This window comes from Armatimonadota bacterium (assembly GCA_037138755.1).
Taxonomy (GTDB): domain Bacteria; phylum Armatimonadota; class Fimbriimonadia; order Fimbriimonadales; family Fimbriimonadaceae; genus Fimbriimonas.
Genome location: JBAXHT010000001.1, coordinates 1,835,494 through 1,892,485 on the forward strand (window position 1 = coordinate 1,835,494; position 56,992 = coordinate 1,892,485).

The 56,992-nt window shown below is 54.5% G+C and carries 58 protein-coding genes (1 of these 58 cut by a window edge); 30 read left to right on the plus strand and 28 right to left on the minus strand.

Annotation, left to right across the window (positions count from 1 at the left end):
* From WCK51_08685 to phoU, 3 genes are all read left to right on the plus strand, one after another.
* Positions 1–959, plus strand: partial view of a PEP-CTERM sorting domain-containing protein gene (locus WCK51_08685; GenBank protein MEI7576955.1) — the 3' portion only. Its footprint begins 46 nt before the window's first position; 959 of the gene's 1,005 nt are visible here — the last part of the coding sequence; its start codon lies beyond the left edge, outside the window; its stop codon occupies positions 957–959.
* Positions 960–1,058: 99 nt separating this feature from the next.
* On the plus strand, positions 1,059–2,288 hold the full coding sequence (locus WCK51_08690; protein ID MEI7576956.1) for a hypothetical protein: 1,230 nt from the start codon (positions 1,059–1,061) through the stop codon (positions 2,286–2,288).
* Positions 2,289–2,339: 51 nt separating this feature from the next.
* On the plus strand, positions 2,340–3,017 hold the full coding sequence (gene phoU, locus WCK51_08695; GenBank protein MEI7576957.1) for a phosphate signaling complex protein PhoU: 678 nt from the start codon (positions 2,340–2,342) through the stop codon (positions 3,015–3,017).
* Here phoU and WCK51_08700 read toward each other — a convergent pair.
* From WCK51_08700 to WCK51_08715, 4 genes are all read right to left on the minus strand, one after another.
* On the minus strand, positions 2,975–4,291 hold the full coding sequence (locus tag WCK51_08700) for a hemolysin family protein (protein ID MEI7576958.1): 1,317 nt from the start codon (positions 4,289–4,291) through the stop codon (positions 2,975–2,977). The two genes, phoU and WCK51_08700, sit on opposite strands and share 43 nt — an antisense overlap.
* A 15-nt stretch (positions 4,292–4,306) precedes the next feature.
* Positions 4,307–5,170 (minus strand): polysaccharide deacetylase family protein, encoded by an 864-nt coding sequence (locus WCK51_08705; GenBank protein ID MEI7576959.1) that lies wholly within the window; start codon positions 5,168–5,170, stop codon positions 4,307–4,309.
* A gap of 121 nt (positions 5,171–5,291) precedes the next feature.
* Positions 5,292–6,098 carry an MBL fold metallo-hydrolase gene (locus tag WCK51_08710; GenBank protein MEI7576960.1) on the minus strand — a complete coding sequence of 269 codons (807 nt, stop codon included), beginning with the start codon at positions 6,096–6,098 and terminating at the stop codon, positions 5,292–5,294.
* 4 nt (positions 6,099–6,102) lie between these two features.
* Entirely contained in the window at positions 6,103–6,630 is a 528-nt protein-coding gene (locus WCK51_08715; GenBank protein ID MEI7576961.1) for a hypothetical protein, read from the minus strand.
* 34 nt (positions 6,631–6,664) lie between these two features.
* Here WCK51_08715 and WCK51_08720 point away from each other — a divergent pair, with 34 nt between their 5' ends.
* From WCK51_08720 to WCK51_08740, 5 genes are all read left to right on the plus strand, one after another.
* On the plus strand, positions 6,665–7,627 hold the full coding sequence (locus tag WCK51_08720; GenBank protein MEI7576962.1) for a polyprenyl synthetase family protein: 963 nt from the start codon (positions 6,665–6,667) through the stop codon (positions 7,625–7,627).
* 3 nt (positions 7,628–7,630) lie between these two features.
* On the plus strand, positions 7,631–8,095 hold the full coding sequence (locus WCK51_08725; GenBank protein ID MEI7576963.1) for a hypothetical protein: 465 nt from the start codon (positions 7,631–7,633) through the stop codon (positions 8,093–8,095).
* Between the two features lie 106 nt (positions 8,096–8,201).
* On the plus strand, positions 8,202–8,672 hold the full coding sequence (locus tag WCK51_08730; GenBank protein ID MEI7576964.1) for a hypothetical protein: 471 nt from the start codon (positions 8,202–8,204) through the stop codon (positions 8,670–8,672).
* A gap of 88 nt (positions 8,673–8,760) precedes the next feature.
* Entirely contained in the window at positions 8,761–9,000 is a 240-nt protein-coding gene (locus tag WCK51_08735; protein ID MEI7576965.1) for a hypothetical protein, read from the plus strand.
* Between the two features lies 1 nt (position 9,001).
* Entirely contained in the window at positions 9,002–9,292 is a 291-nt protein-coding gene (locus tag WCK51_08740) for a hypothetical protein (protein MEI7576966.1), read from the plus strand.
* A 120-nt stretch (positions 9,293–9,412) separates the two neighbouring features.
* Here WCK51_08740 and WCK51_08745 read toward each other — a convergent pair whose 3' ends face one another.
* Complete coding sequence (locus WCK51_08745; GenBank protein MEI7576967.1) at positions 9,413–10,843, minus strand: flagellin; 1,431 nt, start codon at positions 10,841–10,843, stop codon at positions 9,413–9,415.
* A 293-nt stretch (positions 10,844–11,136) separates the two neighbouring features.
* Between WCK51_08745 and WCK51_08750 the strand changes: the two genes are divergently transcribed.
* Complete coding sequence (locus WCK51_08750) at positions 11,137–12,021, plus strand: isoaspartyl peptidase/L-asparaginase (GenBank protein ID MEI7576968.1); 885 nt, start codon at positions 11,137–11,139, stop codon at positions 12,019–12,021.
* Between the two features lie 6 nt (positions 12,022–12,027).
* Complete coding sequence (locus tag WCK51_08755; protein MEI7576969.1) at positions 12,028–13,812, plus strand: SelB C-terminal domain-containing protein; 1,785 nt, start codon at positions 12,028–12,030, stop codon at positions 13,810–13,812.
* Here WCK51_08755 and WCK51_08760 read toward each other — a convergent pair whose 3' ends face one another.
* The gene (locus WCK51_08760; GenBank protein ID MEI7576970.1) at positions 13,813–14,232 is read right to left on the minus strand and encodes a preprotein translocase subunit SecG; all 420 of its coding nucleotides are present in this window, start codon (positions 14,230–14,232) and stop codon (positions 13,813–13,815) included. It lies immediately after the preceding gene.
* Between the two features lie 24 nt (positions 14,233–14,256).
* Positions 14,257–15,375: a DUF1385 domain-containing protein gene (locus tag WCK51_08765; GenBank protein ID MEI7576971.1), complete on the minus strand. Its 1,119-nt coding sequence runs from the start codon at positions 15,373–15,375 to the stop codon at positions 14,257–14,259.
* Positions 15,376–15,386: 11 nt separating this feature from the next.
* Between WCK51_08765 and pfkA the strand changes: the two genes are divergently transcribed.
* The 3 genes from pfkA to WCK51_08780 all read left to right on the plus strand — a co-directional run bounded on the left by pfkA (position 15,387) and on the right by WCK51_08780 (position 18,960).
* Positions 15,387–16,349 carry a 6-phosphofructokinase gene (pfkA, locus tag WCK51_08770; protein MEI7576972.1) on the plus strand — a complete coding sequence of 321 codons (963 nt, stop codon included), beginning with the start codon at positions 15,387–15,389 and terminating at the stop codon, positions 16,347–16,349.
* Between the two features lie 2 nt (positions 16,350–16,351).
* Positions 16,352–17,296 (plus strand): 1-phosphofructokinase family hexose kinase, encoded by a 945-nt coding sequence (locus WCK51_08775; GenBank protein ID MEI7576973.1) that lies wholly within the window; start codon positions 16,352–16,354, stop codon positions 17,294–17,296.
* 110 nt (positions 17,297–17,406) lie between these two features.
* A complete protein-coding gene (locus tag WCK51_08780; protein MEI7576974.1) occupies positions 17,407–18,960 on the plus strand; it encodes a flagellin in 1,554 nt (517 codons plus the stop codon).
* A gap of 2 nt (positions 18,961–18,962) precedes the next feature.
* Here WCK51_08780 and WCK51_08785 read toward each other — a convergent pair whose 3' ends face one another.
* A complete protein-coding gene (locus WCK51_08785) occupies positions 18,963–19,523 on the minus strand; it encodes a hypothetical protein (GenBank protein MEI7576975.1) in 561 nt (186 codons plus the stop codon).
* A gap of 25 nt (positions 19,524–19,548) precedes the next feature.
* Between WCK51_08785 and WCK51_08790 the strand changes: the two genes are divergently transcribed.
* From WCK51_08790 to WCK51_08800, 3 genes are read left to right on the plus strand one after another with little or no spacing between them, the layout of a single operon-like run.
* Positions 19,549–22,362, plus strand: coding sequence for a hypothetical protein (locus tag WCK51_08790; protein ID MEI7576976.1), 2,814 nt, complete (start codon positions 19,549–19,551; stop codon positions 22,360–22,362).
* On the plus strand, positions 22,349–24,631 hold the full coding sequence (locus tag WCK51_08795) for a UvrD-helicase domain-containing protein (protein ID MEI7576977.1): 2,283 nt from the start codon (positions 22,349–22,351) through the stop codon (positions 24,629–24,631). Before WCK51_08790 ends, WCK51_08795 begins: the two co-directional genes overlap by 14 nt.
* A gap of 10 nt (positions 24,632–24,641) precedes the next feature.
* On the plus strand, positions 24,642–25,508 hold the full coding sequence (locus tag WCK51_08800) for a nitrilase-related carbon-nitrogen hydrolase (protein MEI7576978.1): 867 nt from the start codon (positions 24,642–24,644) through the stop codon (positions 25,506–25,508).
* Here WCK51_08800 and WCK51_08805 read toward each other — a convergent pair.
* Positions 25,480–26,172: a metallophosphoesterase gene (locus tag WCK51_08805; GenBank protein ID MEI7576979.1), complete on the minus strand. Its 693-nt coding sequence runs from the start codon at positions 26,170–26,172 to the stop codon at positions 25,480–25,482. The two genes, WCK51_08800 and WCK51_08805, sit on opposite strands and share 29 nt — an antisense overlap.
* Before the next feature lie 43 nt (positions 26,173–26,215).
* Between WCK51_08805 and WCK51_08810 the strand changes: the two genes are divergently transcribed.
* Positions 26,216–26,488 (plus strand): YHS domain-containing protein, encoded by a 273-nt coding sequence (locus tag WCK51_08810; protein MEI7576980.1) that lies wholly within the window; start codon positions 26,216–26,218, stop codon positions 26,486–26,488.
* A 103-nt stretch (positions 26,489–26,591) separates the two neighbouring features.
* On the opposite strand, the gene WCK51_08815 is transcribed toward WCK51_08810, so the two are convergent.
* The gene (locus WCK51_08815) at positions 26,592–27,161 is read right to left on the minus strand and encodes a hypothetical protein (GenBank protein MEI7576981.1); all 570 of its coding nucleotides are present in this window, start codon (positions 27,159–27,161) and stop codon (positions 26,592–26,594) included.
* Positions 27,162–27,196: 35 nt separating this feature from the next.
* Between WCK51_08815 and argB the strand changes: the two genes are divergently transcribed.
* The gene (gene argB, locus WCK51_08820; protein MEI7576982.1) at positions 27,197–28,069 is read left to right on the plus strand and encodes an acetylglutamate kinase; all 873 of its coding nucleotides are present in this window, start codon (positions 27,197–27,199) and stop codon (positions 28,067–28,069) included.
* A gap of 150 nt (positions 28,070–28,219) precedes the next feature.
* On the opposite strand, the gene WCK51_08825 is transcribed toward argB, so the two are convergent.
* The 4 genes from WCK51_08825 to WCK51_08840 are packed head-to-tail and all read right to left on the minus strand — an operon-like array spanning position 28,220 to position 30,976.
* Entirely contained in the window at positions 28,220–29,449 is a 1,230-nt protein-coding gene (locus WCK51_08825; protein MEI7576983.1) for a S41 family peptidase, read from the minus strand.
* A gap of 20 nt (positions 29,450–29,469) precedes the next feature.
* Complete coding sequence (locus WCK51_08830; GenBank protein ID MEI7576984.1) at positions 29,470–30,132, minus strand: hypothetical protein; 663 nt, start codon at positions 30,130–30,132, stop codon at positions 29,470–29,472.
* 22 nt (positions 30,133–30,154) lie between these two features.
* Positions 30,155–30,601, minus strand: coding sequence for a low molecular weight protein-tyrosine-phosphatase (locus tag WCK51_08835; GenBank protein ID MEI7576985.1), 447 nt, complete (start codon positions 30,599–30,601; stop codon positions 30,155–30,157).
* 3 nt (positions 30,602–30,604) lie between these two features.
* The gene (locus tag WCK51_08840; GenBank protein MEI7576986.1) at positions 30,605–30,976 is read right to left on the minus strand and encodes a nuclear transport factor 2 family protein; all 372 of its coding nucleotides are present in this window, start codon (positions 30,974–30,976) and stop codon (positions 30,605–30,607) included.
* 76 nt (positions 30,977–31,052) lie between these two features.
* Here WCK51_08840 and WCK51_08845 point away from each other — a divergent pair, with 76 nt between their 5' ends.
* Together WCK51_08845 and WCK51_08850 are read left to right on the plus strand one after the other, a co-directional pair.
* Positions 31,053–31,757 (plus strand): hypothetical protein, encoded by a 705-nt coding sequence (locus tag WCK51_08845; protein MEI7576987.1) that lies wholly within the window; start codon positions 31,053–31,055, stop codon positions 31,755–31,757.
* Entirely contained in the window at positions 31,754–32,476 is a 723-nt protein-coding gene (locus tag WCK51_08850; GenBank protein ID MEI7576988.1) for an SDR family oxidoreductase, read from the plus strand. The genes WCK51_08845 and WCK51_08850 overlap by 4 nt, the downstream gene beginning before the upstream one ends.
* Here WCK51_08850 and WCK51_08855 read toward each other — a convergent pair whose 3' ends face one another.
* Together WCK51_08855 and hslU are read right to left on the minus strand one after the other, a co-directional pair.
* Complete coding sequence (locus tag WCK51_08855; protein ID MEI7576989.1) at positions 32,477–33,766, minus strand: hypothetical protein; 1,290 nt, start codon at positions 33,764–33,766, stop codon at positions 32,477–32,479.
* Positions 33,763–35,133 (minus strand): ATP-dependent protease ATPase subunit HslU, encoded by a 1,371-nt coding sequence (gene hslU / locus WCK51_08860; GenBank protein MEI7576990.1) that lies wholly within the window; start codon positions 35,131–35,133, stop codon positions 33,763–33,765. The genes WCK51_08855 and hslU overlap by 4 nt, the downstream gene beginning before the upstream one ends.
* A 281-nt stretch (positions 35,134–35,414) precedes the next feature.
* On the opposite strand from hslU, the gene WCK51_08865 reads away from it, so the two are divergent.
* The 5 genes from WCK51_08865 to WCK51_08885 all read left to right on the plus strand — a co-directional run bounded on the left by WCK51_08865 (position 35,415) and on the right by WCK51_08885 (position 40,592).
* Complete coding sequence (locus WCK51_08865) at positions 35,415–36,395, plus strand: RHS repeat-associated core domain-containing protein (protein MEI7576991.1); 981 nt, start codon at positions 35,415–35,417, stop codon at positions 36,393–36,395.
* A gap of 266 nt (positions 36,396–36,661) precedes the next feature.
* The gene (locus WCK51_08870) at positions 36,662–36,829 is read left to right on the plus strand and encodes a hypothetical protein (GenBank protein ID MEI7576992.1); all 168 of its coding nucleotides are present in this window, start codon (positions 36,662–36,664) and stop codon (positions 36,827–36,829) included.
* Complete coding sequence (locus tag WCK51_08875) at positions 36,826–37,806, plus strand: RHS repeat-associated core domain-containing protein (protein ID MEI7576993.1); 981 nt, start codon at positions 36,826–36,828, stop codon at positions 37,804–37,806. The genes WCK51_08870 and WCK51_08875 overlap by 4 nt, the downstream gene beginning before the upstream one ends.
* Positions 37,807–38,320: 514 nt before the next feature.
* Complete coding sequence (locus tag WCK51_08880; GenBank protein MEI7576994.1) at positions 38,321–38,899, plus strand: hypothetical protein; 579 nt, start codon at positions 38,321–38,323, stop codon at positions 38,897–38,899.
* Between the two features lie 457 nt (positions 38,900–39,356).
* Complete coding sequence (locus WCK51_08885; GenBank protein MEI7576995.1) at positions 39,357–40,592, plus strand: dicarboxylate/amino acid:cation symporter; 1,236 nt, start codon at positions 39,357–39,359, stop codon at positions 40,590–40,592.
* Here the strand turns inward: WCK51_08885 and WCK51_08890 are convergent.
* The 4 genes from WCK51_08890 to WCK51_08905 all read right to left on the minus strand — a co-directional run bounded on the left by WCK51_08890 (position 40,555) and on the right by WCK51_08905 (position 44,148).
* Positions 40,555–41,667 carry a cysteine desulfurase family protein gene (locus WCK51_08890; protein MEI7576996.1) on the minus strand — a complete coding sequence of 371 codons (1,113 nt, stop codon included), beginning with the start codon at positions 41,665–41,667 and terminating at the stop codon, positions 40,555–40,557. The genes WCK51_08885 and WCK51_08890 overlap by 38 nt on opposite strands.
* Positions 41,664–42,575, minus strand: a complete 912-nt coding sequence (locus WCK51_08895; protein ID MEI7576997.1) for a glycosyltransferase — start codon at positions 42,573–42,575, stop codon at positions 41,664–41,666. The genes WCK51_08890 and WCK51_08895 overlap by 4 nt, the downstream gene beginning before the upstream one ends.
* Before the next feature lie 59 nt (positions 42,576–42,634).
* A complete protein-coding gene (locus WCK51_08900) occupies positions 42,635–42,952 on the minus strand; it encodes a hypothetical protein (GenBank protein ID MEI7576998.1) in 318 nt (105 codons plus the stop codon).
* Positions 42,953–43,134: 182 nt separating this feature from the next.
* Positions 43,135–44,148, minus strand: a complete 1,014-nt coding sequence (locus tag WCK51_08905; GenBank protein ID MEI7576999.1) for an isocitrate/isopropylmalate dehydrogenase family protein — start codon at positions 44,146–44,148, stop codon at positions 43,135–43,137.
* Positions 44,149–44,340: 192 nt separating this feature from the next.
* Here WCK51_08905 and WCK51_08910 point away from each other — a divergent pair, with 192 nt between their 5' ends.
* The 3 genes from WCK51_08910 to WCK51_08920 all read left to right on the plus strand — a co-directional run bounded on the left by WCK51_08910 (position 44,341) and on the right by WCK51_08920 (position 47,027).
* Positions 44,341–45,531: a polyprenol monophosphomannose synthase gene (locus tag WCK51_08910; protein ID MEI7577000.1), complete on the plus strand. Its 1,191-nt coding sequence runs from the start codon at positions 44,341–44,343 to the stop codon at positions 45,529–45,531.
* A 216-nt stretch (positions 45,532–45,747) separates the two neighbouring features.
* Positions 45,748–46,164 (plus strand): hypothetical protein, encoded by a 417-nt coding sequence (locus WCK51_08915; GenBank protein ID MEI7577001.1) that lies wholly within the window; start codon positions 45,748–45,750, stop codon positions 46,162–46,164.
* Entirely contained in the window at positions 46,134–47,027 is an 894-nt protein-coding gene (locus WCK51_08920; GenBank protein ID MEI7577002.1) for a hypothetical protein, read from the plus strand. The genes WCK51_08915 and WCK51_08920 overlap by 31 nt, the downstream gene beginning before the upstream one ends.
* Before the next feature lie 102 nt (positions 47,028–47,129).
* Here WCK51_08920 and WCK51_08925 read toward each other — a convergent pair whose 3' ends face one another.
* From WCK51_08925 to WCK51_08935, 3 genes are read right to left on the minus strand one after another with little or no spacing between them, the layout of a single operon-like run.
* Entirely contained in the window at positions 47,130–48,257 is a 1,128-nt protein-coding gene (locus WCK51_08925) for a DnaJ domain-containing protein (GenBank protein ID MEI7577003.1), read from the minus strand.
* An 18-nt stretch (positions 48,258–48,275) separates the two neighbouring features.
* Positions 48,276–49,643: a type II secretion system F family protein gene (locus WCK51_08930; GenBank protein MEI7577004.1), complete on the minus strand. Its 1,368-nt coding sequence runs from the start codon at positions 49,641–49,643 to the stop codon at positions 48,276–48,278.
* A gap of 49 nt (positions 49,644–49,692) precedes the next feature.
* The gene (locus WCK51_08935) at positions 49,693–51,006 is read right to left on the minus strand and encodes a type II secretion system F family protein (GenBank protein ID MEI7577005.1); all 1,314 of its coding nucleotides are present in this window, start codon (positions 51,004–51,006) and stop codon (positions 49,693–49,695) included.
* Positions 51,007–51,059: 53 nt separating this feature from the next.
* On the opposite strand from WCK51_08935, the gene WCK51_08940 reads away from it, so the two are divergent.
* The gene (locus tag WCK51_08940; protein MEI7577006.1) at positions 51,060–51,893 is read left to right on the plus strand and encodes a sugar phosphate isomerase/epimerase family protein; all 834 of its coding nucleotides are present in this window, start codon (positions 51,060–51,062) and stop codon (positions 51,891–51,893) included.
* A 19-nt stretch (positions 51,894–51,912) separates the two neighbouring features.
* Here the strand turns inward: WCK51_08940 and kdsA are convergent, their stop codons facing one another.
* The 4 genes from kdsA to ilvE form a co-directional block, all read right to left on the minus strand.
* A complete protein-coding gene (gene kdsA / locus WCK51_08945) occupies positions 51,913–52,740 on the minus strand; it encodes a 3-deoxy-8-phosphooctulonate synthase (protein ID MEI7577007.1) in 828 nt (275 codons plus the stop codon).
* Positions 52,722–53,159 (minus strand): protein-disulfide reductase DsbD domain-containing protein, encoded by a 438-nt coding sequence (locus tag WCK51_08950; GenBank protein ID MEI7577008.1) that lies wholly within the window; start codon positions 53,157–53,159, stop codon positions 52,722–52,724. The genes kdsA and WCK51_08950 overlap by 19 nt, the downstream gene beginning before the upstream one ends.
* Before the next feature lie 35 nt (positions 53,160–53,194).
* A complete protein-coding gene (locus tag WCK51_08955) occupies positions 53,195–53,896 on the minus strand; it encodes a hypothetical protein (protein MEI7577009.1) in 702 nt (233 codons plus the stop codon).
* Positions 53,897–54,165: 269 nt separating this feature from the next.
* Positions 54,166–55,038: a branched-chain-amino-acid transaminase gene (gene ilvE / locus WCK51_08960; protein ID MEI7577010.1), complete on the minus strand. Its 873-nt coding sequence runs from the start codon at positions 55,036–55,038 to the stop codon at positions 54,166–54,168.
* A gap of 92 nt (positions 55,039–55,130) precedes the next feature.
* Between ilvE and WCK51_08965 the strand changes: the two genes are divergently transcribed.
* Entirely contained in the window at positions 55,131–56,495 is a 1,365-nt protein-coding gene (locus WCK51_08965) for a VanW family protein (protein MEI7577011.1), read from the plus strand.
* Here the strand turns inward: WCK51_08965 and WCK51_08970 are convergent, their stop codons facing one another.
* Positions 56,496–56,954: a DUF1801 domain-containing protein gene (locus tag WCK51_08970; protein MEI7577012.1), complete on the minus strand. Its 459-nt coding sequence runs from the start codon at positions 56,952–56,954 to the stop codon at positions 56,496–56,498.
* Between the last annotated feature and the right edge of the window lie 38 nt (positions 56,955–56,992).

A 56,992-nucleotide genomic window follows, 5' to 3' on the forward strand; every position in this document is an offset into this window, starting at 1 on the left:
CAATCTATGCTCAGTCGTTTACGACGAGCTTGACATCTGGAAGTGGCGTTAGCGCCGCGGGCGTAAACGTGGTGCCAGGTACTCCAGGGCAAACGTTAACTGGTAGCGGGACCTACACACTTCAACCTGCAGGAAGCGGATTCAACCGCTACGATGTTCGTGTTACGCAGAACCGGGTCATTGCTCCCTTCGGCCTGATTGATCCTCCGGCTCCATCGTCCAGCACGACGCTTAATGGCGTCACGACTACTTCGACGGCATCTAACACCAACGTGACGACTACCAGTCTGTTTGGCCGACAGTCAGGAGCAACGTTTACACTAGGCGCAAGTGCGACTCACGGAAACATTATTGGACAGTCCGCGTCAGCTTCAACCTTGATATCGGTTGCCCAAGCTCCGTTGATCACGGGATCGTTCTCTTCGACTTCTTCCGCGTCCGCGGGATCGCCGGTCGTAGGCGTTTTGTCGAGTGCCACTCTTTGGGTGTTTAACTTCCCAGGAGACCCAGCGACGGGAACGGCCACGATCAATCTCTCGAACGCTGCTGCAAACTTCGCTCGTGGTCTGGACAGCTTGAGCGTTGCGAGCCAACACAGAGACAACCTTAGATTGGAAGTTAGAGCCTTCTTGAATGGTGTCCAAGTTGGATCGACGGCAACTGTATCGAATACGACGCTGGGAGTCAACATCGGCTCCACAAGCTCCAGCCTTGCACTGAGCAGTATCCCTTCAATCACCTTGACTCCAGCAGATATTTACAACCAGTCCAAGGCCCTCACTGTTGAAACCAGGCTGATCGGAACGGCGTTCTTTGGAGACACAACCAACCTCGGAGACTACACAATCGCAAGTAGCACGTTTAGCGGCGTCACGGTTCAAGGAGTCCCTGAGCCTGCGTCCATTGCTGGACTATCACTCGGTCTGCTAGCCTTCGCTCGACGACGAAAGAGCAAGTAACTCCAGTTTCGTGAAAACTGCAAGGGCACCGCTAAAACGGTGCCCTTGTTGTTTTCGGGAACTTGGACGCTTAGAAGTGACATAATTCTGAGAAGTAATATGCGATCTCGATCCGCCCGTCGTTTACTTGTCTTTGTTGTAGCACTTGGTGTGGTCGGATGGCTGTTCGTCTGGCTGATGGGGAAGAAGGGTGACATCCAACTAGGCTCAGACACAAGCACAATGATCGGTGCGATGGTTCTCCACGAGGACGGTTCCCAAGCGGTCGTAATCGACCCCAAGGGCTCCGTAACGAAATCATCGGGGTACCTGGCTGGGCGAACAGATCGAGATTTGGCATGGGGACCAGACGGCAACCGTCTCTTTTTCATCAGTGATCGGAAAGAAGATTCGTTTCATATTTTCCGTTGGGATCCGCAGCGAAATGCGGAGCCCGAGCAAAGATCGATCGACAAAGCAGGCCGTAGCAATCTCGTCTTTGAAGATAAGCCGGCGGTTGATGCTGACCTGGCAGGGTTAGTCACGGTCAGGGGAACAGTCCAAGAGTTTTTCCCTGTCAATGGCAAAAGTAGCCAAATCCTTCCCCCAAGTAAACAACGGGTCGAAGCCGAAGAAGGCGGAGGGGCGGGTAATACTTTCGAACTGTTGTATAACCGATTCGGAAAGAGCTTTCGGGTTGCCCGCTGGCTCAAATCGAAGCGATTCATAGCTGCCGTGATGCGCCGCGAAGAGCGTGGAGAGACTCTGATCATCCAGGATTTCGAGCCGGGCAAGGACGGAAAGATTAAGCCTCCAATTCAAATCTTCTCGGCTGAAAGGATTGAGATTGACGTTGATCCTGCTTCCCAAAACTTAGTCGCGAATGTCATCGAAGTCAGCCCGCCAGAGGGTGAGGACGGGAAGCCGGTCAAGATGGGCTTTATCCACGGCATCTTCATCATTGATCCAACAAAAACAGGGCGGGATATGATCGCGCCGGTACTGCTCTCACCCGACATCAAGCAGTGCACAACTGAAATCAAATGCAGTCCAGACGGATCGACGCTTCTGTTCATCCCAGCGACCTACTCGGGCGATGGAAACGGTGCGAGTGCTGGCATTGCCTCCTGTCCTCTAAAGCCGCAGGGCGCCACTGCGGGTTCGCCGCTGGTCCAGGGTTCAGTATCGAGTCCTTCATACAGCCCAGACGGCACAAAGATCACTTTTATTAAGCGGGAAGGGGCCCACCGAGCAGTCTTCATCGCCGATTCCAACGGATCGAACGCCAGAAACCTCACGGGGACTACTGGAGACTACTCTCGACCCCTGTTCTCACCTCAGTACAAGTAAGTTCGAGTATCCTATTGTTAAGAAAGCGTCACTGTCGACGCTCTGCTTGACATGCGTACCCACTTTAACGAACGGCTCCAAGGACTTCGAACACAAGTTGTCTCGATGGGTATGTCTGCCAATGACATGGTTCAGAAGGCAGTGGATTCTATCGTCAACGCCGACCCATCGCTGGCGAATGAAGTGGTCAAGGCAGACGACAATATGGACAGATTGGAGCGCGAGCTATTGCTCCAAACTGCGCTTATTATTGCGCAGGAAGGCCCCGTTGCCAGCGATCTCAAACTCCTTGTCTCGACCTTGGGAATCGTGAGCGAAATCGAATCCGTGGCGGACCACGCCGTGAAGCTGGCACGCCGAGGGACAAAACTTGGCACCCTGTTCCCATCTGAACTCAAGGGGACTCTTCGCGAGTTGTGTGACGCCGCGAAGTTACAGTTCACGAGTTCGTTGAAGTTGTACATGGAGTACGAGGTTGAGCTTGCACGGAGCATTGTGGCCGACGATGACCAGATCGATGGCCGTTACGCCACCGCGAGAAACGGAGTTCTGGAACTCATCAAGGCTGATCCAGCAAACGCACGAGCTATGCTGCGAACTATTGAGATTTTTCACGCGCTGGAGCACGTTGCCGATCACGCAGTTGCTATCTCAAAGCGGATGCAAGTCATTCACGAACCGCCAGCTCAGGCCTCAGATTCAGAGGCGAGCAGCGAAGGCTTGAGCTGAATTCCGACCCGCGTAATCCGTCGCCGTGCCATGTTCTCAACTCGCATCAAGCCAATGCTCGACTCAATCGTATCTCCAGGTCGCGGAATCCTCTCCAGGCCATTCACGATCATATTCGCCAGAGTTTCTGTCGACTCGTCCAACTGAGGATCGAGGCCGAGCTTTGAAATCAGCTCGTCCAACCGCAGCTCAGCTTTAGCGGAGACACGACCCGAAGCATGAACTTCGACGGGTTGCCGCTCGCTCTCCGGTCCGTCTTCCATCTCGCCAAAGACTTCTTCAACGACGTCTTCCAGGCTAATCAAACCGCTCGTTCCACCGTACTCGTCCATCACGATCAGGATCTGCGTCTTCTCGTCGCGCATCGTGGTGATGATCCGTTCAATGGGCAGGTTCTCCGGAATTGCTACAAACGGACGAACGATTTTATCAAGTTTGAACTCGTTTGTCTGTACTAATCGAAGAACATCAACAAGATAAACGATGCCAACAATATCGTCGACATCTCCCCGGCAAACCGGGATTCGGGTATGACGAATCTTGTTGATCCTCGCCAACAATTCGCTCCCCGCAAGGTCAATATCGAGCCACTGGATATCTAGCCGGTGAACCATCACGTCCCTTGCCGCAAGCATGTCCAACCGCAGCGCTCGCGTCACCATGTTCGCATGCTCCTTTTCTAAGACTCCGTCGGTCGAAGTCGTCTGCAAAATCGTTAGAAGCTCGTCTCGCTCAATCGTCTCCTTCCCAGTCTCTTTAACATTTATCCCCATTGGCCTCAGAATCAGCTGGGAAGTGAACGTCGCAAGCCAAATGATCGGCTTGAAGACCGCGATGAACAAGTCAAGCGCGCGGTACGCCATGAACATAAACTGCTCTGGCTTCTTTAGTGCGATGTATTTCGGGACAAGTTCACCCAAAACAACGAGCGCAAACAAGACTGAGATGAACGAAACGATGCTGACCACCGCGGGATCTAAGAAGGTCAGAAACCGGCCCAAGTGGTACGCAACAAAAGGCTCCGTGATGGTTCCCATCGCGATTCCGACAATCGTGATTCCTACCTGGGTCCCCGCGATAAACGGCGACATGTCATCTAGAATCCGAAGCAGGCGTTGCGCGGACTTATTGCCTTTGCGAGCGAGCGGCTCGATTCGCCCACGGCGCATTGCAACCAGCGCATACTCGCCTCCGACAAACAAAGCACTTGCCACGACGAGGGCAATGCTGATACCGATGTTGACGGCCGGATGGCCAGAGGGTGCTTCGCTCATCGAGATAGCCCATTCTTAGGGGGCTATATATACTTTACACCTTCCGGCCTCGACTTCGTTGAGCCACCAGTCGATGCCATACTTGCGACCATTGCCGTGGAGCCGCAGCATGTAGTATTTCGAAAAGTTCTTTTTGTCGTTCGGTGAAAACGCCGGACACCAGCCGGCCTGACAAGCCGAGGAATGCTGAATCGTCAGTCCCTTGTACTTAAATGACTTCAGCAAAGCTCGGTTTTTGGGAAACGAACCATAGGGTGGGCAGAATGGCATGTTTGCCGGAACCCCCAGCTTCTGGAGTTTAAGATTCATCCCTGCAATCTCGGACATAACTGTCGCGTCACTCATCTTGCGCAAATCGTTATGGTGAATCGTGTGGTTTCCGATCTCCGATCCCCAGCCCTGCAACATCTGGATTTTTTTCTTCTGCAGACTCTGTTGGCCCCAAAGATTTGGCAACACGTACCAGGTCCCCACGACCGGAAAATCGGGATGCTCTTCAGAGAACTTCTTCCAGATTCCTACCGCACAAGCAGGGTCGATTGAGCCGTCCTTGAGGATGTGAAACTGGTTGTCGTGTGCATCATCAAACGTGATGACAACTGGAGTCTTGCCACTCGGCACCTGCATCTGGTTGTTCACGTAGTCGGTCACGGTGACCGGCCGAAAGCCCATCCGATACATTCGCTCCAGGTCGCCCCGGAACTTTGAGGCAGACCGGAACATCAAGTTGTTTCCTTCCTTAATGTGATGGTACATCACGATGAAAACCCTACCGTTCAAGTTGCCCTTAGGAGCAACTACGGGAGGCTTAACCTTTACTTTTCCGCCCTGCGCTGCGGGTTGCCCTGGGTGAAAAAGAAGAGCGAACGGAATGAACATAATGTTGGGCTACCTTCCTGTAGTGTACTGGCAAGAAAGGAGTTAAGTGGCCATCCTGGCCCTTATTGCGCCCGCCAATCCGTTGGCTGTAGGTAGGGACGCGAGGTTTGACAGAAAAGATTCAGATTTCGATGACCATGCCATCAAAACCCGGAACGATGTCATAGGGTCGCAGGATTTCTTCGAGTTCAGCGTGGGTTAAATCCCCGCCCGCTGTATGGTGCGTCGTCACCACTTGGGCTCCCTCGCGCAGCGCACCCGAATGGCGCAAGCGCGAGACAACCTCGACGCACTGCGCCAAATCCATGTGACCGACGTAAGGTGTCTTCACCTTGCCGTCAGAGCACTCGATCACCAAAGCGTCCAACTGCCGCGCTACCAGAACACCATACGTCGATTCCGAATACACCCCTGTATCGGTTGCGTACAAGAATGACACTCCATTCTTGGCGAAAATCAGATTGTGGCACTCCTCTCCGGGCGTGTGCGTTGCCTCAACCGGAATCACCTCATACCCTTCGTGAAGATAGACCTCGTTCTTAAACGTCCTAACCAAATCGATAGGCCATTTCGGATACTTCTCGTTGATCAAGCCGCAGACCGTCTCATTGCCGTAGACCGTGAACTCCAGCTCTTCGCATTCAACAAACGGAAATAACCCGTATTGCAGCTCCGACAAACAAAGATGATCCCCATCTGAATGAGTAAAGAACAACGCTGTCCAATCCCGCGCCTCTAGCCCGCAAGCGTTGAGCTGGCAAAGCGTATCCGGCCCTAAGTCAATCTTCAGGGTGCCATCAACAATCGCTGCCGCCCGAGTCCGGATCTCCTTCCCGCGATGCTGTCGAGCATATGCACTCACCCGGTCGTTCCCATAAAACGCGGGGATGCCGTCGGAGCCACCAGTGCCAAGGAGTCGAACCTGCATCGTACTAAAAGTCCTTAAGACTCCACATATTAACCCCGATTTTCGGAACAAGATGCGAACTACTAGTGTCTAAGGCCTCCGAATTGAGGCTTTTGGCGACGAGGCAGAAGTCGCTTGCCCGCTCTTTGCCCGGTCTCTCAAGCTCTTCCTGGATCGCCCGGGCCGCGGCAAACAGCTCAAATCCGTCCAGAACCTCTCCTTCAGCTGAGACCACAATCGGCGAAAAGTAAATCTGTGTTGCCTCCAAAATCCGCCGCGGCTCTTCTTGATCTCTTGGCGCAACCTCGACCGAGCAAGTCAATTCCGAAAGCCGAGCTACCCCGTACTCAAGCCCGTCCGCAACGGGAGAAGCCAAAGCTGTAGACCGTTTATTCGTCCCATCCCGATCCCAAGCTGCCATCTGCGCCGCGATCCGGGCGTACCGAACGAACTGGCTCCGATCCCCCGGCTCTCGCTCTGGCTGAAGCAACTCAAGAAGAGCGTCGATCGATCCGTGATACTCAAGAACCCGATAAGGGCGAAGCTCCAGCATTGAACCTAGGTTACCCCTTGGTATCCTTATTCTGATGCCCCCAGAAGTCGCACTCGAGACCGCACAGCTAATGACCCTTCTGGGCGAAATGTCTGCAAAGGTGGACCAAAGGCTAAGCGAACTCCTGCCGAAAACCACCGAAGCCCCCGGCGAGCTTCACGAGGCAATGCGCTACTCCGCCCTTGCCCCCGGAAAACGCCTGCGCCCCGCCCTCGTCCTCCTCGCCGCCCAAGCCGTAGGCGGCAACGAACAAGCCGCGCTCGACGCCGGTTGCGCGCTCGAGATGATCCACGCCTTCTCTCTCATCCACGACGACCTGCCTGCCCTTGACAACGACGACCTCCGCCGAGGACTCCCCACCTGCCACATCAAGTTCGGCGAAGCCGTCGCCCTCCTCGCCGGTGACGCACTTTTCGCCCTCGCTTTCGAAGTCCTCGCCTCCCTCCCACTACCTGCCGCCCAAGTCGTCGAAATCCTCAAAGTCACCGCCAAATGCGTCGGCTCCGAGGGCCTCGTCGGCGGAGAAACGATTGACATTCTTAGCGAAGGCAAAGAAGTCTCCAAAGAAACTCTCGACCAAATCCACCTCCGCAAAACTGCCTCCCTCATCGCCGCCGCCTGCGAGATAGGGGCACTTACTACAACTCCCCAGAATTGGGGAGTCGGTGAGCGCCAGCGAACCGGTGGGGCTGTTGTAATCTCCGACCGGCCCACGTCCCCCCGCATCACCCTCAAAACCTATGGCGAATCCATCGGACTCGCCTTCCAAATCGCCGACGACGTCCTCAACGAAACCGCCACCGCCGAACAACTCGGCAAAGCCGTCGGCTCCGACCGCGAACGAGGAAAAGCCACCTACCCCGCCCTCTACGGCCTCGAAGAATCCAAACAAAAAGCCCTCGACCTAGCCGCCCAAGCCTCCGCCCTCATCCAAAACTTCCCCAACGCCCCCACCCTCCGCTCCATCGCCCAATACTCAGTTCTGAGGATGAACTAAAAAATGGCCGACCCTGAGATAGTTCACGCCCTGTTACATGCCACAGGCGAGATGGTGGACCATGCACCCAGTGAAGTCGAAAACGTCCCCGACGATTCATTCACCGAGTTCTTCAGATTCTTCTGGAGAATCCCAAAACTGGCTCTGAAGTTCTTAGCGACCTCGCTCTTCCTCTGCCCATTCCTTCTCTACATCAGCATGTTTGCCCAAGGCACCGGAACTGGAGACATCGAACCCGCAGCCAAAATCGCCGAACTCCAAGACTTGCGCTGGGCCGACCTTCTCCTCCCAACCTTCTGCGGCTTCCACTGGTTCTACTTTCGATCTCGGCGCGAAAACCAGACCGACATCGGAAAGTGGAAGACCCGCATGTACGGCCGGTGGATCGCCCTCGCTCTCGTCGCTGGCGCGGCAGTTGCCTTGGCGTCAGTTTTGAGAGAACAGTCGATCCTCCAGACGCAAAAGTGACCTCTCCTGGAACGCGGAAGCCACCTTCTAATCTCCAAAAAGCCAGGATGCACCAATTCGAAACCAACCCCGAAGAACCGAAGTATTCTCTCCTAAGGCGAACAAAATGAAAACCTGGTGGCCGTTCAGCGACCGAACAGTCAAGGTTATTATCTTGACTGGAAGCACCGTAGGATGCACCGGAGGTTTCCTCTATCTGCTAGGCGTTATGAGCCTAAATTACGACCGTTTAAACAATTCAGCAGTGGCATTCCTCGTGCTTACCGTCATCGGCTTGTTGTGCACTTTCGTGCCATTCAGCTCTTGCATGATCCGCCTCACCAGGCTACGAAAGGGAGGAGCCAGCAAGGAAGGTCTCAAACCTCTCCGCAAACTCGGAATGCTCACCCTCCTCCCCTTCTACATTCCCCATGTTTTCCTGATGGCCTCTGGGCTATGGTTCGAAACCACCGGCAAAGACCGCCTCGAACAGCTAAACAAACAAGCCTCCTACGAGTACAAACAACGCCTCCTCGCTAGAAAAGCCGCCCGGGATCGAGCCAACAAAGTACCTCCCTTAGATAAGGGAGGTCGGTGAGCTCCGGCGAACCGGGAGAGTTAGACGATTGACACCAGACCCCGAGCTAAAAGACCTGCAACCCCTCACGTCGGACCCCAGACCGGATATGTCATGGTGGTCCGAAGGACTCTTCATCCTCTCCATCTTCCCTCCGCTATCCCCGCTGATCTTAAAGCTGGACTACATGTTCTTGCCACTACTCGTCGTCCTCTACCCCGGAGTGCTCTCCGCGCTGTACTTCGCCCTCCTTGTCACTAAGCCTTCGCGGCTCAAGAATCGCCTAAAAGCAATAACACTCGGAACAACTCTAGGGACCCTCATCCTTGTCGGCTACTGGTACAACTAGCGTGAAGCCCGAAGTCGAAGCCGCCATCGAATCTCGCCGCCAATGGTTCTGGGTTTGGGTTGTTGGCGTGTGTGGGGGTTTCGGAGTCGCAATCTTCTTTCAAATGCTTGGACAAAACCTTCTCGGAAACTGGGTGCTGCTGATTGCAGCACTCTTCGGGAGTGGCTTGATCCTGTTCGTTCAAACTCTTCGTCTTCAAAAAGCTCTTATGGCTTGGATCGTGTTTATCGGTGCTATTTGCGCGATCATCACCTCACTGTTTTTCGCGTTCGTGGAAGCAATGATGGGCTGACCCACCAGCCGGAGTCGCCAACGACTAGCGACGAAGCGCATCCCGAATCACAGAACCCGATAAACAAGAAAGCCCCACCCGAGGGTGGGGTTGGTCTTGTCTTTCGTTGAGCAAAGGTTATTAGCCGCGGAGAAGAGAAAGGACACCCTGACCGGACTGGTTGGCTTGTCCGAGGATAGCCATGCCTGCCTGCTCCATTACTTGAAGCTTGGTGTAGTTCGTCATTTCCTGTGCGATGTCGAGGTCTCGGATCGAGCTCTCGGAAGCCGACAGGTTCTCTCGCATGCTGGTAAGTGACCGGCTGTTCGTCTCAAGAACGTTGCGCTGGAAGTTACCGATCTTTCCACGCATCGAGCTGACTTCTTCGATCGCCTTGTCGATGACCGCAAGGGCATTGGTGGCGTTCTGGGCCGTCGAAACGTCCAAGTTATTCATCGTGGTACCCGAAACGATTCCGGTGCCGAGTTGGCTTGATCCCATGTTTCGGAGGGCCAGGTTAGCAGTGACGCCAGCAAGGAATCCGATTTGGAAGCTAGAGTCAGCCGCCATCACTCGTCCGACGGCTGCTGCTGCCGAGACTGCGTTACCACCTTCTCCAATCTGTAGCTTGTTACCATTCTGATCCGAAAGGGTGAGACCGTCTGCGCCTGATCGTCCGCCGGTGAACAGTGCTGCAATGCCGCCGATGGTGACGGTTGCCGCAGCATCCACACCTGTGGTGTTCGCAGTGGTATTGGCAGCGGAGCTGACAACGCCAGTCGTATCCGTAAACGTGATCTGTCGGTTCGATCCGGTTTGCACGGACTGGAAGGTGAGCTGGTTGCCCGCTGCGTTCCATGACGCCGTGACGCCGGTCTGAGCCGAAGCTGCATTGAAGACGTTGGCGAGAGAAGCACCAGTGGTACCGGCCGAGATGTTGAAGTTGACACCGTTGAGAGCAACGGTTCCCGATTGAAGGGCACCGGTGGTGAGCAACGAAGTCGCCGTGTAGAGCGCTCGAGTAGCTGCCGTAGTCTGAGCCAAGGTGATGAGACCGTTGGAAGTGATTGAAGTGGTTCCCAGGGATCCGCCGAAGCTGAAGCCTGCGATCTTGGTCTGGTTCGAGATCTGCGTGGTGGTACCAGCCGATCCGTCGAGGAGCTTTCGACCCGAGTACGTAACCGTGGTCGAAATTCGGTCAATGGACGAGATGATCGAGTTGATCTGATCTTGGTTAGCAGCAACCTGAGCAGCCGTAAGAGTTGCCGAGTTACCGGATGCGATGGCAAGACCTCGAGCGTCGCTGAGTAGCTTGCTCATTTCACCGAGAGCGTTCTCGGCGGTCTTTGCATAGTTGAGAGCCTCTTGGTTGTTTCGCAGTGCGGCATCCATCGAGTTGATCTGTGAGCGGAAGAGCTCCGAAGAGATCAATCCGGCTGGATCGTCCGATGCATCCTTGATGCGAAGACCTGAGCTGAGCTTGCCTTGCGACTTGCCGAGCATGTCTGAGACTTGATTGACGCTATTAAATGCGCTGAGGGCGCCGACGTTAGTGTTGATACGAAATGACATGTGACCTTCCTTGTGTCGTGAACCAGACTTTCCACCATTCCTTGGTTTCCAGTTTTTACGATCCCGTTTCGATTTCCTTAAACCGGTTTCGTGATCGAGATCGCTGGTTCAACGATCCTCGTTCATTTACTTGTTTCCATCCCCAGCACAATTACCATCCTAGTAAAATTACCAGTATTGGTATATGTGCTGGGTTTTGACTTTTGAGTTTTGACTTTTGGGTTTGGAGTTGGGAGATGGGAGTTGGGGGGCGAAGTCACCTGCGGACAATCCCAGGCTGTACACTCTCCCGCATGACAACTGTTCTCGCCTCATGGAAAGAGCCTGGCAAAGTCGGTATGGATGCGGCCTTAGCTGCTCGGCGTGCCGGAGCCGATCTGCTCACGATGATCGAAAAAGGTCTTGCCGCTTGCGAACTGGACCCAGAGTTGTTGGCTATCGGCCTCGGCTCTCTCCCGAACGCCGACGGCGTGATGGAACTCGATGCTTCAATCATGAACGGTTCTGATCTAAACGCAGGTGCGGTCTGCGCGGTCCAGGGACTCTGCCCAGTCATCTCTCTCGCGCGCGCGGTAATGGAGAAGACTCCGCATGTGATGCTGTCTGGCGATCAAGCCCGCAGGTTTGGCATCTCGCTTGGAATGGAGCCCATGAACCTCATGACCGCCGAGAATATCGCTAAATACGACGAGTGGAAGCGAGGCGAGGCGGACAAGTTCTACGTTCACTCTTCAACCGAGAGCCACGATACGGTGACGATGCTCGCACTTGAAGATCTTGGTCAGCCGCACCTAGTCGCCGCCTCTGCGACCAGCGGACTCGCCTGGAAGCTGCCAGGCCGAGTAGGTGACTCGCCGATCATCGGAGCAGGGATCTACGCAGACGATGAAATCGGAGCAGCCGGAGCGACTGGGCTGGGTGAAGAACTTTGGAAGGCGAGTGCTTCGTTCCGAACTACTCGTAACATGGAGGCCGGGATGTCTGCTGTCGAAGCCTGTGAAGAAACCATCCGCCACATGATGCGCCGCCAGCCCGAGTCACTCACTTTGCCCTGCGTCGTCTTTGCCCTGAGAAAGGATGGGGATTTTGGAGCGGCGACTACCAAGGGTGAATTTCCCCTATGGATCAGCCGAAATGAACATGTGGAGTATCGCGAGTACCCCGCATTAGTGCTGTAATCATCTATGGGTGTCGTCGTTGGAGTTTTTGGGCCGCATGAGGCGGGCAAGTCGAGCCTAGTAGAGGCTCTGCTCCAGCGTCCGACCAGCCAAACCCTGTTGAGCAGCCAGTGTGCCTACTATGCCTGGGATTTCGACGCGGTTCGAGCTACCTTGGTCGACACTCCAGGCTACGAGCGCTATGTTCACCATGCTTATGCAACTGCACTTGTGACAGACGTCGCCGTCGTCTGCATCGGACCAAGCGACGCGAATCACCCAACTTGGCGAGAGTTTCTCGAGGTCGTAATCGCATCACCCGCCACGGCCCTTGTCGTGACTGTCAGAGGTCGGCTTGCGCCCCTCGAACTGCAAAACCTGCTTGCGAGCAGCCGGTTCAGCTCGGCCCCGATTATTGAAATCGAACGGACAGAAGAGATTCGGGCTGCAGTGGTTGAAGGAATCCACAAAGTCTCCCCGAAAACTGGGGGATTCAATTGGTACATGGCCATTGATGGGGTCGACACGCTCCCTCGTCAAGGATATGTTGTGACGGGTGTCATTGCCCAGGGCTTGCCCCAGGCCGGATCAAGAGCCAGCGTCTTTCCTGGCGGGCATCCGACAACGATGCGCTCGGTGAGCAAAACTGACGATGTGTTCACGCTGATGGACGCCGGAAGCCGGGTTTCGATGACCCTGCTGGGTATTGATCACTACAAACTCCGTCCAGGGATGTTGGTTGGTTCGATCGATGAGATGGGCTCGACCGACTTCTTTGAAGCGGAGATCGACTGGCTACACACACCCGGATACGCCTCCGAGGTTCGGATCACAATTGGAACCGAAGATGTCACCGGCCGACTTTTCCCTAGCGATCAGAATCCGAAGCTAGCTCAGATTCGGCCAACTGAACGCATTGCCGCCCTTGTCGGCCAGCCGCTCATACTTCGTCAACTTCACCCTCCGCTTGTTTTGGGAGGTGGAGTGGTGACCACTCTTCAGGCGACGCTTCATCGGCGCCAAGAAACGGTCTTCGAGTGGGATGCAGAGGACCCAGCCGAGGCAATTATGAGGATTCTTCGTGATCGAAACGAAGGCGTCATGACTCACGAGATTTGCAAGCAAATGGGGGTAACCCAGCAGGATCTCGGGGACGTGTTCGCTGAGCTCAAGGGTTCTCGGAAAGCGATGAGCTTTGGCGGAACGTGGTTTACACCCGAAGTTTTCCTCCGAGAAGCTCAGCGGTTCCTTGGTTGCCTCTCGGAGATGCATGTTAAGGAGCCAGGTGTGGCTTTTCAACCTGCCGAGCTCGTGATGGAGCAGATGAACCGTTCATGGGATGCAAAGTGTCTCGACCTGATCATTTCCCAACTGGTCGCCCTGAAAAAGATTGATAGTGAAGGGAATTCCAGAGTCCGCATGATCGACTTCCGAATCCAGTTGACTGGGAAGCAAGATAGCTTCTTGGCGCGTGTTGAGCAAGAGCTCGATAAGCACGGCATCAATGCTCCCTACATCAGCGAGGTCGCAAAAGCCCTTGTGACTCCGACTCAAGCTGTGGACGAAATCATGAAGCTTGGCGCGTATGCGGGCCGATTGGTCGAGGTTTCGGATGGCACCTATTACACACTTGCCCAACTGGAAAAGATCAAACGGAAAGTGGCGTTGTGGGCTGGCGATAGAGAGTTCAACGCGTCTGAGCTACGTGATTTCTTGGATACGTCAAGACGGTTTGTCATTCCGCTTCTGGAGCATTTTGACAAGAGCGGATTTACGATCCGCGATGAGGATACTAGAACGGTCGCGAAGTAGTTACTTCTTCGCCGGAGCGTTGGTGTCTGGTGCAGGAGTTTTGGCGGCTTCCCCTGGCTTGTTGGTGTCTGGAGCTGAAGCAGGTGTATTTGCAGCTTCAGTAGGCTTGTTGGCTTCAGGGGCTGCTGGAGTCTTTGGCGCCGGAGCATTTGAGTCAGTGGTGACTGGGGCCGAGGTGCCGGCCTCAAGAACTCGGTTGGAAACAACGGTGTACAGCAAGACGAGACCCATGAACGAGACGCCCATGTACAAGGTCCACTTGGAAATAATGTCGTCGAAGCTGGCCTTACCCTTGAATGAGGTTCGCACGCTACCGCCGCCGCTCATCGCATCTCCCTTACCCGTCACCAGGACGAGGAGAGCAAAGACAATCGCGACGAGAAGCGCGAGTCCGAGTACGAGTTTGGCGAATAATTCCACAGCGACCCCAAATGATACCCAAGGTCACAGGTCTCCGAACTTGATTCCGAGCGGCACCGCGAGCAGGCTTGCTATCAAATACGCCAAAAACGAGCCCGCTATGACGTGAAGAACTCCGCTGTTGAGAAGTCTCCCGAACGGGGTAGGTTTCCGGTTCGGGGCTTGCTCATAGTTGAGAAGTAGCTCGTGGGCCGCATCAATTCCACTCTGAATCTGCTTGGGAGTTGCTGGTTTTGTCGTGATGTACTGCTGAGCAAAGCTACCGAGGGGCCGCCAGAAGAACAGCGTCACCAAAACCGCCATCAGCAGTCGGAGCTCTTCATAAGGAATCCACTTGCTCTGAGAGACCCCCAAGAACAGAGAGATCGCTACTCCGATGTTGGTTCCACAACGAGGGTGAACCCTGGGCATTCGCCTCACCACGTCTGGCAGAAGTGGCTCATCCTGCTCGATAGCATGAACAACCTGGTGCTCGGCGGCATGGTATCCCGAAAGCGGGAATAGTCGGAACATCACCACCAAGCTTACGATGGGAAGCAGCGCAAGTACATTCAACCACGCAGATCCTGGTGATATCCGAGGCGAGACCAACAGGTAGATCATCTCGCCGACCAACATCGCTGAGAACATTGCGCCCCCGGTCAGCATCAAGTTCCAGCCCTTCCGTCCAGCATTCACTGCTCCGGTCGTCAGGTAGACCCCGAAAGGAGTTGCCATTCCGCCGACGATGGGCGGCTTAACCCGTTCATGGTCGGAGTGCAAGAAGGCCGAAGCGGTTAGAATTCCGCAAACCTCACCGTCGTCCGCTACGACAATCAAAGTGCCACTTGCCGCTTCCAGCTTCCGCATCGCCTCAGCCCCCGTGACATAAGGCGGAATCGAGAGCCAGTCTCGGGCATAGTCTCCCACTGGCGAAGACTCGTCCGCAGCGAGCGATACCAGAATCGCAGCTTGTGTCAGAACGCCAACATATCGCCCGTCTCGCACAATCGGCAGAATCGCTAAACCTGCCGATTCCATTCGCTCGGCCGCGACGGCGACGCTAGAAAAGGTCTCGGCAACCGGGCAAGGTCGCATAAATCGACCGGCGGGTTGGTTAAGCCGGTCGAGAATCACACCCTTAGTATGGTGCTTGTTGGGCATAATCAGTAGCAGTGAAGCGAATTGGCGTCATCACAAGCGGCGGCGACGCCCCCGGCATGAATGCAGCGATCCGCGCGGTTGTGCGCGCTGCCCTCCACCGAGGAGCCGAGGTGATCGGGTTCTCCCACGGCTGGGAAGGCGTCATCAACGATGAATCCCAGTTAATGGAGTCAAAGACGGTCGGCGGAATCATCGACCGAGGCGGCACAATTCTTCGCTCGGCTCGCAGCAATACTTTTCGAACACCCGAAGGGCGCGTGCAAGCTTTAGGAGTTCTCAAGAAAAACGGTGTCGAAGGTCTCGTTGTGATTGGTGGCGATGGCTCGCTGACCGGAGCGCTGAAGCTCCAAGAAGAATTTGACTTCCCAGTGATGGGAGTTCCGGGTTCGATTGACAACGACATTAGCGGAACCGACTACAGCATCGGATTCGACACCGCCGTAAACATCTCGGTTGAAGCGATTGACCGAGTGCGGGATACGGCGTATTCCCATGAGCGAGTGTTTGTCATTGAAGTCATGGGTCGCCGGAACGGCTTTATCGCCATCGAGTCTGGCCTTGCCGGCGGAGCCGAGGCGATCCTCATCCCCGAAGTTCCTTACTCACTGCTCGACATCACCAACAACCTTAGAACCGCTGCCGAGAAAGGGAAGCGGAGCTCGATCATCATCGTTGCTGAGGGTGCCGCTCGGGCGAGCGACGTGAAGATGTTCATTGAAAAGAACACTGGCTTCGATACTCGATACTTGGTTTTGGGTCACCTTCAGAGGGGCGGTAGCCCAACAGTCTTTGATAGGGTCTTAGCTTTAAGGCTGGGTGCCCTTGCGGCAAATCGGATGTTGAGCGGATTCAAGGGCGAAATGGCGGGGGTTGATGGATCAAAACTCGTGTCGCATCCGCTAACATATGTTCTAAGCACGGAGCGATCCATCGACCCCGAAAAACTGCTCCTCGCCGAAGTTATGTCGAGTTAGCCATGCTTGTCTCCGTCACCCTCAACCCCTGCGTCGATCACGCGCTTTTCGTCGAGAAGTTCACGGTTGGGGACACAAACAGGGTGATCAGGGTAGAGAAAGACGCCGGCGGAAAGGGTGTCAACGTTAGTCGAGTCTTCTCGGAGCTTGGCGGAGATACCGCCGCAACCGGATTCCTTGGCGGCGCAACGGCAGCTCACATCCGTCACGTCCTTCAGGTGGAGGGTGTGGAGGACGCTTTTGTCAACATCCAGGGAGAAACTCGCACCAACTTTTCGGTGGAAGACAATTCTGGAACCCCCCCAACGACATTGAATAGCCGAGGTCCAAACATCTCGGCAGCTGAGTGGAACCAACTGCTGATCGACTGCAAAGAACTTGGTCGTGGCGCACGTTGGGTGGCCCTCGGGGGTTCACTCCCACCTGGGGTGCCGGATGAGGCCTTTCAAATACTGGGTGAGCTGTTTCACTCTTCAGGAGTCAAAGTGATTCTCGATGCAGACGGCGTCGCCCAAGTCCACGGGTTGCTCGCGAATCCTGACTTCATCAAGCCTAACGCCGCCGAAGCCAGTCGCTTGTTGAAGACAAAAATTGAGAGTGATCTCGAGGCGGTGGAAGCGGTCTTGGAACTGCACCAAGGCCTTGGGGGGGGCGACAGAATCGCTGTGATCTCGCGAGGAAAGGATGGTGCCGTGATGGCGACACGGGGTGGAGTTTGGGTCGGCCGATCTCCAAAAATTCACTCAACCAGCACCATTGGAAGCGGCGATTCAATGATTGCGGGAATCCTGTGGGCAATCGACACCGGAAAAACTCCTGAGGACGCGCTGCGCTGGGGGCTCGCTGCCGGAGCGGCAACCGCGATGACCGACGGAAGTGGCATCGCTCGGCTTCCGACGATCGAAGATTTATTGGATGAGGCGATTGTCGAGTCGAATCTTGCATGAGTCAGAACCGATGCGAACCTCCAGGATCACACCTGTAAATATTGCTAGCTGGTAACAATATCAGTTCGATTTAAGCACCGTGTATTTACCAGGTAACCCAGCAACCTTGGGTGGAAAATCTTCCCCGAGCTAGTTTGGTGAGTCGCCATGAAGTTCACGGAGACGGGGAGTCTTCGGAGACTGCGGGCAAGGATGTCCAAAGTCACGGCTCAACGGACAATCACGGAGGAATCGAAATGCCTTTTCGAATCAATAACAATACAACAGCACAAGGTGCATTTAACAGCGTAAACCAAGTCTCGGACATGATGAGCAAGTCCATGGGCAAACTGAGCTCTGGTTTACGAATCAAGGACGCGTCGGATGATCCGGCGGGTCTCATTTCGTCTGAGCTTTTCCGCTCACAGATCAACTCGATGGACGCTGCGCTTCGCAACAACCAAGAGGCAATGAACTATGCCAAGACCGCTGAGAACGCTCTCGGTGAAATGAGCAAGCTACTCAGCGATGCTCGAGGTCTTGCCATTGCATCCGGTAACTCGGCAACCCTTACGGCTGCCCAGGTCGCTGCAAACCAAGATCAGGTCAACTCGATTATTCAGTCGATCGACCGAATTGCTGGCGGCGTCACCTACTCCGGCCGAAAGCTCCTCGACGGATCGGCGGGTACCACGACGCAGATCTCGAACGCAACCAAGGTCGCTGGATTCAGCTTCGGCGGTGCTCTCGGTACCGTGTCGATTACGGCTAACGGTCTCATCACCTTGGCTCAGGGTACGGCCGCGACTCGCGCTCTGTACACCGCAACCTCGTTGCTCACCACCGGTGCGCTTCAGTCCGGAACGGTTGCGCTGAACGGTGTCAACTTCAACATCTCGGCTACCACGTCGGGCGCTTCTCTTGCCAACGTTTTCAATGCGGCTTCGGCGCAAACCGGTGTTACCGCAGCATGGAACTCGACTGCCAACCAGCTCACCTTCCAGGCGACACAGACCGGATCCAACCGGCAGATCACTTTCACGGATACCACTGGTGTTATCAGCTCTGCTGCGAACACCACGGCAAACGTGGCCGGAGTGGACGCAGTTGCAACAGTCACCATCGGTGGCGTTGCCGCCCTGTTCACTGGCGGACGAAGCGGTGCTGACGGTCTTACCCTCACAGATGCCAACGGTAACAAGTTGAACATCGGTGAAGGCGGTAACGCTACTTCCGCTGCAGCTGCTGTCGGACGAGTTGTCGCTCAAGACTCGAGCTTCCAGATTGGATTCCTCTCAGGAGTCACCGCGAACCTTGCACTTCGAAACATGGCTTCGGGTCAGCTCGGGACCGGTGTTATCTCGGGTACGACCATCAACAACCTCGACGTGAGTACGGCTCAAGCTGCTACTAACGCTCTGACGGTTATCGACAAGGCGATTGAAGAAGTCAGCCAAGTCCGAGGTCGAATCGGTAACTTCCAGCGAAACGTTCTCGAAACGAACAGCCGATCGCTCACCAACATGAGAGAGAACCTGGCGGCATCCGAGAGCTCCATCCGAGACCTCGACATCGCTCAGGAAATGACCAACTACACTAAGCTTCAGGTTATGCAGCAGGCTGGTATGTCGATCCTTGGCCAAGCAAACAGCGGCCTCGGCAGCGTCATGTCCTTGCTCCGATAAGCTCAGGCAAGTTGATTCGAAATTGGAGGCTCTTCGGAGCCTCCTTTTTCTTTTTGAAGTTGCCCGAAAAGCTGATTCGTTTTTCGTTTGCTGGCAAACATCGTGTTCTGCTCTCGGCTCTCAATCCTCAGATCCGGGAGTCCTTCGTTTTGAATTCGGATCCATCCCCCGAGCCCGATGAGCTGATGAATGTTAAACTGCCTGGTGATTCGAGTGCTCGCGTTGATCGGCACTTCGATTGTGCGCTCTTCGCTGTTAATCTTGAGCTTGTTCCGGCTTATAGTCAGCAGGCCAACTTCGGCATGGGCGTCCAAGTAGTCAGCAGGACGGTCGAATACGAAGCCGACAAGCAACCCGTCGCTAGCGTAAATGGCAAGCAACTCCGAGCGTATCTGAGAGTTTTCCCAAAATCCAAATCGGCTGATCAGCGGAATCGCCACCAAGACTCCGAGCCCCAAACTCCAAACTCCCAACCCCAAACCGCCCGCAACTGCCACAACCAGTGCCGTCGGAATAAGCGGAACAATGTTTCCCATCCACCTCCTCCGTCGCGACCAGATCATCCGGTGATGTTACACTTGTAGAAGTATGGCGAAGGGGAAATTCGAGGTGATCCAAATCGTTCCCTCGCCCAGTATCGCCTCGGGTCTTGTTCAGCGGTTTGGCAAGCACAGCTACGGCGTTGTCACTTCGCTATCGGACTCCTATCTCGGAGCTCTCCGAACCTTACTCGATGAATCGTCGCTTGTTGATCTGAAGCCGTTTGGTGAGTTTGTTCGGCAAGTGCATACTCAGGTGGAGGGCAGTAGCCCTCGGCTGGCATCTTCGCGTCAGGTGCTGACCGCCATAGAACTTGCATGTGAGACTCTGCCAAACCTCGGCCCTTTTCAAAAGGTTCGCGAAAAGGCGGGGTTTCACGAGGTCGTGCGCGATGTGATTCGGCAGTTCCAGCATTGGGATGTTTGCTTCGATTCAGTTACAGAAAGTGTGACTGGAGCAAAAGCCGAAGCTCTCCATGCCATCGCGATGGAGGTTCAAAGAACACTCGAAGAAGCTTCGGCAACTTCAACCGCAAGTTTGATGAAGGCTTGTCTCGATCAATCGCTCGATCTCGACGGGCAGGAGGCTCGGTTGCTGGTCTTCAACCGCGGCGAACTGCACCCGCTTGGGTTGCGATGGCTGACGTGGCTCTCTGGACAAGGAGCAGAAGTGCAACTCGTACTGGATCGCCACGCGACGGATGCTCCGCTGTTTCGACCCTCGCAGATCACCAGTGAACTTTTGAAGAAGCCTTCAATATCCCCGGGTCAGGGCAATGGGCTGCTGAATAACCTGTTTTCAGAGTTCGACACTGAGGGACCCGCTCTCGATCTTGTCGAGATTCACACCGTTGGCGACCCGTTTTCCGAAGCCGAATGGGCTTTGCGCCGCGCGACCGCTCTGACCGGAGAGGGAAGTGTGACAATATTTGCTCGGGATCGGGACACATACCTCCCGGTTCTGATCGCGGCAAGTCAGCGAATGCGAGTTCCAGTGAGGTTGGCGCGTCGGACTCCCCTACTCGCCAACGGATTTGTGAAGAGTTTGCTGGCGCTATTCGATTTGCTGGAATCCAGCGACATTCGGAAACTTGGAACCCTGCTCAAGAGCGGGTATTTGGGACTCGGATTCTCCTCAGATGTAGCAAATGCAATCGAACAAGCCCATCTCCGAGGCGGCCACGAATGGGAAGAGTTCGGCACGCTAACCAGCGAACTCGAGATGTCGGACGAGCTGAAGGCAACCGTCGAGCACCTCAGAGAGCTCCGCTCCACAATCCCGTCGCAGGCGCGAACAACCTTGGAGTGGCATGCCTTCCTGCGGTCCGCCATCGAGCAAGCTCCCTGGTTTCAGACCGTCGTCCAGCGGGGCCATGACGGGCGAGACCAGCGGGCGTTTACCGCGCTTTTGGCCGCACTAGGGCAGGATGCCGTCGTACGCCATGCTAATCGACCGGAACCAATCGCGTTTGCGATTTGGATCAAGATTCTCAAGCAGGTCCTGGATTCGGGAGACGCAAGCGTTCCGAAGCCCCCGGATGGGATTGACATCGTCACCTCGGTCGATGAGATTGGGCTCACTGATCATGTGATCGCACTTGGCCTATTGGAAGGCGCATTCCCCCGCCGACGCTCTGAGAATCCGATCCTCAGCGACGACGACCTCGCGGCTTTTGCGGCAGTCCCACCCATTACCAATAGCTTCGATATCGCCGCTGCAGAGCGAGATCACTTCTACCGATTGTGCGCCTGCCCGTCGCGAGGCTTGATCCTCAGTTACCCTCAAATCGACGGAGATCGGGATAACATCGCGGCGTTCTACTTGGCAGAAATCAAACGAGTCTGTCCGGATGTGCGAGAGTTTGTTCATCCTCGTCGAGAGTTGCTTCCCCCGCCGGATGAGTGCGAGCTCGAATCAGATCGCGTGCTTTCGGTCGCACTTCAGGCTCCTTCCGAGCAACCACCAAGTAACCAGCTCACCAGCCAGTCGGCACAGGACCTGATCCGGTATGACAAGTCGCCGATCCGCCCCAAGGACCTCAAGGCAATGCGGAACTGTTCGTTCCAGTTCCTCTCTCAGCGGAAACTGCCAGTCCCTTGGGAGCAAGGCGACTATTGGCGGAGGCTGCTCCGCGTTCCGGAGCGGGCGCAATTGCTGACCAGTCCTGACCCGGAGTCGGCCGACCGAGCCCTTCGCGCCGCGTACACCAGCGTTTTGGATGAAATCCGTCCCCAGCTTCCCGCCTGGGAGTTTGATCTCTTAGAGCAAGGATCGGAGCGGGTGTTTGCCGCTCTGATCGAGCGGGAGTTTGCCGCTCGCGAGCTGTGGCATCGCGATCCTCTGAACACCCGAATCGGGGGGCGGCTCGAGGACTTCAATCCAGCGACGATTTACAAAGAGTCTTTGGCGGGAGTCACCGAGCAGAACTCGAGGCGAACGCTTCACCTCTACCGAATGAACCCTCCCGAAAAGATCACGGGTTCAAATCGAGAGGACTTGACCTTGGAGTACGGCTCTATGATTGAAGCGGCTTGGGTCGATGTGCATGAAGTTGAGGTCGAAATCGAAGGTCTTGGCGAGCGGCGGACCAAGATCATCTACATTCCAGAGGATGCTCCGCACCATCGGTCAACCGACGAACTGAACGTCATCAACTTGGGACAAGGCGATGCTACTCGCGATGACCTCCGAGCGACCTTGAAAAAGCTTTATGGCGACGGACTAAAGAATGCTCGGTCTGGCCAGTTACTGGCGACCCCCGGTGACCACTGTGCCTACTGCAACGTCAGCGATCTCTGCCGGCGGTCACAGCTTGCCAGCGAAGAAGAGGATGTTTTTGGAGGTGGTGATGAAGGCCATTGAGCTAACTGACGAGCAGAAATCGGTTGTCGAGCGAACCACTGGAGAATTCGTGGTGATCGCATCTGCCGGTTCCGGCAAGACCACCGTTCTGTCCGAGCGATATCTGAATCTGATACAGAATCACGGAATTCGGCCCAGCCAAATCCTGACGATTACCTTCACCAAGAGAGCGGCGGCAGAAATGAAGGGCCGTATCGTGGCCAAGCTCCGCGAACGGCACTTGCTTGACGAAGCCCAGGAAGCGGAGACTGGCCCGATCCAGACGATTCATAGCTTCTACGAGCGGGTCCTCAGGGAGAACTCTCCGGCGGCTGGGCTCGATCCTAAATTTGAAGTGGTGACCGGAGGTGAGTCGGCACGTCTGACCACGGAGTGCATCAAGAGGGCGATCAGCTATGCCGAGGAAGAAGGCGGAGAGACTCGATTCGCGTTGAAACGTCTTGCTGGAAAGACGGAGCGCGACGGAAACGGTAGCTATGCGAAGCTCATGGACTTGGTCGGCTCCGCACTCCGAAGTTTCCGAGACAGTGGTCACCCTCGGACGTCTCTGGCTAGTCTCTACACTTCGCCAGAGGACTTTTTGCGCAACACTGACGAAGACCTGAAAGCACTTCTCCCTGCGGCATTTCGACCGCCGATTGGCGAGACAAACTGGCACGGCGACGTATTCAAAGACCTCAAGGCCAATAAGCAGCAAGGCGCTTATCCGTGGCTCAAACCGGTCATTCCTCCCGGTGACTCGCTCAATGGAGCTCGAATCATCGTCGGTCTCGCTCAACTTGCCCTCACTGCTTGGGCGATGCTTGAAGACGAGCATCGAAAAAATAATCACCTCGATTACACCGCCCTGGAAGCTCGAACAGTGCGGTTGCTAGAGAGTTCCCCTGAGGTTCGAGACCGGCTTAACAGACAGTATCGTCACGTCATGGTTGATGAGAGCCAGGATCTAAACCCCAACCAAATGAGGCTATTGAAGGCGATACAGCCTGAGTCCAAGATGCTGGTTGGCGACGATAAGCAGTCGATATTCCTCTTCCGAAACGCAGTCGGAAACTTCATTCAAGGCTACGAGAGCGACCAGATCCTGCGGCTCAGCAAGAGTCATCGCAGCGAACAGCCGATCCAGCAGCTGGTCGATATGGTCTTCGCTTCTGCGATGCAAGCCACTTATCAGCCAATGACTAGCGTCCTTAATGCGACCCTCGAAGATGCTCCCTGGCAACCAAGCCAGACGCACTCCGAGGTGCTGATGCTTGGAGCAAAAGAGGCTTGGCACGAAGTCGTCCAACGCGTGCGAAATCTTCAATTAGAAGGCGTTAAACTGAATGATATCGCTGTTCTCACGGCAAACCATAAGCACGGCAAAGTGATCGCAAGTTACCTTCGCCGCAACGGCATCGGAGTCCGAGAAAGTGCTGGGAAGGCCAACTATTACGCCAAGTTGGAGGTGCGAGACATCTGCAATACCCTCACAGCGTTAGCCGACCCAGAGAACCGTTTTGCCCTTATCGCCTGCCTTCGGAGTCCGGTTTGCGAACTCTCATTGGATACCACCGTGATGATCGGAGCGTTTGAAGGGAAACCCTTCGATTTCCAACCCGAATTGGCCGAAGACCAAGCCAAGTTTGAACGGTTCAAGAAGTGGTTTCTGCCGCTGAGAGAACTCTCAGATCGGCTTCCCGCATGGGAGGTGATCTCGCAAATCATGGCGGAATCGGACCTCCTTCAAAACCTTGCCACTCGCCAAGAGCGAAGGAAGCGAATCGAGAATGTTCGGAAGTTGCTCGTGATGGCCGCTGCGAAGCCAGAACTGAATGCATTGGAGTATGCGGCGATGATTAAGGACATCGAGCGGCTTTCGGACGCGGAAGTTGATCCATCAATCGTGGACCCGACTGAAGACCTGGTGACGACAATCACAATCCACTCAGCGAAGGGCCTCGAGTGGCCGGTTGTCATCCTCGCAGATGCAATGATGCACAAGGTGCGTTCGGTATACGCACCCGTTTTTGATCCCGAGCGAGGGTGGTTTGGCTACTGGCAACGTGGTGCGAATACCTACTCAAGCGAGTTTATCAAGGAGCAGGAGAAAGAGAATCGAGCGGCTGAGTTGTTAAGGCTCCAGTACGTGGCGATGACTAGGGCAAAGAAGAAGCTTATTCTGGTGGGATGGGAAGGGAACCGGGCGGGCTTGATTGAACTCGTTCGCTCAAGTATCGGCTCAGCCGCGTTTTCGAGCATCATCACTACCGCCGTGACACCGGAGTAGACTAAGCACGATGCAAGTCGCCGCCGTTCAGTTCGCTCCCGACAAGGGCAAACTTGCGCCAAACCTTGATCGGATTGCCGAAGGGATCATTCAGGCGGCGAATGAGAATTGTGATTTGGTGGCGTTTCCCGAGACGGCGACGACCGGCTACTTCTTGGAAGGTGGAGTTGTCGAGCTCTGTATGACCGCCGGCGAGTTGGCCACCGAACTGAGCCAGCGGTTGAGTGGCAAGCTCTCGCGCGAGATCGACGTCGTGACCGGATATTATCAACTTGAAGACGGAAACATATACAATTCATCCGCCTTTTTAAGTTGCAATTCACATGGTGCCGAGCACAAGAGCAGCTATCAGAAGTTCTTTTTGCCGACCTATGGAGTGTTTGATGAAGACCGCTTTGTCTCCCGAGGACGCTCGCTGGGAGTTGTTGAAACTAAGCTCGGCAAGACTGGGATGATGATTTGCGAAGACGTCTGGCACTCGATCTTTCCGACCATGACGGCGGTCGCCGGAGCGACGACGATGGTGATTCCTTCTGCCTCACCCGCGCGAGGCTTTAACGGCGATCACATCGAGAACCACGACCGGTACGGTCGTCTTGTCAAAGGAATCAGCGAGGAGCATGGCGTCTTCTGCATCCTCTGCCAGCTTGTCGGGTTCGAGGGCGGAAAGGGATTCGTAGGTGGCTCGATGATTACCGATCCATTCGGCCGGGTCCTCGTCGAGGCCCCGGTGGGGAAAGAAGCAATCATCGTCGCCGAACTTGACCTTGGACTGGTTCAGATCGCACGGGCTTCCACTCCGCTCATCTCCGACCTGCAGGCGGCTTGGCCCACGATCCAAACTCTAGTCACCGAAGCGGGCGAAGTCCGCCCGTAAGTACCCCATTCTCCCACTGGTAGACGCCAGCAAAGCGATTGTGCGACCCACCTTGGCAGATGTAAGTGTTGCCTTCCCGGTAAGGCTCTTGCAAGAAAGTGTGCGAGTGTCCTCCAAAAATGATGTCAATCTCCGGTGCGGCTCGGGCGAGTTCGATGTCGCGCTGATGGCCGATGTGGGTAACCGCGCAAAGCAATTCGACAGACGCGCGCATTTGCCGCGCGCACTCAACGGCAACGGGAATCGGTTGAGTCCAGCGGTGAGCCCAAAGTGCCTTGTCGCGCTTTGCCTCGGTCGCCATCGGAACCATGACTCCGAAGAAGCCAATCCGAAGATCATTGACGTCCAGCGTGAATCCCCCCGCATATGCTGAAATACCATCAGACTGGTTCATATTCGCAACGACGATCTTATGAGAAGCTCCCTCAATTTTCTTCTCAAACGCCGCTCGAATCGGATGCGTCTCGCGATTTCCGAGAACCGATACGTCTAACTGCAATTCCTGAAATTTTGCCCAAACCGGATCGGGACCCAGCGGAATCCCGAGGTTGCCGGTCCTGATGGAATCCCCCGAATCGACGTACAAATCCACTTCCTTCCGAAGTGCGGAGAGAGCGTCAAACACCTCATCCGTCAAGGTGCCGTGCATATCATTTGTGTGCAAAAACGAAACTTTTCCCACCGTCCGTGACTATACTTGAAGAGTTATGAAGAAACTCGTGGTAGCTCTCATGCTCTGCGCGATGGTGGTTCCGGCCATCAACGCTCAGGATAAGGACAAGAAGAAGAAGGAACTGCACTGCGCCGTAATGCCGCAGGACAAGATCGACGTCAAGAAGTCAACGAAGGCTAAGCTCTTCAGCGACTACAAGGGCAACCGATACTACTTCTGCTGCGCTGGCTGCAAACCAGCTTTCGACAAGGATCCAGAGAAGTACAAGGACGCCGATCACGTTCCAATCCCAAAGAAAAAGGGTTGATTGTTGAAAAGGGCGACTCTAAAAGAGTCGCCCTTTTTTGTGGAAATTTTTGGGTAAAGAGTTCGGCGAGTGGCTTGGGCCCTCATCCGAACTTGAGGCTATCTCAAACTCGAATTCGCTCTGCCGGTCGATTTTGAGTCGAAACGGAGGAAACCGTCTCCGGCGCTCCGAGCTCAGCTCGGCTCGCTCGAACCGATGCCCCGATTCGGTCAACGTTTGATTCCAATCGCGTCAACAAATCGGCAGCGTACTGATCTGCTCCGCGTCGAATTTGCGCTGCAGTTCGCTCGGCTTCGTTTCGCAGACCCTCGGCCTGATCTTTGGCCAGTCGGAAAACTTCGCTTTCGGCTACCAGTCGCTCCTGCTGAATCTTCGCGCTTTCGATGATTTGCATCGACTGTTCGTTTGCGGTGTCGACAAGTCGTGTCGCCTCTCGCTTTGCATTTTCGATAATCTGGTCGGCTGTCTCCTGAGCAGACTTTTTGATCTCTTCGGACTGTCGCATGTTCTGGGCTGCCCCAACAATTTCGACCGGCAGAGACTGCTTAATCTTGTTGATTTGCAACTCAATCTCTTCCTGATCCAGCCCGTAGGTGAGTCGCCCGATGATCTTTCGGGGTTCTTCCAAGGTTAAGATTTGGAGTTCTTCGAGGAGCACAACAACGTCTTGCATAACGGTTTCCAGCCTCCTAATTGTGCCACTTTTTTATGAGATTGTTAAGCAGTCATACTGTTTTTGTGACCGATATTCGCGGCGATATTCTCAATCAGGCTCTACCGTACATCCAGCAATTCCAGAGCCACACATTCGTCGTAAAATTTGGTGGCTCGGCGATGCGTTCACCCGAAGCAACCGAGAGTGTCATCCGTAATGTGCTCTTGCTCTCTTTGGTAGGAATACGTATCGTTCTCGTCCACGGCGGCGGCCCAGAAATCGACACTTGGCTCAAGAAACTTGGGATCGAAAAGGTAACTCACGAGGGCCTGCGAGTCACTGACGACACTACAATGGAAGTTGTTGAAATGGCACTTGCTGGTCGAGCGAACAAGTCCTTGGTTGGGTTGATCCAGCGGTTGGGAGGCAAGGCAGTCGGACTCTCGGGAAGGGACGGCAATCTTCTTCAGGCCGAAGCGATTTCAGATCAGTTAGGAAGAGTTGGGAACGTAACGATGGTGAATGACGAGATCGTCTCCGTCGCGCTAGCTGCGGGCTTTATTCCCGTTGTCTGCTCCGTGGCCACCGATTCAAACCACCAGCCCCTCAACGTCAACGCAGACACCGCCGCCGCGGCTCTCGCCGCCGCTATCAGCGCCTCAAAGCTGATCCTGCTCTCGGATACCGCCGGAGTGCTTTCAGACCGCAATGATCCTGGGTCAACGATTTCCAGACTGACCGCCAAAGAAGCAAGGACGATGATCAATCAGAAGCGAGCCGACGGCGGCATGATCCCCAAGCTTGAAGCAGGAATCGAAGCCGTCGAGAAAGGCGTCGGAAGTGTCCACCTCATCGACGGCTCCAGCCCAAATTCCCTCTTGCTCGAGATCTTTACCGACGCTGGCGTCGGCACCATGATTGTTTAGCACCACTGAGATCGCAGACCGAAGATCCCAACGAAGCGGGGGGTCTCGCCTGACTCAGCAAGCGAAGCGAGCAGTGAAGCCCCCTCTCCTTTCTGGGAGGGAGAGGGGGTTGGGAGAGTGAGGGCGGTAATTGACTACCTCCTCCAAGCGCTACCCCAAGCCGCCACGCAGGACTTCCAGAGCCTTCTCAATCACCGGATCAGGACCGTCGCCTTGCCGGACCGCAGTGACCTCGACGTCCGGAACCACGGGTCCCTTTTCGAGCCGCTTCCCTTTGATCGTCACGTAGTCGCTGACCGGATACTGAACTGAGAAGCCCTCGCTGATGTTTCGGAACACCGACGCAAGCACTGCGCCAGCAGTTTTTGTTCCGATCACTTTCGCGCCGCGAAGCTCCTGCAATGCCGCAGCTGTAATCTCACTTGCGCTAGCTGAGCCTCGGTTGATCAGTACCGCCAATGTGCCCTTGAATGGCTCCACTTTCCCTTTGGTCGTCTTTGCCTTCACCGGTGCCCACTCTGCAATCTTTTCTGGCGTAGCCTCTTCGGTTGGCCGAGCGGTCGTGAAGTCCTTTGCTGTGGTGCGGCTAATAAACGTTCCGTAGGCCGTGTTATCAGGCATCAGACAGGAAAGTAAATGCCGGAGGTTGTTCACCGCACCTCCGCCGTTCGAACGCAAGTCCAGAATCAGGTACTTGGCTTTGCTGGCTTCCGTGACGAGTTCGTCAATATTGGCGCGTTCGTAGCCTCGGGTAAATGAGTTCACTCGTAGAACTGCCGCGTCTTCGCCAAACCAAGTCACGGTGTTCTTACGGACGGTTGAGTACTCCTTCAGTTCGATCTCAATCTCGCGCTTTTCGCCTTTCTCGTTTTCAATTTCGACCTTAAACTTAGTCCCTTTCTCACCGTTAAGAGCGTCGACAGAGGTCGGCTTTGTGCCGTTGACGGTGACAATGATGTCCTTCTCGTTGATGCCGGCCTCCTTGGCTGGCCCCTCAGGAAGAACCGCCCGAACGCGCAGCCCTTTGTCCTCAAGAATCATGTTCATTCCTGGCCCAACCGCCGTCGTTTGGGTGCGAGCTTTGGTGGAGCGCGGGTTCAGGAGCGCCATATGAGACAGCCCAAACTCTCGCAGAGTCTGATTCACTATCCGAGTAAAAGCAGAAACATCCTTCGCCTCGTCAATTGCTGTTTGCTTCGATTCTAAGAACGATTTCCATTTTGAAAAATCCACTCCAGGAACGAAGGCCCGTTCTGTAACGATTCCCTCAACATCGGCGAGAATCTTGGTCTTCTGCTCTGCCGACAGCTCCTGGGCCCAAGCCGAGACCGCCAGACACGAAACGACGAACGCTCCAATGAGACGTCGAATGATTGCCATGATGGAATCTTAACGCAAAACTAGTGCGTTTGTGCGCCGTCGCCGATCATCTCTTTTGCAATTGCAACATCGAATTGCTTGTGAATGAACAGTCGAAGGCGAGTCCGGTCGTTCTCGGGAGCGTTTTGCACGAAGCTGCGAGAAACCGATTCCTGGTATCGGAATTCATTAAATGCCTTTTTGCACTCAGCGATCGACTCTTCGGTCATGTCGGCAAACGCCTTCTTCGATGTCTCGTCCATTTCGGTGAAACGGGACTCAATTGACTTCATCTTGTACATCGGCATCGGCTTATTCACAATGCTCTCGGCGATAAGTTCTTCGACATTCGCCTGGATGCCGGCAAAAAAGGGTTGCCACATGGTCCCGCCACCGGTGATCGCGTACCCAACTTCGTGCCCCCTCAAAGCGATTTGCTTGCAGTGGTAACGAGCGGTTTCCAAAAACTTTCTCCGCTCCGTACTGACGCGTTTGAGTGCTCGATCATTTAGGTTCTTGAGTGCATCTCCGTAGGTCGTTTCCGCATCGCACATTCCGCGCGTATGTTCCCCGTACTTCTTGGTGTAGGCCGCAAACCACTTATCGCGTCCCATGGCCACAATCTGCTCAGGAGACTTACCCAAATAGGCCGAGCGATTCCATTGAATCGCGTAAAACCCCACCGCCATCGCTACGAGAGCCATCACATTAATTGACGCTGAAATCCTACTTGCGTTGCAATTTTTCGAGCAATTCCGTAGTTGCCTCATCGAGAAGCACATAGACCAGCTCGAAATCTTCCATCTCGCCGTGATAAGGATCGGGAACGTTTAGGGTCGGCGGGGCCTCGACCCACGACATCATCAGGCTGACTTTCTCGCGACGTGCGCCCGGCCAGGCATACAAGTCATCGAGGTTTTGCTCATCCATCGCAATGATGAAGTCAAACCGTTCAAAGTCACTCGATGTCACCTGCCTGGCCCTGCTGTACTCGTGGATTCCGTGTTTCGCTAAGGTCTCGATCGCCCGTCGGTCCGGATCGTGACCAACATGCCAATTCCCCGTGCCCGCTGATTCGATCTCGAATCCGTCGCCCGCCTTGTGGCGGAACAAAGCCTCTGCCATGGGCGAGCGACAGATATTCCCTAAACAAACAAAAAGCACATTTGGCATGAACTAGCCAGAAGGCATCGTGTTATAGAACTTCTCTTTCACGATCTTGCCGTCGGCAAACGTGTAAATCCCGATCTCCTCTAGAGGGAACCGATGACCGCTCGACTTCTGGGTCACGTCGTAGCTCATCAAGATCGCGACCTGATCAACTCCGTCCGGGAACGGGCCGGTCACCTTACCGCCATGAACCTCAAATTCGTTGCCGAACCACTCCGCCTTCTGGAGGCATGATGCGATTCCTGTCGTCGTCGATTCAGCACTTCCGCCTGCTTCGATCGAAACCACGTCTGGGTGGTAGAGGTTGTCAAAAGCACCGTGAGGGTTGCCCGATTCAATGTATCCCTTAAGTTCGTTGCCGAGTTGGATGAGGTCCATAACAAGCGAACTTTACCAGCCGAGTTCGAGCGAGTATGTGAAATCTTCGTAAAGATTTCTCGTAAATTGATGGCAGATGTTCACTGATCTTCCTCCAACTCCTCCGCAGTTCACGTTAAAGGTCGAGGGCGGCTCCGCGTTCGTCAACCGAAACGATCAGCGGATACCTGGTTCGACCGGTACCGAGTTTTCGATGACGGATATCACCGGCCGAGGCGGGTTCCAATTCTCCCGCGTCGAACTGGCATGGAGAAAAAATGATCTGGAGGAGTGGCGATTCCTTTACGCTCCCTTCCGAATCTCCGGTAGCGGAACGCTGAATGGCCCTGTCAACTTCCAGGATGCGACCTTCGCCTCCGGACTAGCATCTGGCATCTACCAATTCAACTCTTACCGAATCACTTACCGACGTCCATGGTTCTCATCCGAGCGCCGGAAATGGAAATTTGGCTACACACTGAAGGTCCGCGACGCCGAGGTAACTCTGCGACAAGGCGCCCTCTCGCGATCAGAACTTGACCCCCGGGGAATCGTTCCGCTCCTCCACGTTTCAGGATTCGAGGAGATGGGTAACGGCTGGAACGTGACCTTTGACTTCGACGGCCTTGCAGGCGGACCAGGTCGAGCATTTGACATCGGTGTACAGTTGAACAAACGAATCAACGATCGTCAAGACCTCTACTTCGGATTGCGAACTCTCGAAGGTGGAGCTGACGTTCCTAGGGTCTACTCGTTTGCGTGGGTTAACTACGCATCCATCGGCCTGACCACCAGATTCTGACTACCATGAATAAAATTGCCTTAATCACCGGTGCCAACAAAGGTATCGGCTTCGAAACCGCCCGCCAGCTTCTTGCGCTCAGCTACACCGTGCTTGTCGGGGCCCGTGATGCTGAGAAGGGAAGAGCTGCCGCCGCCACACTGGGGACTGGAGCGCACTTTGTGTACCTGGACATGACCAAGAGCACCTCATTCCAGGAGGTTGCGTCGCAAATCGAAGCTGAGTTTGGCAAATTGGACGTGCTCGTCAACAACGCTGGAATCGGACTCGACTGGGGCGTCCCCCCGTCCGAAGTTTCGGTTGAGCAACTGAGAGAAACTTACGAAACCAACGTATTCGGCGTCATCGCCCTGACTCAGGCAATGCTACCTTTGCTAAAGAAGAGCGCCTCCGGAAGAATCGTCAACCTGACTTCGAATATTGGTTCGCTAACCAATCAATCTACTTCTCGAGAGTTGAAGGACTACGTCGGAGCGGTGGCTTATTGCTCAAGTAAGTCTGCTCTCAATATGTTCACCGTCTTGCTTGCAAAAGAACTTCGGGAAACGAACATAAAAGTCAACTCTGCACACCCTGGCTGGGTGCAAACTGACATGGGAGGCGAACAAGCTCCGATGAAGATCGAGGACGGAGCGAAGACGAGTGTCTTCCTTGCAACGCTGCCAGAAGATGGTCCAAGCGGAAAGTTCTTCCACATGGAAAAAGAGCTTCCTTGGTGATCAAGATCGCTTGAACTTAGCCATCACCGCCGGAAGCATCTCGCATGCTTTCGGCTTCGAGAGTAGCATATCCTTGTTCGGGTTGTAGCGGTACCACAAGGCTTCCACAACCACCCCTTCGAACTTCTTCAGTACGTCGATACAGTACTCTTGCTGGTCGTCAGCAATCGCCTGAAGCACAGAGTTCAGGAAGCCGAGATTACCGGTGTTCACCTTTCGATCCAGGAACACCGCCCTCGCCGCTTCGCTCTCAATAATCTCGTCAAGCGTGCCTGAAACCGTTTCTCCGGTGGGCTTCTTAATCGACCACTTTTCCTTAGCAGGCCAGTACATGCGCTTAGCGGTTTTCACCTGCGCCACTCGGTAGGGCTTAAACTGCCCCGCCCGCTGGAATACTGCAGCCAGCCGCTTATCCTTGATTACAAGTTCGTTTGCTGCCGCCCCAACCCGCTCCGAACGAGTATTCGTATCGAGAGCTACGATTAAGCCTGCCGAAGTGACATCGATTCCAAATCTGCGAAAATCTTTTCCAAACTCAATTGGGTTGTCCGTCTTGAACTGCAACAAACTTTGTCCAAGAGAGTGTCCACCTTCTGCCAGCGCCGCAAACTGGATGAAACCAACCGAGATGAACCCAGTATCATACGTGTTCAGAGAATCGAATCCACCTTCCAGCAGAGAAACTGCTTTAAAGATTCGCGCCCCCGATTCGTCAACTCCAGCCGAATCCAGAATCTCGTTGAGCTCCGTAATGGGCAAGGTGCCGAGCTTGGTCCCGAAAGATCGCACTCCATCCGTGAACCGATAGTAGGCAAACCGAGGACGCATGTCCAGGTTGTCTTCGTAAACATACTGCTGACCATCGATGTTCACTACAAACTTGTTTGGAGTCACCAGACTAGCAAATGGAGGCGGGTTACCCGCCAGCGAAATCAGATCTGCCGGAGCCGGGCCCGGATCCTTAACTAGGGTAGCCAAGGGCTGCGCCTTCCAACGATCGTACGCCACCCGTGCATCGATCCACGTTTCCCAAACCGCTTCTTGGGGGTTGGCTGCCACCGGAACGAGGCTGGGATTAGACTTCGCTTTGCCGCGCAACCGATTGTATTCCCAGAGCCACTTTGAGCCTTCGACCGTTAGCCGAACACTTGGTTTGCCAGTTGAGGAGGTAACCAGCCGATTGGTCGGAGCCCAGTACTTGATGATTTGATCTTTTTCAAGCTCAGTCCACATCTGAGCCATCGAAGTTGAACTCAGTAGCATCAACAAATAAGGTAGCGACTTTCTCATACCATCATTTTTGCTCGTTCAAGGTTGGCGACATAGTCTTCAAGTTTCGCTCTAACCGCTTTCTCGTCAAACTCAATCTTTCCTTGAGCGCCCTCCGGAGCCTCGAACAGCACATCCTGCAACAACAACTCCATCATCGTCTGCAACCGCCGAGCCCCAATGTTATCCGTGGTCGCATTCACCTGAGCCGCAAGCCGTGCGATCTCTTTGATGCCAGAAGCAGTAAACGAAACTTCAACACCGTCAACCTTCAGCAGCTTTTGATACTGCCCAACCAAAGCATTACGAGGCTCGGTTAAAATACGATTGAAATCAACGTCGGACAAAGCCTCCAGCTCAACCCGAATTGGTAGTCGTCCCTGCAACTCAGGAATCAGGTCGCTGGGCTTCGACATATGAAACGCCCCCGCTGCCACAAACAAAATGTGCTCGGTCGAAACCGGCCCAAACTTCGTCTGAACGGTTGAACCCTCAATGATCGGCAACAAATCGCGCTGAACACCCTCACGTGAAACGTCCGGCCCAGATCCGCCGCCCTTCCCAGCGACCTTGTCAATTTCGTCGATGAAGATAATCCCCGTCTGCTCGGCCCGCTGAACCGCCTCTCGGTGAACGGAATGGCGATCCACCAGCTTCCCAGCCTCTTCCTCCTTCAGTAAGGCCATAGACTCCGCAACCGTCGCTTTGCGCATCACTCGCTTGTTCCCAAATGGATTGGTGAGCTGATTCATATCAAACCCCATCTCCTCCATTCCCCCCGGAGTGAACACCTGCAAGAATGGGTTTGAAGGCTCCTCAACATCAAACTCAATGAACGCCTGATCGTGCTCTCCGCGAATAATCTCCTGCCGCAAGATCGCCTTCCGCCGCTCTACTTCCGCCGACTGCCGATCCCAATCAAACTCTTCCGCATCCGGATAAACCACATCTGAATTCAACTCAGAATCCAACAGATCGACCACCCTATCCAAAGCAAATGTCGAAGCCTCCGCCTCAACCGCCGCCTGCTTTTCAACTTCAACCAGCCTCACCGCAGTAGCGACGAGGTCCCGAATCATCGACTCTACATCGCGCCCAACGTAGCCCACTTCCGTGAACTTCGTTGCCTCCACCTTTACAAATGGCGCCCGTGCCATCTGCGCCAACCGTCGCGCGATCTCGGTCTTACCAACCCCCGTCGGACCGATCATCAGGATGTTCTTCGGCATTACGTCCGCCCGCTCCGCCTCAGGCAACTGCTGACGCCGATACCGGTTCCGCAAAGCCACCGCAATCGCCTTCTTCGCGGCGTTTTGGCCGATGATGTACTTATCAAGCTCCGCCACAATCTGGCGCGGAGTAAGGTCTTCGACCGGAGGAGTATTCACTAGCTTGATTCTGACATACAACCGCGGGTGCCCGAGGCCAATCCCTTTCGGAGAAAGGTTTCCGAGACCCTCCTAACGTCGCGCCCCGAAAACCTCCCTCCGAACTGCGCCCACCCGAAAGGCATACCTCCAAACAGGGTGGCCCGAGCCAAATCATGCAGGATCAACACTCGCAGTTGGATCCACAATAACTCCGACCCTCGGCGAACTCGGAATCGGACCTGATCGGCGGAACCACCTCTCGACGCCAACAAATTCTGTCGTATGATTAAGAGAACCGGATGGCGACATTGGCTGGGGATGCGACGTTGAACACCTACACCTACGATTCAGACGGCTTCAAGAAGGTCGAGAACTTGGGCGGGTCGCTTTCGACCATCATCTGGGATGGAACGGACTATCTGCAGGTTCGGGGCACAAGCACCATCAAGACGTTCCACACCGTGGAGTCTCAGATGATGAGCTACATCGAAAGTACGCTCCGCTACGACTTCCTCACCGACCAGTTGGGTTCGATTACCGCCATCATGGACGGCAACCAGACCAGGATCTTCGACACCCGCTACTCGGCGTACGGCCGTAACCTCTGGGCAACCGGAACCGGCTGTGGCTTTGGCTGGGTAGGAAGCTACGGCTACAAAGAGACCGGACTCGTCCACATGAGCCACTATGTGAGGGCAAGGCACTACTCGTATGTGACGGGAGCCTGGAGCACAGTCGATCCGCTGTGGCCGGATGAGAGTGCGCGTGGGTATGTGAGGGGTAGGGCGACCAGTAACGTTGATCCGAGCGGTCTAGCTAGCTGCAATGATGACCCCTGTGGAGATGCGACTTCGTTTTGCAATCGCATGTGGAGGTACGGGAATGACAAAAATGGGAAACCTCGACAGGGAGCCGTGCTATGTTGCGATGGTAAGAAAATTACATGCATCTTCGACTTTAATCTTCCGACTGGGACGTCAGATCGGATCAAATCATGTATCCGGAAGCATGAAGAAACTCACCACAGCCAGTGCAGTTGTCCAAAGCAAGGGGCTAAGGAATGCTTACCTCCTGATAAAACGAGCCTTGAAGAGTATATTCGGAATGAATGCAACGGATACGCCGTCGAGATTGACTGCTATGCTAACTCGCGAAAAGAGTGTGACAAGCTTCAAGGATGGCAAAAGGTGTTCTGCCTCGCCGAGATAGAACACTGGATAAAGGATTCATGTAAGTTTCAAACCCTACTGGGATGCAGGAAGCACAAGGAGTGTAAGTGATTATTCCGACTTTAATTCTTGGCGCGGCTGGATGTGGATTAGCTTTTCAAAGGGAGCCATCCAAGGTGGAGTTACAGAGAGTCATTCTAAGTCTTCCTGTGGCTCAAGATTTCATCATTCAGAGATCCCTAAATCATCAGGGCCGAGCTTATTGGATGGTTACTGCACGCACTCATGGACAGATCGCTACGTGCAATCACTGTGATCCTGAAAAGTTCAAGAGACGGAAGCGGATGCCGGTACAAGTAGCTAATGCACTTTGGTCGATGATTAAACAGAATGGCGACCCTGACTCATTCTGCATTGGCTACAAAGTGAGCAAAGCTCAAGCGGCTCTAAGTGTTGTAGCGCTTCCGTTGCAATTTGGAGCAGGTCTGTTCGGAAACCTTGACCTCAAAACAGGAAGATTGGAATACGTAAAGAATATTAGATGACAAATACCTACACCTACGATTCAGACGGCTTCAAGAATGTCGAGAACGTAGGCGGAAGTCTCTCCACCATCATCTGGGATGGAACGGACTATCTGCAGGTTCGGGGGCAAAGCACTATCAAGACGTTCCACACCGTGGAGTCTCAGATGATGAGCTACATCGAAAGCACGCTTCGCTACGACTTCCTCACCGACAACCTCGGCTCCATCACCGCCATCATGGACGGGAGCCAGATACGGGTGTGGGATACAAGGTACTCGGCATATGGACGCAACCTGTGGTCCACCGGAACAAACTGTGGCTTCGGATGGGTTGGTTCGTATGGCTACCGAGAGACCGGTCTGTTCCACATGAGCCACTATGTCAGAGCAAGGCACTATTCGTATCTGACGGGAGGCTGGTCAACTGTTGACCCGCTGTGGCCGGATGAGAGTGCGTATGGGTATGTGGGGGGAAGGGTCGGAAAACATATTGACCCTAGCGGACTCTCTGAATGTGGCAACCCAGATGAGTGCGATCCGGCCGACTTCTGTGCCAGAAACTGGACCTACGATATGAACGCAGGCGGGGGACCTAGGTTCGCAACAGTTTTGTGTTGCAAAGGCAAAAAGATTACGTGTGTCTGGCCGAAACCGAGTTGGTGGAATCCCAAAGATCGGCGTCGCCCACCTCTCCCGAATGCAGACGTAGTCGAGTGTCTTAAGAAACATGAAGATCGGCACCATCAGGACTGCAAATGCAAGGGAGGCCTTGAATGTGTAGTTCCGTCGGAAAAATATCTTCCAAGTGAATGTGCTGCACATGCGATAGACATTCCGTGCTTTCAATCGAAACTTGACGCGTGCCTCAAACGTGCCTTTGGATCTATTGAGATCGCTGCATGTGTAGGATATTATGGTTGGTGGATTCGTAACTCGTGTAAAAACATGCGTCTCTACAATTGCCCTAACATCCCGAAGGAGTGTAATAAGCGATGATCTGCTCGAGTTTGGCAGCGGTGCTCCTTCGTGCGACATATGGCCAGCTGCCTCCGAATAGTTCCAATACCCCGAACGGTATTGGAGCCGCGACCGCTCCAAAAACAGATAGCAAATATCTGATTGACTCAGTTGCATACCTATGTGCGAGGAACCCAGCAATATCTGTTCGTCTTTTCCAAGTCGTACAACTTACCGATGATTCAGCAGGAATGTTACTGCTAGCCGAAGAAGAGAAAGTCTTAACGTGTAACATAGATCGAATTCTAGATTCTGGGAATGCACTCCGCCACAGATCAACCAAGCTCAGAAATCACAAAGAAGCGATTGCGCTCGCGAAGGCTATGAAGGAATTTGGTATCACGATGCCGATGCGACTTGCTCGTATTCCTGATAGCAAATTTTGGCGATATCACGTAAGATTTTACTATGGAACACGAGTTACAGACGCAGTTTGGGCTGTACGGAAATCTGACTTAAAGCTCTATCGCAGTATGAGCCTCTGGTAATAGGCGTGAATCAGAACGCATTTGAACTCGATTTACGTCTATACATTCAGACGTATGCCTACGGCTACGACGCCGTGGACAACAAGACGTTCGACAGCTTTGTTGAGCCCACGACGTTCGCCTACGATTTGGCAGGTCAGCTCGTGACAAGCGTTCAGGGAGGGTATGTGACAACGTACACCTACGACGCCAACGGCAACCAGACGAACCAAGCTCTGCCTTGGCAGAAGACGACGATGACGTACGATAAAGAGAACCGGATGGCGGTATTCGCCGAGGATGCGACGTTGAACACCTACACCTACGATTCAGACGGCTTCAAGAAAGTCGAGAACGTGGGCGGATCGCTTTCGACAATCATCTGGGATGGTACGGACTATCTGCAGGTTCGGGGCACAAGCACCATCAAGACGTTCCACACCGTGGAGTCTCAGATGATGAGCTATATCGAAAGCACGCTTCGCTACGACTTCCTGACCGACCAGCTGGGCTCCATCACAGCCATCATGGACGGCAGCAAGATCAGGACCTTCGACACCCGCTACTCGGCGTATTCCGAACGAATCGCGAAAAACGACGAATGAAAAGCCCAAAAGCAGGTTGACAAACCCCTCGTTTCGTCGCCTATTAAGTGATGATCAAATTTCGATGCCGCGAGTGGAACATCCCGAAGTAGCCCGCATGTCTCACCCGCCCGACTGGGATCGCGGGCGTCTCGCCTGCTTCCGCCGATGTTCAAGTCGAAGATCCCGATGAAGTCGGGGCAAGGCAATGAACGAGGCTCCAACTCCCCACTCAAAAGCTTGTCCCCACTTGTCCCCACCAAAATCAAAAATTGAGAAACCATTTGAACCTAATGTCCCCACCAAAACGCGTCGCAGTTCTCTCCCCGCTCAAGCCCCAAGACCCAAGACCTCCTACCCACCCCTACCCAGGTGAAATCGAAAAGCGAACAACATTTGAACCTGACTACCCCACAAAGCGCGTCGCAGTTCTCAGCAAAAACCACTCACCACTCACCGCTCACTGTAAACTCCGTCCATGTCCGACAACGCCGCTGGCCACAAAGCGCTCCGATCCACAGGACTCATCCTCGTCGGAATCGCCGCCGGAATCGTCGTCGGACTCCTGGTTGGTAAACAAGCCGCCCCCCTCGGCAACATCGGAAAATTCTACATCACGCTCATCAAAGCCGTCGCCGCGCCGCTGCTCTTCTTCGCGATCCTCGATGCCATCATCACCAGCGACGTCAAAATCCTCCAGGCCAAGCGCTTCCTCGGAGTCATCGCCGTCAATACCGTCCTCGCCACCATCATCGGAATGGGACTGGCGAACCTGATTCAGCCCGGAAGGCACCTGACCCTCAACAAGGAGGGACTCAGCGACGGCGGGCTGCTGCAGCAAGCCGAAGGGAAGAAGGCCGACCTGATCGGATTCATCGACAACCTCATACCGGACACGATTGTCGAACCCTTCACCCAGGGAAACGTTCTTGGAGTCGTCTTCCTCGCCGTCCTCGTCGGCTGCGCGCTCAAGTCGTTTCAGAAAGAAAACGACCCCTGGGTGGCAAGCTGGAACCAATTCATCCACGGCGGACTCCGTATTTCCGAGCGGGTCATCACCTGGCTAGTAACGCTCACTCCGTTCGCCATGTTTGGCGTCATCGCCAAGAGTGTCGGAGACAGCGGATTCCAGAATTTCAAGGGCCTCAGCTTCTACCTTGGAACCGGCCTTCTAGGGCTCGGAATTCAAACCTTCGTCGTTTACAACCTGTGGCTGATACTTAAGAAGCAAAATTTGCGAGAGTTCTGGAAAGAGGCGATGACGCCGTGCCTGAATGCCTTTGGCATCAACTCGTCGCTCGCGACGCTGCCGCTCACCCTCAAGGCTTTGGATAATCTGAAGGTTAGCAAAGCCAGCAGCCGAATGGCCGCCTGCATCGGCACAAACCTGAATAACGACGGAATCCTGTTGTATGAAGCGATGGCGGTGATCATCGTCACCCAATCCCTTGGGCTCGACTATGGCTTCGCGCAACAGCTCAGCATCGCCGTCCTCTGCGTGCTCACTTCAATGGGAATCGCCGGAGTCCCCGAAGCCGGCTTCATCTCCCTAGCCGTGATCCTAGGAACCCTTGGCCTCTCCAACGAGATCCTAGTCGTCCTGTTAAGCGTTGACTGGATCCTAGCCCGGGCCCGCTCAGTAACGAACGTTGTCGCCGATATGACGACCTCAATCGTTATCGACGGACCCGTAGTTCATCGACAACCCGGATAACAATATCCGCTGCTTGGCGTGCGTCCTCCAAGGTGTTACCTCGACCAAACGAGAATCGAATCCCCTCGTTGCACTCCCACGACTTGAGTCCACAAGCCTTCAACACATGACTCGGCTCCGCCGCTCCGGAAGAACAAGCCGACCCACCCGAAGCACAAATTCCCTCACGGTCAAGCCGAATCAGCAGAGTTCCAGCATCCACAGTAGGGAAGCGAAAATGTGCGTGCGAGCCCAACAGCTTCTCCCGAGCCGAAACCGTGGGAACTCCGCCCGCGTCCACCAGCGCGTCCCAGAAATGATCGCGCATGGATCGTACATCGCAGTAATCCAGTGTGCAAGCCGTGCCAAAACCGACTGCACCAATCAGGTTCTCGGTCCCACCGCGAACCTCGCGTTCTTGCCCACCGCCAGAAATCAGCGGTTTCATCTTCGTCCCCGGACGAACGTATAGCCCGCCGATACCCTTCGGACCATTGATCTTGTGCGAGCTCACGCTCACCAAGTCGGCCCCAAGAGCCACCGGATCAATCGCGCCCTTGCGGAAGCCTTGGACATTGTCGCAGAAGAAAATCGCCCCTGCCGCGTGGGCAATAGAAACCGCTTCGCCAATTGGCTGAATGAACCCAGTCTCGTTGTTAACGCTCATCATCCCGACCATGAGAGTGTTGTCATCAACCAGCTCTCGAAGCCGATCAAGGTCGAAACAAGACTCGCGCGTCACCGGACAGTCGACAATTTCGTAGCCAAGCTTGGATAGCAACAACGCTGGACCGTGGACGCAGTGATGCTCCACCGCACTGAGAACAATCTTGCGACGAGAAGTTTCGTTAGCCAGAGCGGCGCCGACCAAAGCCAAGTTGGCAGCTTCAGTTCCACCGCTCGTGAAAATGAACTCGGGGAAAGTGCATCCAAGCGTGGCGGTAATTCGCTCTCGAGCGATATCGATCAAGTCCTTTGCCTTACGACCGGCAGTGTGTAGCGAAGACGGATTTCCGAAGAAATCCATCGCATCCGACATTGCCGCTCGGGCTTCGTCACAAATCGGCGTCGTTGCCGCGTGATCAAGGTAAATCATAAGAGTTTCCGAAATGTATTGTGACCCAGATAGGTCGCCACAAACCGCAGGTAATTCTTGAACCGTCCCGGCATCAAGTGCATCGAAGCCTTGTAGGCCTCGCGAGAAGATCGAGCATCGCCGTTGAGCATCCGGACGGTGCCAAGTGCCGCCCAGCAGTGCGCCTTTGCCGCTGTAATCCGTTCTTCTGTAAATCGAGATGAGAGATCATCCAAGCGAGGCAACATCCACTCGCGCAGCATCTGGTCGTCTCGCCAGATCTTTTCGAGCTTGTGCGAAGCGTTCGCTCCGTGGACGCGGTACTGCGTAAGATTCTCGTCAACACAACCGACCTTTACTTGTTCTGCAAGTCGGAACCACAGCTCCCAGTCGCCCGAACCGAAATAGTTCTCATTGTACGGCCCAATTTGGTCGATCAAGGATCGTCGAAACACTGCCGCAGAGGCGATGATTTTGTTCTCGTAAACCAGATCAATCAGGATGTCACCCGTCTCGAATCGCGGGAACGCAAATCCGAGCGGTTTGCCTTCAAACACATCCCCTTTGCCATCGATAAACTCACCTTCGGTGTGAACCAAGCCAACTTCCGGGTGGGCATCCAGGAGCTCGACTTGCCGCTGCAACTTCTCGGGCTTCCAAACATCGTCGTCGTTGAGAACGGCTACGAATTCTCCAGTGGCGAGTTCCAAACCTCGGTTCAAAGTCCCGTAGGTACCGAGGTTTTTCTCATTGAAAACACATCGAAGATCCGGTTGGGCGGCGAGCCATTCTCGCGACCCATCGGTCGATCCATCGTCTAGAGCGATGATCTCGAAATCCCGAAAAGTTTGTGCCCTAACCGAATCCGCCGCTGCGGGAAGATATTTTAGGTGTTGATAGCAAGTGAGCAGGATTGAAACGCGCGGCAATCTGACTATCAGTTTAGACGTTTACGAGGTCTTTCCGTGTAAGAGCTTCCTCCCTTTGGTCAACTCCGTGCTCTGACAATGCTTTGAGGTTGGTGAGATAGAATGTCCATCCTTGAAAGCAGATGCAATACATTTTTTCGCAAGCGGTCTAAATCGGCGATGTCGTGGATTTTGTTTAGGACCAGTTGAGTTCCGTCGCGAACCTTTTCCCACTGAACCGTCACCTGGATTCCTTCACTAAACGAGAATTCTATGATATTGGTTTCCGCGACGATCACGGCTCCGGCTTCACCTGACCGATCGAACTTCTCCCTCCAGTTGGAGACTCCTGAGCCGCACGGCTCGTCGGCATCCCGAGCCTCACGAGAAAGGTCCACGTAGTTGGCTCGGGCTAGAAACCACTTCTCGATGGTTCCTGATCCTAACCAAGCATCCGCAACTTTGTTTTCACCAGCTTCAATGAAAACCGAGAGATCAAATGTCTCGAACGTCGGAAACTATACTTGCCTCATTTCGAAAACTATGCTGGCGTTGGTCTACTAATTTGCGGTAACTGTCGCTATATTCGGGCGTTCTTGATCACTTCAACTTTAAACTCTTCGGTGCTAGCCTTGCCGCCAAGATCAATTGTTAGGCACTGTCCTGCATCGCAAACACGAAGTACGGAGTTCTGAATCCGATCAGCTTTCTCATTTTCACCCAAGTGCCGAAGCATCATGAGTGCTGAAAACAGCAGAGCTGAAGGGTTCGCTATGCCCTTTCCAGCGATATCCGGAGCTGAGCCGTGAACTGCTTCAAATACAGCGCAATTCTTCCCAATGTTTGCGGAGGGCGCTAAACCGAGGCCTCCCACAAGACCTGCGCAGAGGTCGCTGACGATATCGCCGTACAGGTTTTCGGTTACGAAAACGTCGAACTCATCAGGGCGAGTTACAAGCTGCATGCAGCAGTTGTCAACAATGATGTCGTCGGACTTGAGTTCGGGGTAACGAGCCGCGGCCTTGTAGAACTCCTCCAGGAACATCCCATCCGTGAGCTTCATGATGTTAGCTTTGTGGACGGCGGTGACTCGCTTTCGTCCTTGCTTCTTGGCCATGTCAAAGGCGTAGTCAACAAGCCGTTGACACCCTGGACGGGTGATCACTTTGATGGCTTGCGCAACATCCGGATGAGCCTGATATTCGATGCCAGCGTACAGATCCTCGGTGTTCTCTCGAACGATGATCAAGTCGATTTTGAGGTCACTAAAGTGTCCTTCGAGTCCAGGCATTGTTTTCGCCGGGCGAACGTTTGCGAAGAGGTCAAGCGCTTGGCGAAGAATGACGTTGGCGGACTTGTGCCCTTTGCCGACCGGTGTAGTAGTTGGCCCCTTGAGCGCAACTCCGAGTTCCTTGATCCGGTTAACCGTTTGCTCTGGCATTGCATCCATGCCTTTCTCAACGGCGCCGAGACCCCCTTCCAGGAAGACCCAGTCGGCTTCAAATCCAACGGATTCGAGAATGGCGATGGTCGCATCGGTGATCTCAGGTCCAATTCCGTCGCCAGGAATCACGCCGATCTGTCGTTTGCTCATTAGGAGTAATGTTGGCTGATTTGGCCGGAAAATTACTCGGGCGGTTTGCATTTGCGGTCGTCTTGATTCCGTGCTGTTGTATTTATCAGGCCCAAAGAACTGCGAAAACCTGCCACGATCCTCCAGGTTCCCGAAACAACTACCTGATTACATTAACATTGGTTGCAGAAAACCTCTCAAACCGCTACACTTATGGCTGTTTCTTGGTGTGCTATGCGCTTGGTTGATATTTCACTTGATGGAGATAGAGTTCCGCTAAAACTCGAGGTAGCTTCGGGACTTGAGCTGACCGTTGTAATCCCGACTCTCAACGAGGAAAAGAACATTCCGATCATTTTCGAGAAGGTCTCGAACGCTTTGAAAGGGGTGAACTGGGAGATGGTCATTGTGGATGACAATTCAAGCGACCGTTCACCTGAAGTGATGCGCGAAATGTCTCAGAAGCATCATAACTTCCGGTTCATTAGGCGAATCGGTAGAAGTGGACTTTCAACGGCTTGTACCGAAGGGATGTTGAGCTCGGCTGCGCCGGTTATCGCCGTCATGGATGCCGACGGGCAACACGATGAAACCAAACTTCAGACAATGCTTGGTCTGATCCAATCAGATTCTGCCGACGTGGTGGTTGGGAGCCGGTTTAAGGAAGGCGCAGAACTGGAAGCATTTTCCAACTTTAGGACCAAGCTCAGTCTTTACAGCAATACGCTTGCTCAGAAGCTCTTCAACTTGCCGCTGAAAGATTCGATGGGCAACTTCTTCATGCTCCGCCAAAACGTCCTGGAGGAGGCCGCCCCACACCTGTGTGGGCGTGGGCAAAAACTGCTGTTTGATATTTTGCTTGTAGGTCCGAAGGATGTACGGGTTGCAGAAGTTCCCATTGTCTTCGGTGTCCGTGAGCACGGGGACAGCAAGCTCAGTCCGCTGGCCGCTATCGACTTCGGTCTGCAGATGTGGGATCGGAAGTTTGGTCGACTGTTCCCGACCAAAGCCGTGATCGACATCTGTAGCATTCTTGGGTTCACCATGATTTCCACCCTGATTCAGTGGGCAATCATGAAGATCAGCTACGCGGCGACTGGGACGTTCCCAAACGCGGCCCTGGTGCTCCCCTTTGCCACGCTCCCATCGATTTCCCTCGCTTTTCGAATCCAGCGGGCGTTGACCCCTAAGAGAAAGCGGGCCACAGGCGCAAATTTGGTGAGAGAGTTTTTGGCATTTTCAGCAATCTGTCTGCCCTTTATTCTTCTCACGATGTGGATCACTAGTGGACTTATTCAACCGGGTGACCCCCGGCTTCGGATGTTGTTTGGTGCCTCATTAACCTCCAGCGTGGGAGTCCTCATTGCTTCAAACTGGCGTAAAGAGGCAACTCTTCGCAGGTAGTCGCAATCGACCAGGGGGAATGCATTGTCTGGGATTGCTGGCTTGGATGAGCGTTTTGAAGAAATCGCCGCTACAATGGTAGTAACTGGTACAAGTGTTGCGCGTATAACCAGTTGAAAGCCATGAAAAGCCTTCGCTACTTCTCAACAATTAGTCTTCTCGCCCTGGCAACGGTGCTGGCGACCGCTCAAGACGGCGGTCTCGGTCGAGGACGAGGTGGCGGCGGCGGAAACGGGGGCGGTCAATCGAGCCCTCCATCCCGACCCTCGTCTCCTCCACCTTCGAGCAGCCCTCCTGCACGTTCCAACCCACCTCAGAGTTCACCACCTCCTTCACGCGGCGGAGACAGTAATTCTGGTTTGGGACGACCTAGCCAAGACTCTGGTCTTGGGAGAGGAGGCTCGAGCGGTGGAAGCTCTCAATCTGGCGGACCATCGAGAGATCGGGGCGGCTCATCCGGCGGCGGTAGTACCCAAAGCGGCGGACCATCTCGTGATCGCGGAGGTTCTTCCGGTGGAAGCACTCAATCAGGCGGTCCCAGCAGAGATCGTGGTGGCTCGACTTCAGGAGGTCCAACTCGAAGTGGCGGAAGCGATAGCGGTTTGGGCCGACCTTCCACCGATGGCGGCTTGAGCCGTAACCGTGGTGGTGGAGCCTCCCAAGGCCTACCTGATCGTGGCCGAACAAACTACAACACGAATAGCAACATTCGCGTTGATCGGGCTCCAACGATCAACCCTATCAGCGCTCCTCCTGGCATCGTGCGAACCGACGAACTTGCCCTCAAGGCTCGACGCCAAGATGGCGTGTTCCGAGGCAACAACAACAACGGGTTCTTCTTCGATAACGGTTGGAGAACGGGTTACTGCCATTATAACAATGGCTGGAATGACAACTTCTTCTTCTTCCCGAACTACTGCTTCAACCCTTGGCAGGTCGGAATAGGAGTCAACGTTGTTGTCTCGCCGTGGTACCTGTATCCGTTCCTTCCGGGTTACCTCAACTGCAACACGGTTGTCGTGACCACCTATCGTAGCCCTTGGCTTTGGAACACCGGCGTGGCGTACGTTTACGATGACCGAGGTTGGGACAACCGCTGGGATTGGAACAATAACAGTCGCCGAAACATCGACGTCGACAACTCGCTTGAAGATCTTCGAGACGGGTTCGAGCGCTACGATCGACGGTCACTCGGTCGGCTCGTGCCTCGCAACGGTCAGGTTGCAATCATGCGAGACGGTCGATACGACTACTCAATGAACTCAGATGACTTCTACGATCTGATCAACGACCTCGCAAGCAATGCTGAAACGAACTCTTACCGCGTGGATCAAGTCCGCACCTATCGAGATTCCGCGAGAGTTGTGATGATCCACGATTACAACGATCCTTGGGGTCGTCGTCAGCAGGTCTACCACTCGATGCTCTTGCAGCGAGAGGGACGTGGACAGATGGTCATTCGAGAGTTCGAGACCAACGACCGTCGAGCTTGGTGAGGATAAGCCTTCTGGCTTCAGCCGTCAGCCGTCAGCTTCCACCTGTGGAAGCTGGCGGCTTCTTTTTATGGCTTTATCGTCATCTGATATCGAACGCAGATATCAAACTCGCTTAAAAGAATCTGCAATCATCCAGCCACAGATCCCGCCGAGGTAGGCGATGTTTCCGCCCCAGAGCAAAGTTTGCATCGGGAGGAAACGGGTCGCGGAGCCCGCGCAGGCGAGGGAGAGGACGACCACGACCAGCGCGATCCCCGCTACGAAGCGAAGGTGAGAGTAGTTGAAGGATCGCTGCGCCACGCTGATACCCGCGTACAGAGCCACTGCGGCCCAGAAGTTGACGATGGCTACCGTGGTGAGCGCAAGGATCGGCGAGGATACTCGGCCTAGAGAGTTAGTTGAGGAAACGGAAAAGCGATCTAAGAAGTTGCCGGAGCACATGACGGCTCCAACAGAAACTCCGGCAAGAAAAAGCATGACAACCAGGCCGAGCGTCCAGGTGCTGATCAGTCCGATTCCAGGGGCGATCGCCGGTTCGCTGGCGATCCAGATGTATAGCGCTGTTGATACGAGGAGTAGTGCGCCAACCATTGCGCTGAGGATCGCTCGATCTTCCTTGATTGCCACTCGGCCCGTCTTGGGCTCGGCGCGGCCAGTTTTCACAAGCTCTTCGTGGCGTTGCTGGTAGATCGGATTTCGGGGATCCATCTGCGCGGCGTAGGCGTACATCTTGGCTGCCTCATCAAGATTGCCTTTTGCGCGGGCGAGGTCGCCTAGCACGGCGTAGGGAATTGGTTGGCGGTTATCTCGGGTTAAGATCGCCCTGGCCAGCTTTTCGCTCTCGACGAAGTTGCCTCTTGTAAAGATCAGGGTAAGGCGAGTGACGTCGGCGGCCACTGTGGTGACTTTTGAACCTGCCGTACCAGCCTTCTGAGGTTGTGGCTGAGTCTGGGTTTGGGTCCTTGGAGCACTCGCTGACGGTGCGGAGGGCCGTTGGGCCTGGACACTGCGTCGTTTTTCGCCCGCGACCACCGTGTCGTAGTGACGCCTCCGTTCGGGGTCTCCTAAAACTTCGTAGGCGGTGGTCGCCCGGTGAAAGATGTCGGCTGACTCTCTAGACGCACTTTTGTCTGGGTGGTGGGCAAGAACGAGCTTTCGATACGCCGACTTGATCTCGTTCGGCGTAGCGTTGCGGGCAACTCCCAGGACTCGGTAATGGTCTTGCTGCATCGCGTTTCGAGCCAGGGGCTACTTCATAATATCGGTAAAGCCCTTGCCGTAGTTCTGGTAGAAATTAACAATAATCGAGCCAATATATGCGGAAACGAGCAGGAGCACCAAGACTCCGGTAAAGTAGCCGAGCTGGACCGACTTGGTTTTCGCCTCGTCGTGGTAGTAGTCGGCCATTTTGTTCAGCATATGGTCGAGGTTTCCGGTTCTTTCGCCTGTGCTCAGCATGTCGATAACGATTGGCGAGAGGGCTCCCGTTGCCTTCAACGTTTCGGTAACACCAGCACCGCTCTCCAAGATTTTTCCTGCCGGATAAATCCGCGCTCGCATGTATTCATTGCCGCATGAGTCGGCAGATAGAGGAATGACACGCTGAAGCGGGACTCCAGCTCGGTACAAAGCTCCAAAGGCGCGACCGAATTTAGCCATCGCCATCTGCCGAACGGTGCCGCCCACAAACGGGATGTAGGACATGATCATGTCCCAGAAATACTTCACCCGGTAGTTCGCAAGGCCAACCCGGAAGAACAAGAAAAGCCCGACCAGCAGGGGGGCTAGCCAGAACCAGGTTGAAGCTGTCGTGAGAGGCGACGAGAGTTTTCCGGCTTGCGCGTTGATTGAGCCAATGATTGCGTTGGCACCAAGAATGATGACAATTGATGCGCAGACGAGCAGTTTTGGATAGATGGTGACCCGGCGATAAAGGTTTCTGAGTTCGATCTCGTCATCGGTGTACTTGGCAACGGTCTCCAAGGCTTCGTCAAGAAACCCGCCTTCTTCTCCAGTTCGGATGATGCTGAGCATCACCGGGCTGAACGCCTCGGGGTAGCGCTGCATGCCCGCTGTCATGGGTCGGCCCGCTTCGACGTGACCGCGAATCTCTCGCAGGATTGCTCCGAACCGAGGGTCTCTCGCTTGCTTGGAAAGCGTATCAAGGCTCTGAACCATCGGGACGCCTGCCTTGAGCATTGTGGCAAGAGAAGTGTAGAAAAATGAGAGGTTCGTAAGTGAGATCTTTCCGACGAGTGGGCCGACCACGCTGGTCGCGATGTAATGCCTTTGTCCGGTCGGCGGTCCGCCAACTCCTTCGTGGCCAGAATATCCGCCCATCTCGGCGTTCGGGGCGTAGTCTACGCTCAGTTCGTTGTAGGTCGCGCCTCGAGCGTCGGCATGAACTCCAGGAATGGATTCGTTCACAACGGGTCGTTCAGCCGGAGCAAGCCGGGCCGCCAGGGGGTCTCCTGCAGCGGCGGCGACTCCAATGGAGTGAACTTGCAGCCCTTGTAACACCAGTTTCTGCATCGCAGAATCGAGGCTGGCATCATGCAAGAGGCCCTGGGTGATCGACCCATCGGCTTGCACTGCCTGGTATTGATACGTGGGCATACCCCTATTCTATCGGTTGATTTCCCGAAAACGTCTCCCTAGAAACGGTTTATGGAACGTCGCTCGCGTGGTTGATCATATCCACCATGTTGGTCGCATACATTGTGTAGAGTCCGATGACCACTCCTCCGACAACAATGCCCAGCCCCAGGGCAAGACCGATGTAGTTCGCGATTTGGGCAACTCGGGTTCTTGATCCATATTGGATTCGCTCCATTTCCACGATTTGCTCCATGGACTTATCGGGCGTACCAACTTGCTCGCCAACATGGATCATGTCGATCTGTTGCCGTTCAAGGAGGCCGAGCCGAGGGAGAATGCTGGTCAAAGGTTCGTTTTCGCGGATGTTTCCCAAGGCTTTGAGCGCCTTTGCTCTCAAGTGCAGGTTTGGGATTGTTCCGAGCGCGTTGAAGATCGCAGCGGCGGGTGAGACTCCGGCTTTGAGCAATGAACTAAGCGCCCACGAGACTCGTTCAACGGCTTCCGACCTAGCACGGGGTAGGGAAAAGGGCACCCACGTTCCAAGTCGGTGACGGAACTGACGAAACCTGGGGGTCATCAACAAAAGATAGAGGCAAACGTATACTCCAGAGACGATGAATCCGCCGATGAAAAGCCCCCAGTGATCGTGGAGTTTTTCTATGAGCACTCGGCGTCCAAAGTCGGAGGGAGACTCGTTTCCGAGTGGTTTGACTGTTTCATTGAAGTGCGCTCGGGTTGCTTCCTTCGAAGCCAGGCCAAGTGCCCAGCCGCTCATGCTGGCAACGATCAGGCCGGGAACGATGAATAAGCCATAAGCGAACTGGAAGTAGGCGAACGCCCAAGCCCGCTTCGCCGTTTCGGCGATGGCGAGCATTGCGTCGGGCAGAGTTCCGGCGATCTCTCCGACTCGGATTGTACTTGCGACGTTTGGCGCGAAGTAGCGCGACCGCAATTCCATGGAGTCGGCGAGCATCGATCCGTTTGTCGCCTCGGCTGCCATCTCTCGAAACATTCCGCTAGCATTTCCGACGGAACCTCCCGCGAGCGTGTTCAGTACCGACGCTTGGCCCACTCCGGCTCGAGTCAGATCTGCCCAGCGAGTGAAAAGCAAAAAGTAGCGACCCATCGCCGTGCAGGCTGGATCACTCACTGGCTGGGCTGGAGCTGGGTTCGGAGTTGGAGTTCGTCGGACGGGAGTGGTATGTGCGACTCTTTGGCTGGGAAGCGGAGACGCTGGCCCGACCTGACGTCCGTTCAGGGTGACCAAGGTCAGATTTTGCTTCGCCAGGAGGCCCTCAAGCTCTTTGGCCGATGCCGCTTGCAGAGTTCCCGAGACGACCCGACCGGTCGGATCTTGGGCTTCGAAGCGCATGAAAGGCATCGTATTTATGATACGGGATGGAGCTGGCGATTGGTTCGGGTAAACCTTGCTGCATGCAGAAGTCTCTTAACGGCGGTGCCGTCCACATCTCGATTCCTTCGCTCGAAAGGGGACTGGAGTTGTGCCGAATGGGCGGCTTTGACTCACTCGCGATGTCTCCTGGCCTGCTTGCAAATCGAAACGCGGGCGAGGTGAAGAGGCTAATGGCCGAAGCTGGAGTGACGCCCGGAGCATGGGGAGTGCCGTTCAATTGGCGAGGGACGGCTGAAGAGCATGAGGCCGGTTTGGAATCCTTTCGCTCGCAAACTGAGTTAATGGCGACAGTCGGGGTAACTCGCTGTGCGACGTGGATTCTGCCGGGTTCGAATGAGATGAATTTCGACGTGTTTGGACAGTTTCACGTCGCGCGTTTGACGCCAGTGGCAAAGATACTTCGCGACCATGGAATGACCTTCGGGATGGAGTTTATTGGCCCCAAAACCCTCCGCGATTCTTTCCGATACCCGTGGGTATACACGATGAATGAGATGCTCCGTGTGGGTTTGGAAATTGGTTCAAACGTGGGAGTTTTGCTCGATCTCTGGCATCTTCATACCTCTGGTGGCACGATTAACGATATTCGTAAAGTGCAAGAAAGCAAGATCAGTCTTGTACACATCAACGATGCGCCATTGGGGGTTGACCGCGACGACCTAGTTGACAACAAGCGAGGCCTCCCTGGCTCAACTGGCGTACTGCCGTTGAAGGAGTTTATGGCTGCGCTGCGAGAAATCGGCTACTCTGGTCCCGTTGAAGCCGAGCCGTTTGACGACACGTTGAAGGATCTTGCAGAAGATGAACGTCTTACCAAGGTCGCTGATTCGATGCGGTCTGCATTTGCAGAGTAGCCTTGGTGGGACGCCGGGGTCACCTTAGTGCAGAGCGGATCGCGACGGCTGGCTCCAGAATCTCGCGGATTCGGTGGAGGGGCCATTGGGTCGCGGCGTCGCTCATGGCGTTCGCCGGATCAGGGTGGCACTCCAGGAACAGCGCATCAATGCCCACCGCAACCCCGGCTCGAACCATCGCGGGAATGGAATCCCGAACGCCGCCGGTTGAGGTGCCCGCTCCGCCTGGACGTTGCGCCGAGTGGGTCGCATCAAAGCAAACCGGAACGCCGAAAGAGCGCATTGTCTCCAGCCCCGGCATATCCACGATGAGGGTGTTGTAGCCAAAGGTTGTTCCGCGCTCGCAGAGCATCGTTCCTTTCGCGCCAAACGCCTTCATCTTTTCAACAATATTCAGAGTATCGCCCGGTGCCAAAAACTGGCCCTTTTTCACGTTAACGGGCGTCCCGGTCAACGCCGCCGCCTCAAGAAGATCAGATTGTCGACACAAAAAAGCTGGAATCTGGAGGATGTCCACTACAGATGCTACTTCGGCAGCCTGCGCGGGTAGGTGGATATCTGTGGTCGTCGGAACCCCGAATTTCTTGCCCACAGATTCGATGATTGCCAATCCGGCCTCTTGACCGGCTCCACGGACTGAACCAGCCGACGTGCGATTCGCCTTATCGAACGAGGCTTTGAAGATGTAGTTCAGGCCCAATTCGGCGCAGACCGCTTGCAACGTCCCGCAAACATCCTCGCACAAGGCTTGGGACTCGGCAAGGCATGGGCCGCCAATAATCGTCAGCGAACCATCGCCGATGGTGAACGGACCTACCGGGAACGAGTTCACTTCTTTGGCTTCCACACCAGCTTGACCGCTGTCGAAGTCGGAGGAATGCAGGTGGAGGCATCGCAGAGTTGGTATCCGAAATCCAAGACGGCTTCATACCCCGTCTTCCCAGGTTTTATGCCTTTTTCAAAAGTGCCAACGAAGTCGATTTTTATCGAACCCTCGTACACGAGAGAATCGTTTCCAGAGGACATCATCTCGATACCCTTCGGGTAGGTCACCTTGGTGAGCTTGAACTTCTTAGTCTTCGTGGTGAGCGTGATCGGGTTCTCGTACTCACTCTTCGGTGGGTTTTGGTAGGCATGCCATCCGTCAGGAATCTTGACGGTGAGGGTTCCGTTAACCACGCCGTCCTTCCCCGGAGTTGCCGAAACTTTGAACTCCAACACGGGAGCCGCGACCATCGAAAGAGCGATCAGCGAAGACGCAATCATAATCATCATTATGATTCAACGCCAAAGAAGTTCGGCTATTTCGGTTGAATCTCAAAAAATGTGATCGTTGCAGTCGGTTCTTGTCCACCAAAAACCATCAAGTAAATCTTGCCTGCTTCAAAGTCTTTGGTTGTGGTGACAACTTCAGTTTCAGTGAACTGTCGTTGCGCTGTGAGCGTCGTCGGGCCAGCATCAATTTCGTTGGAGGTGATTTGTCCGAAGTCGACCGCATTGAACGAGATCGTTGGGTTCGTACCTGGGTTCTTGAAGATAACGGCATATGAATCTTCTCCCGTGGCGCGGACGAACGAGTTGAAGGCGTAAACGCGCGCCTTATTGCCGTTGGGAGCAACCCGATTGACTCCGAAAAAGTCGAACCTTAGCCTCTTGGCGTTTTCTGTTCCGAAATCTTTCAGGCCAAACGCCAGCGCAAGATGGTCAGTGTCCTTATTCAGGGTTCGGGCCTGGCTATCGATCACGATAGTACTGCCGTTCTCGTTGATCGAGAAGTCTTTCTCTTCAGCGGCAACCGGCTTGAACGTCGTAGTTAACCCTCCTGAAGCTGCATTCGAAACCACAACCGAATCGTTAACAAGGAAATCTAATGCAACCGCTGGAGCCAGGTTAATCACTCGAAAATTTGGGTCGGGCAATTCAGCGGTCGTACCACTGCCGCCACCACAGGCGAGAATCGTGATCGCCAGCGCTCCGAGACCGAGAATTCGAGCTGATTTCATTTGAATCTAATTTTGACCGAGAATCTCTCTAATGTTGTCATCAAAAACTTCATAACAGACCGGGCAGCCGACTAAACCAGTCTTTTTGACGCCCGCTCGTTTGGTTTTGCAGACGGGGCAGGCGTCGATCAGTCGGGTTTGGTTCCGATGTTGGAGGAGTCGATTGACAGGGTTTAACTTCGGGCACCCCCCACATACCGTTTCCGACAGTCCCCATTCCGTCACACGATGAGTTTTCGGGCGGAGGCAATCGGAGCAGGACATTGGGGCTAGAACGGAACGCCGTTCTTGGTCTCTTCTCGATACAGTTCAACGAGCTGTTTCGTAATCGGGCCAGGTTTCCCGTCGCCGATTGGGCGGCTATCGAGGGTAACCATTGGGATGACCTCGGCAGCGGTTCCGGTCAGGAAGCATTCCTCAGCGGCGTAAAGGTCGAACGGAGTTAACTTGCACTCTTCAACCGCGTATCCGGCTTTTCGAGCCAGATCCATCACAGCATCTCGAGTAACGCCTTTCAGGATTCCGCTCGCCGGGTCCGGGGTGCGGATAATGCCGTTCTGGATCACAAAAATGTTATCGCCCGTACACTCAGCGACATTCCCCTGGTGATTCAGCATGAGGCCTTCACCAGCTCCCCGGAAGTTAGCCTCTTGCTTCGCAAGAATGTTGGAAGCGTACTTGCCGATGCACTTCAAGCGAGGATCCAAAGCGTCAGCCGGGATCGTTTTGAAACTTGTGGTTACCACGTCAAGCCCCGTTTCGTATGACTCGGGCGGATAGAGCGCAAGCGTATTGATCATCACCATCACGTTGGGTTCGGTATCGATCTTGCTCGGGTCGAGGCCAAGTCCGGTTCCTCGGGTGACGTTGAGCCGAATGTAGCCCGCCTCCATGTCCGACTTCATGCAGGTGTCCAGGATGATTGCTCGTAGCTCGGGCTGCGAGATCGACATCTTGAAGTTAAGATATTTGATGCCGTGATACAGCCGATCAAGGTGCTCATCAAGCTTGAAAACCTTGTGGTGATAGATGCGAATTCCCTCGAACAAACCGTCGCCATAAAGGTGGCAGTGATCTGCCGCAGGAATCATCGCCGTTTCAAGCGGACCAACCGTGCCATTGAACCAAACAAGCTTTTGCACAATCTCTATTATGACCGCCCAAAACCTGGATCATTCGACGGGGTAACTTCGTCATAATTGTATCGCCATTACTGGCAGGTATGAATGCTTTTATGAAACGCGGTGGCGTTGTTGCTTTGTCGAGTGTCGCGATTGTATCAATCGTTCTCGCAGGGGTGTCTCAAACTGTCGAACCAAAGCTGAAAAAAGGCAGTCAAGTCGGCATCGTCGAAGTCGGTGGTTTGACTGTCAGTGAAGCCCAGAAAAAGGTCCGAATCTGGTGGGAAGCTGTTCGAGTAAAGCCGCTAACTCTCAAGATTCAAGATAAAACTGCGAAGGAGACGTTTAGTGCAACTCAACTGGGAATCGTCGTTGATGACGTCGCCTCGGTGGCTCAAGTGCCAGTCGAAGGAGTCGTTGGGCAAGTTATCGGCTCAGACGAAAAGGCAGTTTTCAATCCCATCTTTAAGCCCAATGTTGTCGACCTTGGGCGACTTAAATCTGTCGTCTCGAAGACTTTCGGTCCTCCAACTCCTGCCAAAGTGAAGTTCGTGGATGGACAAATTCAGCGCACGCCAGAGACTCCGGTGCTGACTCTGGACGAGCCGGGACTTTCCGCCGCTGTGATCGCGGCTGTTCAAGAAGACCAAATCGTCGACGTTCCCATCAAACAAGCTCCGAAGAAGCTGACTGACGAAGTTCTGGCTCATATCACAGACGTGGTTGGAGAATTCAAAACAAACTTTAACGCTGGTGTCCGCGATCGGTCAAACAACATTAGACTGGCAACCGGCAAGATAGACGGATTAGTGCTCCTTCCGGGTGAGCGCTTCAGCTTCAATCAAACCGTCGGACAACGCACCGTTCAAAGTGGGTTCCGCGAGGCTCCAGTATTTGTTAACGGACGTCATGAGACGGGAATCGGTGGGGGGATCTGCCAGGTCTCGACCACTCTCTACAATGCATCGTTGTTCGCGAACATCAAGATTGTTGAGAGGACGAACCACTCCTTGCCAGTCCCATACGTTCCCGTCGGACGAGATGCAACCGTGAACTGGGGAGCCCAGGATCTCGTATTGGAGAATAACATGGAGACTCCTATTGTCCTTGCCGCTGAGTATAAGCCTGGCACGCTCCGATGGCGGATTCTTGGGAAAAAGGATCCTACAATAAGCGTGAAGATCACCTCTACCGGAGTGACGTCCTCTGGTCGTGGCGAGAAGCGACAGTTTGATCCGACGCTTCGGCCAGGGGCAACGAGGGTTGAACGGGGATCTGCGACTCGGTCCTGTTACACGTTCAGGCACGTCTACAAAAACGGGGTTGAAATCAAGAAGGAACCCCTAGGACGAAGCTATTATGCAGGTTCACCAAGGATCGTCTACTACGGTCCCTCGAAGCCTCAAGCGCCGGCACCAGGGGCCCCAGGAACTGTAACACCAGTTCCTCCCCCAGCAACTGGCGGCAATCCTGAATAGTTACTTCTTTTTCTTCTTGTCCGGCACCATCGATTGGTAACGCCGTACAAACTCTTCGCACTGAATCCGGGAGACCATCTCGCCGATCGCTTCATATGCGATGGCGTCATGCTTTTTGTAGCGAATGCAACCTGCCCCCATATCGAGCTTCTTTCCGGCCGCATTGTGGGACTCAATGAACCTTTCCTTTTCGACAGGAAGGCAGTAGAGGACAAAGGCGTGCAACGCAATGTGTCCCTTGGTGTTGGTCAGCGTCAAGAAGGGAAGCGGTTGCTTTGGGTCGCAGTGGTAGCCAGCAGGAAAAACGCTGTGCGGGACGAAGAAGCCGATCCCACCGTACTGCATCCCCTCTTCAAAGCCAGGTTGCAGATTCTGCTTGATGACCTCACGGAGTTTTGTTACAGCTTCGATTCGATCAGCCGGTAGTCCGGCGAGGAATTCTTCGGGGGTTGTTGCCATAATCGCCAAGTTTGCCATGATCGTAGGGAAAATGGAAG

Coding starts and splice junctions, on each gene's coding strand:
- WCK51_08690 (MEI7576956.1), top strand. CDS start 1,059: ATGCGATCTCGATCCGCCCGTCGTTTACTTGTCTTTGTTGTAGCACTT.
- phoU (MEI7576957.1), top strand. CDS start 2,340: ATGCGTACCCACTTTAACGAACGGCTCCAAGGACTTCGAACACAAGTT.
- WCK51_08700 (MEI7576958.1), bottom strand. CDS start 4,291: ATGAGCGAAGCACCCTCTGGCCATCCGGCCGTCAACATCGGTATCAGC.
- WCK51_08705 (MEI7576959.1), bottom strand. CDS start 5,170: ATGTTCATTCCGTTCGCTCTTCTTTTTCACCCAGGGCAACCCGCAGCG.
- WCK51_08710 (MEI7576960.1), bottom strand. CDS start 6,098: ATGCAGGTTCGACTCCTTGGCACTGGTGGCTCCGACGGCATCCCCGCG.
- WCK51_08715 (MEI7576961.1), bottom strand. CDS start 6,630: ATGCTGGAGCTTCGCCCTTATCGGGTTCTTGAGTATCACGGATCGATC.
- WCK51_08720 (MEI7576962.1), top strand. CDS start 6,665: ATGCCCCCAGAAGTCGCACTCGAGACCGCACAGCTAATGACCCTTCTG.
- WCK51_08725 (MEI7576963.1), top strand. CDS start 7,631: ATGGCCGACCCTGAGATAGTTCACGCCCTGTTACATGCCACAGGCGAG.
- WCK51_08730 (MEI7576964.1), top strand. CDS start 8,202: ATGAAAACCTGGTGGCCGTTCAGCGACCGAACAGTCAAGGTTATTATC.
- WCK51_08735 (MEI7576965.1), top strand. CDS start 8,761: ATGTCATGGTGGTCCGAAGGACTCTTCATCCTCTCCATCTTCCCTCCG.
- WCK51_08745 (MEI7576967.1), bottom strand. CDS start 10,843: ATGTCATTTCGTATCAACACTAACGTCGGCGCCCTCAGCGCATTTAAT.
- WCK51_08750 (MEI7576968.1), top strand. CDS start 11,137: ATGACAACTGTTCTCGCCTCATGGAAAGAGCCTGGCAAAGTCGGTATG.
- WCK51_08755 (MEI7576969.1), top strand. CDS start 12,028: ATGGGTGTCGTCGTTGGAGTTTTTGGGCCGCATGAGGCGGGCAAGTCG.
- WCK51_08765 (MEI7576971.1), bottom strand. CDS start 15,375: ATGCCCAACAAGCACCATACTAAGGGTGTGATTCTCGACCGGCTTAAC.
- WCK51_08775 (MEI7576973.1), top strand. CDS start 16,352: ATGCTTGTCTCCGTCACCCTCAACCCCTGCGTCGATCACGCGCTTTTC.
- WCK51_08785 (MEI7576975.1), bottom strand. CDS start 19,523: ATGATCTGGTCGCGACGGAGGAGGTGGATGGGAAACATTGTTCCGCTT.
- WCK51_08790 (MEI7576976.1), top strand. CDS start 19,549: ATGGCGAAGGGGAAATTCGAGGTGATCCAAATCGTTCCCTCGCCCAGT.
- WCK51_08795 (MEI7576977.1), top strand. CDS start 22,349: ATGAAGGCCATTGAGCTAACTGACGAGCAGAAATCGGTTGTCGAGCGA.
- WCK51_08800 (MEI7576978.1), top strand. CDS start 24,642: ATGCAAGTCGCCGCCGTTCAGTTCGCTCCCGACAAGGGCAAACTTGCG.
- WCK51_08810 (MEI7576980.1), top strand. CDS start 26,216: ATGAAGAAACTCGTGGTAGCTCTCATGCTCTGCGCGATGGTGGTTCCG.
- WCK51_08815 (MEI7576981.1), bottom strand. CDS start 27,161: ATGCAAGACGTTGTTGTGCTCCTCGAAGAACTCCAAATCTTAACCTTG.
- argB (MEI7576982.1), top strand. CDS start 27,197: ATGAGATTGTTAAGCAGTCATACTGTTTTTGTGACCGATATTCGCGGC.
- WCK51_08825 (MEI7576983.1), bottom strand. CDS start 29,449: ATGGCAATCATTCGACGTCTCATTGGAGCGTTCGTCGTTTCGTGTCTG.
- WCK51_08830 (MEI7576984.1), bottom strand. CDS start 30,132: ATGGCTCTCGTAGCGATGGCGGTGGGGTTTTACGCGATTCAATGGAAT.
- WCK51_08835 (MEI7576985.1), bottom strand. CDS start 30,601: ATGCCAAATGTGCTTTTTGTTTGTTTAGGGAATATCTGTCGCTCGCCC.
- WCK51_08840 (MEI7576986.1), bottom strand. CDS start 30,976: ATGGACCTCATCCAACTCGGCAACGAACTTAAGGGATACATTGAATCG.
- WCK51_08845 (MEI7576987.1), top strand. CDS start 31,053: ATGTTCACTGATCTTCCTCCAACTCCTCCGCAGTTCACGTTAAAGGTC.
- WCK51_08855 (MEI7576989.1), bottom strand. CDS start 33,766: ATGAGAAAGTCGCTACCTTATTTGTTGATGCTACTGAGTTCAACTTCG.
- WCK51_08865 (MEI7576991.1), top strand. CDS start 35,415: ATGGCGACATTGGCTGGGGATGCGACGTTGAACACCTACACCTACGAT.
- WCK51_08870 (MEI7576992.1), top strand. CDS start 36,662: ATGATTAAACAGAATGGCGACCCTGACTCATTCTGCATTGGCTACAAA.
- WCK51_08875 (MEI7576993.1), top strand. CDS start 36,826: ATGACAAATACCTACACCTACGATTCAGACGGCTTCAAGAATGTCGAG.
- WCK51_08885 (MEI7576995.1), top strand. CDS start 39,357: ATGTCCGACAACGCCGCTGGCCACAAAGCGCTCCGATCCACAGGACTC.
- WCK51_08890 (MEI7576996.1), bottom strand. CDS start 41,667: ATGATTTACCTTGATCACGCGGCAACGACGCCGATTTGTGACGAAGCC.
- WCK51_08905 (MEI7576999.1), bottom strand. CDS start 44,148: ATGAGCAAACGACAGATCGGCGTGATTCCTGGCGACGGAATTGGACCT.
- WCK51_08910 (MEI7577000.1), top strand. CDS start 44,341: ATGGCTGTTTCTTGGTGTGCTATGCGCTTGGTTGATATTTCACTTGAT.
- WCK51_08925 (MEI7577003.1), bottom strand. CDS start 48,257: ATGCAGCAAGACCATTACCGAGTCCTGGGAGTTGCCCGCAACGCTACG.
- WCK51_08930 (MEI7577004.1), bottom strand. CDS start 49,643: ATGCCCACGTATCAATACCAGGCAGTGCAAGCCGATGGGTCGATCACC.
- WCK51_08935 (MEI7577005.1), bottom strand. CDS start 51,006: ATGCCTTTCATGCGCTTCGAAGCCCAAGATCCGACCGGTCGGGTCGTC.
- WCK51_08940 (MEI7577006.1), top strand. CDS start 51,060: ATGCAGAAGTCTCTTAACGGCGGTGCCGTCCACATCTCGATTCCTTCG.
- WCK51_08950 (MEI7577008.1), bottom strand. CDS start 53,159: ATGATTGCGTCTTCGCTGATCGCTCTTTCGATGGTCGCGGCTCCCGTG.
- WCK51_08955 (MEI7577009.1), bottom strand. CDS start 53,896: ATGAAATCAGCTCGAATTCTCGGTCTCGGAGCGCTGGCGATCACGATT.
- WCK51_08965 (MEI7577011.1), top strand. CDS start 55,131: ATGAAACGCGGTGGCGTTGTTGCTTTGTCGAGTGTCGCGATTGTATCA.
- WCK51_08970 (MEI7577012.1), bottom strand. CDS start 56,954: ATGGCAACAACCCCCGAAGAATTCCTCGCCGGACTACCGGCTGATCGA.